45 protein-coding genes and 10 tRNA genes (1 of these 55 only partly in view) are annotated in these 57,671 nt (G+C 39.1%); 20 read left to right on the top strand and 35 right to left on the bottom strand.

Annotation, left to right across the window (positions count from 1 at the left end):
* Window positions 1-14: 14 nt before the first annotated feature.
* The 8 genes from I6F48_RS11595 (at window position 15) to ttcA (ending at window position 8,279) form a co-directional block, all read left to right on the top strand.
* Entirely contained in the window at window positions 15-506 is a 492-nt protein-coding gene (locus I6F48_RS11595; RefSeq protein ID WP_197119463.1) for a FixH family protein, read from the top strand.
* An 8-nt stretch (window positions 507-514) separates the two neighbouring features.
* Entirely contained in the window at window positions 515-2,890 is a 2,376-nt protein-coding gene (locus I6F48_RS11590) for a heavy metal translocating P-type ATPase (RefSeq protein WP_197119462.1), read from the top strand.
* A complete protein-coding gene (ccoS, locus tag I6F48_RS11585) occupies window positions 2,887-3,054 on the top strand; it encodes a cbb3-type cytochrome oxidase assembly protein CcoS (protein ID WP_121954920.1) in 168 nt (55 codons plus the stop codon). The genes I6F48_RS11590 and ccoS overlap by 4 nt, the downstream gene beginning before the upstream one ends.
* A complete protein-coding gene (locus tag I6F48_RS11580) occupies window positions 3,047-3,718 on the top strand; it encodes a sulfite exporter TauE/SafE family protein (RefSeq protein ID WP_165722275.1) in 672 nt (223 codons plus the stop codon). Before ccoS ends, I6F48_RS11580 begins: the two co-directional genes overlap by 8 nt.
* A gap of 66 nt (window positions 3,719-3,784) precedes the next feature.
* Window positions 3,785-4,522: an FNR family transcription factor gene (locus tag I6F48_RS11575; protein WP_007585636.1), complete on the top strand. Its 738-nt coding sequence runs from the start codon at window positions 3,785-3,787 to the stop codon at window positions 4,520-4,522.
* A gap of 237 nt (window positions 4,523-4,759) precedes the next feature.
* The gene (locus I6F48_RS11570; RefSeq protein ID WP_169043467.1) at window positions 4,760-5,911 is read left to right on the top strand and encodes a right-handed parallel beta-helix repeat-containing protein; all 1,152 of its coding nucleotides are present in this window, start codon (window positions 4,760-4,762) and stop codon (window positions 5,909-5,911) included.
* A gap of 356 nt (window positions 5,912-6,267) precedes the next feature.
* Window positions 6,268-7,194, top strand: coding sequence for a universal stress protein UspE (uspE, locus tag I6F48_RS11565; RefSeq protein WP_197119461.1), 927 nt, complete (start codon window positions 6,268-6,270; stop codon window positions 7,192-7,194).
* Between the two features lie 170 nt (window positions 7,195-7,364).
* Window positions 7,365-8,279: a tRNA 2-thiocytidine(32) synthetase TtcA gene (ttcA, locus tag I6F48_RS11560; RefSeq protein WP_007585631.1), complete on the top strand. Its 915-nt coding sequence runs from the start codon at window positions 7,365-7,367 to the stop codon at window positions 8,277-8,279.
* 68 nt (window positions 8,280-8,347) lie between these two features.
* Here ttcA and I6F48_RS11555 read toward each other — a convergent pair whose 3' ends face one another.
* The 10 genes from I6F48_RS11555 to I6F48_RS11510 form a co-directional block, all read right to left on the bottom strand.
* Entirely contained in the window at window positions 8,348-9,409 is a 1,062-nt protein-coding gene (locus I6F48_RS11555; RefSeq protein ID WP_197119460.1) for a hypothetical protein, read from the bottom strand.
* Between the two features lie 55 nt (window positions 9,410-9,464).
* Window positions 9,465-10,535, bottom strand: a complete 1,071-nt coding sequence (locus I6F48_RS11550) for a hypothetical protein (protein WP_197119459.1) — start codon at window positions 10,533-10,535, stop codon at window positions 9,465-9,467.
* A 610-nt stretch (window positions 10,536-11,145) separates the two neighbouring features.
* Window positions 11,146-12,471, bottom strand: a complete 1,326-nt coding sequence (locus I6F48_RS11545) for a methyl-accepting chemotaxis protein (protein WP_007585625.1) — start codon at window positions 12,469-12,471, stop codon at window positions 11,146-11,148.
* Window positions 12,472-12,664: 193 nt separating this feature from the next.
* A complete protein-coding gene (gene recD / locus I6F48_RS11540) occupies window positions 12,665-14,719 on the bottom strand; it encodes an exodeoxyribonuclease V subunit alpha (protein ID WP_165740580.1) in 2,055 nt (684 codons plus the stop codon).
* A complete protein-coding gene (recB, locus tag I6F48_RS11535; RefSeq protein ID WP_197119458.1) occupies window positions 14,716-18,294 on the bottom strand; it encodes an exodeoxyribonuclease V subunit beta in 3,579 nt (1,192 codons plus the stop codon). Before recB ends, recD begins: the two co-directional genes overlap by 4 nt.
* A complete protein-coding gene (recC, locus tag I6F48_RS11530; protein ID WP_197119457.1) occupies window positions 18,281-21,580 on the bottom strand; it encodes an exodeoxyribonuclease V subunit gamma in 3,300 nt (1,099 codons plus the stop codon). Before recC ends, recB begins: the two co-directional genes overlap by 14 nt.
* A gap of 160 nt (window positions 21,581-21,740) precedes the next feature.
* Window positions 21,741-22,802, bottom strand: coding sequence for an alkaline phosphatase D family protein (locus I6F48_RS11525; protein ID WP_165728840.1), 1,062 nt, complete (start codon window positions 22,800-22,802; stop codon window positions 21,741-21,743).
* The gene (locus tag I6F48_RS11520; RefSeq protein ID WP_024594361.1) at window positions 22,799-23,926 is read right to left on the bottom strand and encodes an alkaline phosphatase family protein; all 1,128 of its coding nucleotides are present in this window, start codon (window positions 23,924-23,926) and stop codon (window positions 22,799-22,801) included. The genes I6F48_RS11525 and I6F48_RS11520 overlap by 4 nt, the downstream gene beginning before the upstream one ends.
* 73 nt (window positions 23,927-23,999) lie before the next feature.
* The gene (locus I6F48_RS11515; protein ID WP_197119456.1) at window positions 24,000-26,369 is read right to left on the bottom strand and encodes a TonB-dependent receptor domain-containing protein; all 2,370 of its coding nucleotides are present in this window, start codon (window positions 26,367-26,369) and stop codon (window positions 24,000-24,002) included.
* Window positions 26,370-26,571: 202 nt separating this feature from the next.
* Window positions 26,572-27,615 carry an alkene reductase gene (locus I6F48_RS11510; protein ID WP_024594359.1) on the bottom strand — a complete coding sequence of 348 codons (1,044 nt, stop codon included), beginning with the start codon at window positions 27,613-27,615 and terminating at the stop codon, window positions 26,572-26,574.
* A gap of 503 nt (window positions 27,616-28,118) precedes the next feature.
* Here I6F48_RS11510 and I6F48_RS11505 point away from each other — a divergent pair.
* On the top strand, window positions 28,119-28,508 hold the full coding sequence (locus I6F48_RS11505; protein ID WP_007585609.1) for a DUF2750 domain-containing protein: 390 nt from the start codon (window positions 28,119-28,121) through the stop codon (window positions 28,506-28,508).
* A gap of 68 nt (window positions 28,509-28,576) precedes the next feature.
* On the opposite strand, the gene I6F48_RS11500 is transcribed toward I6F48_RS11505, so the two are convergent.
* The gene (locus tag I6F48_RS11500) at window positions 28,577-29,446 is read right to left on the bottom strand and encodes an alpha/beta fold hydrolase (RefSeq protein WP_197119455.1); all 870 of its coding nucleotides are present in this window, start codon (window positions 29,444-29,446) and stop codon (window positions 28,577-28,579) included.
* 107 nt (window positions 29,447-29,553) lie between these two features.
* Window positions 29,554-30,879, bottom strand: coding sequence for an OprD family outer membrane porin (locus I6F48_RS11495; protein WP_197119454.1), 1,326 nt, complete (start codon window positions 30,877-30,879; stop codon window positions 29,554-29,556).
* A gap of 658 nt (window positions 30,880-31,537) precedes the next feature.
* On the opposite strand from I6F48_RS11495, the gene I6F48_RS11490 reads away from it, so the two are divergent.
* The gene (locus I6F48_RS11490) at window positions 31,538-34,216 is read left to right on the top strand and encodes a CHASE domain-containing protein (RefSeq protein WP_197119453.1); all 2,679 of its coding nucleotides are present in this window, start codon (window positions 31,538-31,540) and stop codon (window positions 34,214-34,216) included.
* A gap of 70 nt (window positions 34,217-34,286) precedes the next feature.
* Here I6F48_RS11490 and I6F48_RS11485 read toward each other — a convergent pair.
* The 21 genes from I6F48_RS11485 to I6F48_RS11385 form a co-directional block, all read right to left on the bottom strand.
* Window positions 34,287-34,376: transfer RNA gene (locus I6F48_RS11485), tRNA-Ser, on the bottom strand.
* Between the two features lie 175 nt (window positions 34,377-34,551).
* The gene (gene nadA, locus I6F48_RS11480) at window positions 34,552-35,592 is read right to left on the bottom strand and encodes a quinolinate synthase NadA (RefSeq protein WP_007580396.1); all 1,041 of its coding nucleotides are present in this window, start codon (window positions 35,590-35,592) and stop codon (window positions 34,552-34,554) included.
* Window positions 35,593-35,733: 141 nt separating this feature from the next.
* Window positions 35,734-35,809: transfer RNA gene (locus tag I6F48_RS11475), tRNA-Lys, on the bottom strand.
* A 63-nt stretch (window positions 35,810-35,872) separates the two neighbouring features.
* Window positions 35,873-35,948: transfer RNA gene (locus tag I6F48_RS11470), tRNA-Lys, on the bottom strand.
* Window positions 35,949-36,031: 83 nt separating this feature from the next.
* Window positions 36,032-36,107 (bottom strand) — tRNA-Lys (locus tag I6F48_RS11465).
* 64 nt (window positions 36,108-36,171) lie between these two features.
* A tRNA-Lys gene (locus I6F48_RS11460) sits at window positions 36,172-36,247 on the bottom strand.
* 83 nt (window positions 36,248-36,330) lie between these two features.
* A tRNA-Lys gene (locus I6F48_RS11455) sits at window positions 36,331-36,406 on the bottom strand.
* Between the two features lie 84 nt (window positions 36,407-36,490).
* A tRNA-Lys gene (locus tag I6F48_RS11450) sits at window positions 36,491-36,566 on the bottom strand.
* 84 nt (window positions 36,567-36,650) lie between these two features.
* Window positions 36,651-36,726, bottom strand: a tRNA-Lys gene (locus I6F48_RS11445).
* Window positions 36,727-36,796: 70 nt separating this feature from the next.
* Window positions 36,797-36,872 (bottom strand) — tRNA-Lys (locus tag I6F48_RS11440).
* Between the two features lie 226 nt (window positions 36,873-37,098).
* Window positions 37,099-37,848, bottom strand: a complete 750-nt coding sequence (ybgF, locus tag I6F48_RS11435; RefSeq protein WP_197119452.1) for a tol-pal system protein YbgF — start codon at window positions 37,846-37,848, stop codon at window positions 37,099-37,101.
* Window positions 37,849-37,861: 13 nt separating this feature from the next.
* On the bottom strand, window positions 37,862-38,404 hold the full coding sequence (gene pal / locus I6F48_RS11430) for a peptidoglycan-associated lipoprotein Pal (protein WP_007580392.1): 543 nt from the start codon (window positions 38,402-38,404) through the stop codon (window positions 37,862-37,864).
* A 34-nt stretch (window positions 38,405-38,438) separates the two neighbouring features.
* The gene (tolB, locus tag I6F48_RS11425) at window positions 38,439-39,797 is read right to left on the bottom strand and encodes a Tol-Pal system beta propeller repeat protein TolB (RefSeq protein ID WP_165728849.1); all 1,359 of its coding nucleotides are present in this window, start codon (window positions 39,795-39,797) and stop codon (window positions 38,439-38,441) included.
* A 9-nt stretch (window positions 39,798-39,806) separates the two neighbouring features.
* Complete coding sequence (gene tolA, locus I6F48_RS11420; protein WP_197119451.1) at window positions 39,807-40,733, bottom strand: cell envelope integrity protein TolA; 927 nt, start codon at window positions 40,731-40,733, stop codon at window positions 39,807-39,809.
* A 4-nt stretch (window positions 40,734-40,737) separates the two neighbouring features.
* The gene (gene tolR / locus I6F48_RS11415; protein WP_007580386.1) at window positions 40,738-41,166 is read right to left on the bottom strand and encodes a protein TolR; all 429 of its coding nucleotides are present in this window, start codon (window positions 41,164-41,166) and stop codon (window positions 40,738-40,740) included.
* Complete coding sequence (gene tolQ / locus I6F48_RS11410) at window positions 41,153-41,857, bottom strand: protein TolQ (protein ID WP_007580384.1); 705 nt, start codon at window positions 41,855-41,857, stop codon at window positions 41,153-41,155. Before tolQ ends, tolR begins: the two co-directional genes overlap by 14 nt.
* A 980-nt stretch (window positions 41,858-42,837) precedes the next feature.
* Complete coding sequence (gene ruvB / locus I6F48_RS11405) at window positions 42,838-43,845, bottom strand: Holliday junction branch migration DNA helicase RuvB (protein ID WP_007580382.1); 1,008 nt, start codon at window positions 43,843-43,845, stop codon at window positions 42,838-42,840.
* A 7-nt stretch (window positions 43,846-43,852) separates the two neighbouring features.
* The gene (gene ruvA, locus I6F48_RS11400) at window positions 43,853-44,470 is read right to left on the bottom strand and encodes a Holliday junction branch migration protein RuvA (RefSeq protein ID WP_002960647.1); all 618 of its coding nucleotides are present in this window, start codon (window positions 44,468-44,470) and stop codon (window positions 43,853-43,855) included.
* A 2-nt stretch (window positions 44,471-44,472) separates the two neighbouring features.
* Window positions 44,473-44,997 carry a crossover junction endodeoxyribonuclease RuvC gene (gene ruvC / locus I6F48_RS11395; protein ID WP_002960649.1) on the bottom strand — a complete coding sequence of 175 codons (525 nt, stop codon included), beginning with the start codon at window positions 44,995-44,997 and terminating at the stop codon, window positions 44,473-44,475.
* Between the two features lie 131 nt (window positions 44,998-45,128).
* Window positions 45,129-47,630 carry an ABC transporter permease gene (locus I6F48_RS11390; protein ID WP_197119450.1) on the bottom strand — a complete coding sequence of 834 codons (2,502 nt, stop codon included), beginning with the start codon at window positions 47,628-47,630 and terminating at the stop codon, window positions 45,129-45,131.
* Window positions 47,620-48,333: an ABC transporter ATP-binding protein gene (locus I6F48_RS11385; RefSeq protein WP_008137049.1), complete on the bottom strand. Its 714-nt coding sequence runs from the start codon at window positions 48,331-48,333 to the stop codon at window positions 47,620-47,622. The genes I6F48_RS11390 and I6F48_RS11385 overlap by 11 nt, the downstream gene beginning before the upstream one ends.
* On the opposite strand from I6F48_RS11385, the gene I6F48_RS11380 reads away from it, so the two are divergent.
* The 3 genes from I6F48_RS11380 to I6F48_RS11370 all read left to right on the top strand — a co-directional run bounded on the left by I6F48_RS11380 (window position 48,334) and on the right by I6F48_RS11370 (window position 49,911).
* Window positions 48,334-48,957, top strand: coding sequence for an arylesterase (locus I6F48_RS11380; protein ID WP_197119449.1), 624 nt, complete (start codon window positions 48,334-48,336; stop codon window positions 48,955-48,957).
* Between the two features lie 111 nt (window positions 48,958-49,068).
* Window positions 49,069-49,145 (top strand) — tRNA-Pro (locus tag I6F48_RS11375).
* Between the two features lie 277 nt (window positions 49,146-49,422).
* Complete coding sequence (locus I6F48_RS11370) at window positions 49,423-49,911, top strand: hypothetical protein (protein WP_024594351.1); 489 nt, start codon at window positions 49,423-49,425, stop codon at window positions 49,909-49,911.
* Window positions 49,912-50,091: 180 nt separating this feature from the next.
* On the opposite strand, the gene I6F48_RS11365 is transcribed toward I6F48_RS11370, so the two are convergent.
* On the bottom strand, window positions 50,092-51,489 hold the full coding sequence (locus I6F48_RS11365; protein WP_197119448.1) for a heavy metal sensor histidine kinase: 1,398 nt from the start codon (window positions 51,487-51,489) through the stop codon (window positions 50,092-50,094).
* Window positions 51,479-52,165 (bottom strand): heavy metal response regulator transcription factor, encoded by a 687-nt coding sequence (locus tag I6F48_RS11360; RefSeq protein WP_002963239.1) that lies wholly within the window; start codon window positions 52,163-52,165, stop codon window positions 51,479-51,481. The genes I6F48_RS11365 and I6F48_RS11360 overlap by 11 nt, the downstream gene beginning before the upstream one ends.
* A gap of 166 nt (window positions 52,166-52,331) precedes the next feature.
* Between I6F48_RS11360 and I6F48_RS11355 the strand changes: the two genes are divergently transcribed.
* The 7 genes from I6F48_RS11355 to I6F48_RS11325 form a co-directional block, all read left to right on the top strand.
* On the top strand, window positions 52,332-54,155 hold the full coding sequence (locus tag I6F48_RS11355) for a copper resistance system multicopper oxidase (protein WP_002963238.1): 1,824 nt from the start codon (window positions 52,332-52,334) through the stop codon (window positions 54,153-54,155).
* The gene (locus tag I6F48_RS11350) at window positions 54,152-55,015 is read left to right on the top strand and encodes a copper resistance protein B (protein ID WP_010554095.1); all 864 of its coding nucleotides are present in this window, start codon (window positions 54,152-54,154) and stop codon (window positions 55,013-55,015) included. Before I6F48_RS11355 ends, I6F48_RS11350 begins: the two co-directional genes overlap by 4 nt.
* A 22-nt stretch (window positions 55,016-55,037) precedes the next feature.
* Window positions 55,038-55,445, top strand: a complete 408-nt coding sequence (locus I6F48_RS11345; protein ID WP_010558009.1) for a copper resistance CopC family protein — start codon at window positions 55,038-55,040, stop codon at window positions 55,443-55,445.
* 11 nt (window positions 55,446-55,456) lie between these two features.
* On the top strand, window positions 55,457-56,365 hold the full coding sequence (locus I6F48_RS11340) for a copper resistance D family protein (protein ID WP_197119447.1): 909 nt from the start codon (window positions 55,457-55,459) through the stop codon (window positions 56,363-56,365).
* A 23-nt stretch (window positions 56,366-56,388) separates the two neighbouring features.
* Complete coding sequence (locus I6F48_RS11335) at window positions 56,389-56,877, top strand: YybH family protein (RefSeq protein ID WP_165723891.1); 489 nt, start codon at window positions 56,389-56,391, stop codon at window positions 56,875-56,877.
* Window positions 56,878-56,887: 10 nt separating this feature from the next.
* A complete protein-coding gene (locus tag I6F48_RS11330; protein ID WP_024591412.1) occupies window positions 56,888-57,406 on the top strand; it encodes a DUF411 domain-containing protein in 519 nt (172 codons plus the stop codon).
* A 133-nt stretch (window positions 57,407-57,539) separates the two neighbouring features.
* Window positions 57,540-57,671, top strand: partial view of a DUF305 domain-containing protein gene (locus I6F48_RS11325; RefSeq protein ID WP_197119446.1) — the 5' end (the start) only. 381 nt of this gene lie beyond the right edge of the window; the window shows 132 of its 513 coding nt (coding positions 1-132); it begins with the start codon at window positions 57,540-57,542; the stop codon falls past the right edge of the window.

The raw sequence follows: 57,671 nt of genomic DNA, 5'->3' as shown, positions 1-57,671 counted from the left end.
ATTTTAGAGACACTATGCAACCTACTCCGTGGTATGAAAATTTTTGGCCTTGGTTTTTAATCTTTTTTCCGTTAGTTGCCATTATTGGCTGTATTAGCTTATTTATTACGGCAATAGGTAACGGTCCAGATATGGTTGTTGACGACTACTACAAAAAAGGTAAAGCAATAAACTTAGAACTGACTAAGTTTGAAAAAGCAAAAGCACTTTATTTACATGGCGAATTAAATGTAACCAACGACCGTGTAAGCTTTAAGTTTACAAAAGGCGACAGCAGTAACGTGCATGTATTAAAGCTCTCGTTTTATCATCGCACCATTAAAGCGCATGACTTTGAAGCAACACTTACTCCTAATGCCAATCAGGAATTTACTGCATTACTTAATGAGTATACACCGGGTGCATATTCTGTATTTATTGAGCCAATAGATGGCAGTTGGAAAATGAAAGAAAATATAACGTTACCAACTGAACAAACCGTTTTAGTTACTCCTAATTATAAGTAGTAATAACTATGTCTAACTCTTGCTTTCATTGCCTTGAAAGTGTGCCAAACGGATTTAACGCAAACGTTATAATTGACGATATAGCTCAGCCAATGTGTTGCATTGGCTGCCAAGCTGTTGCACAAAATATTGTTGACCAAGGTATGACCGATTATTATAAATACCGCACCGTACGTGCCGGTAAAATAGAACAGCTAGTACCTGAGCAACTCGCATTTATAAAAAGTTATGACAACGAAGATATTCAAGACGAATTTATAGCTACTAACGATAATATCTCAGAGGTATTACTGAGCGTTGAAGGTATAACCTGCGCCGCTTGTGCATGGCTTATCGAAAAACAACTCTTAAATTTAACCTCAGTTAAGCGTGTTGATGTAAATACATCGACCAACCGCGCGATGATTCAATGGGATAAAACCAGCACCCCGTTGAGTGAGGTTATTACTTCCTTAGCTAAAATTGGTTATAAAGCCTACCCATTTCAATCAGATATTGAAGCTCAGCAAAAACAACAAACTGCCAAAGCCTATATTCGGCGCTTAGGTGTTGCAGGCTTAATGACCATGCAAGTAATGATGTTTGCGTTCGCCATGTACTTTGGCATGTTTTCAGGCATGGATAGCAATTTTGAACAGTATTTTAGATGGATAAGTTTAATACTTGCATCTCCGGTTGTTTTATACAGCGCACTGCCCTTTCTGACCAATGCTATAAATGGCTTAAAAGCAAAACATCTCAATATGGATTTACCCGTATCACTGGCTATTTTTGGCGCATTTGGTGCAAGTTGTTACGCCACATTTATGCAAGTCGGCGAAGTGTATTTTGAATCTGTATGCATGTTTACCTTTTTACTGTTATTAGGTAAATATCTTGAATTCAGAGCGCGTTTAAAAGCGAGCGAGTTTACTGCCAACTTACAAAAACTACTGCCATTAACAGCGCGTACTATTAACGAAAGTGGTGACGAGCTTATAATTGCAGCAAAAAAACTAAAACTTAATGACATCGTACTTATTAAAGCGGGTGAGACAATTCCTGCCGATGGCGAACTTATTAAAGGTAAAACCACGGTTGATGAATCAATGATGACGGGGGAACATCAACCTGTTACAAAATTTATTGGCCATAATGTCTATGCCGGGTGCGTTAACCACGACGGCGTTATTGAAATAAAAATTAATAAAATTGGCCAAAATACACTTTTAAATCAAATTATACGCTTGCAACACAACGCTTTAACCAAGCGCCCTAAACTGGTTGAAATTACAGATAAAGTAGCGCAATGGTTTATTGCGTCTTTACTTATATTTGCTTCACTTACAGCTATTGGCTGGTATCAAATTGACCCAGAACATGCATTTTGGATCACTATTTCGGTTTTAGTTGCTACCTGCCCGTGTGCCCTGAGTTTAGCCATACCTACCGCGCTTACCTGCGCCGTAGCAACGCTTACCCGCAAAGGCGTATTAATAAAACAAGCGCATGTGCTCGAAACGCTCTCACAAATTACTTTATTTGCATTTGATAAAACAGGCACACTTACGCAAGGTAAATTTAGCCTTGATGAAGTAGATATAATCGATAAACAATATACAAAAGCGCAAGTGCTAGATATGGCAGCCATGCTAGAACGTTATTCTGAGCACCCTATCGCCAGTGCATTTGATGAGTTTACGCCAGCTCACCGCAGTCTTAATAACGTTGAAGTACATCCAGGGCTGGGAATTAGCGCACAAGATGCAACTAATCATTACGCAATTGGTAAAAGTGGTTGGTTTAATAGCAAAAAATCGAATGCACAAGCGAGCTTGTATATAAATAAGCAAGTTGTTGCACGCTTTTACTTTGTTGATAAAGTAAAAAGCGATGCTAAAAAGCTCATAGACTCACTTCAATCGCAAAACTTAACCTGTCACATGTTAACCGGTGACGCGTCAGATGCTGGGCTAAAAGTATCAAAGCAACTTAAACTTGAAAGTGTGCAATTTGGATGTTCTCCACAAGATAAACAAACCACCGTTGAGCAATGGTCTTCACAAAATGAAGTCGTTGCAATGGTAGGTGATGGTGTAAACGACAGCCCGGTATTTGCTAGTGCGCACTTATCTATTGCTATGGAAACCGGTGCAGACATATCAAAAAATAGCGCCGATGTAGTGCTTCTTAATAGCGATTTAGCCTCCATTGGTCACTTACTTAATGTAGCAAAACAAACCAGACGTATTATTAAGCAAAATCTTGCGCTGTCTTTATTGTATAATGCTTCAATATTACCACTGGCAGCGTTGGGCTTAGTTGCTCCTTGGATGGCTGTTATTGGCATGTCTGCCAGCTCAATTATTGTGATTAGTAATTCACTAAGGCTATTAAAGTTATGAGCATAATTTACATTTTGATCCCTATCGCCATTTTATTTGTAATTATTGCTATTGGTGTATTTTTTTGGGCTGTAAAAAGCGAGCAGTTTTCTGACTTAAACAAGCAAGGTCATAGTATTTTGTTTGAAGATGACAAAGAGCAACATAAAAAAAGTAATGATTGACCCTCTTTATACCAGCGCATTTTTAATGGGGCTAATCGGTAGCGGTCATTGCATTGCTATGTGTGGTGGTATTGCAAGCTCATTACAACTGGCAAGTGACAAACGTAAAACATTTACCTATTCATTTGCTTATAATATTGGACGTGCACTGAGCTATATGGTTGCAGGTGCACTTGTTGCTGGTATTAGCAGCCAATTTGCAAGGCAAAACACCTCCTTCTCTTTAGTACTTTCGTTCATTGCAGCTATTTTTATGCTCCTCGTTGGCGTGTATATAATGCGCTTGGGCCCTACTTTGCAATGGTTAGAGAAAATAGGTAAAACCTTGGTGTGGCAACACATTGTTAAACTAAATAAATATTTAATGCCTATTAACTCTCCTTTTAAAGCCCTAGGTTACGGTGCTTTGTGGGGATGGCTGCCTTGTGGACTTGTATACTCAGCGCTTACATGGGCGATGACTAGCCCAAGTGCCCTTGACGGTGCCTTAGTTATGCTTTGCTTTGCTTTGGGTACTTTTCCCGCGATGATCACATTAGGCGTTACCGCACAAAAACTAAATACTATTATTAACCATCCATGGACCCGAATTGTATTAGGCAGTGTTATAATTTGGTATGGTATCTACTTATTGATTATTGCAACTGACAAACTGGTACATTAATCTATTCGCATTATTAACCTTTAAGGTTATTTTGCAGTCGTGTATAAAAATCAAACGGATTAAATTATGGATTTCTCTCAAAGTCGCGCTAAAGGTAATTGTGCTATTAGCTGTAATAACTGCAGTATTAGTCAATTGTGTTTGCCATTTTCACTCAATGGCCAAGAAATGGACAAGCTTGACGAAATTATTGAGCGAAAAAAACCACTCCATAAAGGCGACTATCTATTTGAATCAGGTGCACCTTTACAGGCTATTTATGCGGTTCGTTCTGGTTCATTTAAATCGTACACGTTATCGGAGCGAGGTGATGAGCAAATTACCGGCTTTCATTTAGCGGGCGACCTAGTTGGTTTTGACGCAATAAGTAAAATGACTCATCCCAGTTTTTCGCAAGCACTTGAAACGTCAATGGTGTGCGAAATCCCATTCGATACCCTTGATGAACTATCAGGAAAATTACCAAAGCTTCGCCAACAAATAATGCGCTTAATGAGCAGTGAAATTACATACGATCAAGAAATGCTGCTATTACTCAATAAAAAATCAGCAGAGGAACGCTTAGCTAGTTTTATTTATAACTTGTCGGAGCGTTTTGGTGAGCGTGGTTTTTCGCGTAAAGAATTTAGATTTACGATGACTCGCGGTGAAATTGGTAATTACTTAGGTCTAACAGTAGAAACCATTAGCCGTTTATTGAGTCGTTTTCAAAAAGCTGACTTAATTAAAGTAGAGGGTAAATTTATTACAATTTTAGATAATGATGCCTTGGCTAAAACCGCAGCAATAGTAAAACCTCGTTAGTACCTGCCTCGAATAACAATCCTTTACTCGTAATTGTTATGTAAATAAAGTGTAATTATTGCAATTACACTTACCTTCGACTAATACTTTAGAAGTGGGCTTAATTAAAGTTCTACAAATAAAGAACTTCATTTAACTCAGTACCATTATTTGGCGCAGCGCATTTTACAAAAGCAATAATGCAATTTTATCATCGTTAAAAACTTCTATTTTATTCACTAAATGAAAGGAAATATTATGCGTAATATTTTATGTCTCTTGTTTATTTTTTCTTTAGGTATATTCAGTGCTCAAGCATTAAGTTTCATGATTCCAGATGATGGGGCCGATGACTCTCAATCGTTAAAAGAATTAATTTTGAACACTGAGGAGAATGGTGAATTAATTATTGAACAACCAGGCGTTTATGATATTTGCTCAGCTATAATTTTTAAAAACATCAGTAATGTTGTTATCTCTGCAAAAAAGGGAGTAGTGCTGAGAAAGTGTGATAGATTTGAAGGTGAATATATTTTAGCTTTTTATAACTCACATTTTTTAACTATTGAAGGCTTCATCTTTGAAGGGCTAACAAAAGATAAGGTCAATTACGCTTGGGGCGAGCAAGGTTTACTTTTAGCCGGCTCTTCAGATATTTCAGTGCATCATAACCAATTTTTTAACTTCGGAGATGCTGCAATTAGAGCTACTTCCTCTCACTTATCTTCTTTCGATGGGCCAATTAATTCTTTCAGAATCAAAATTAGTAATAATTACTTTGAAAATATCACGCAAGTTACAACCACTCATCCTTGGAATAATAACTTTGGTGGTACGCATGATATTAGAGTTGAAAATAATACTTTCGAAGGCATGAAGGGCTCTTTAAAGTTCGCCTCTGTAAAGCCAGTGTCTAAGGCTTTAGTAAGATATAATACGTTTAGAAATACAAAAGGTACTGCTATCGAGCTGACCTATTATTCAAATGTTAAAATCATTGCGAATACTTTTTTAGACACAAAAAAATTTATACTCAATGCTTATCCAAACAAGCCAAAAAGTGTGACAATTCCTTTTAATTGGGGGAGTATTTATTTTACGCATAACAGTATTATACGTTCGAAAGGGGGTATTAGAATACAATCTGATGTGACGGGAGAGCTCATTGACGATAATTACGTAAGAGGCATTTATATCAATAATAATCACTTTCTTGATATTGATATGACCGTTTACCCAGAAAAAAAATACTGGGATCTAATTAACTTATTTACTCGCGGTGGGAAAAATTATTTATTTTCTACAATTAAAGACAATACCTATAACCTACTCCCAGGGGTAAGCTTTGTAAAAGAAACTTACGGATTTTCCCAAGAAAATAATATATTACTGGAATCTAAGAATAATTAAAAAGTATAATTTTTTAGTTTAAAGTAACTTTTCAGTATATTTCACAGCCTTTGAGTTACTAAATTTTAGATATCCTTATGGGTTAAGGCTTCTTCAGTCTATTTTGGCCTTAGGTGAGACTGAGTCGATGCAACTTACGTACTCCCAATGAATAGGAAATGGAAATCTATAAAAGGCAAACATGCACCGCAATTAAATCGCTATAAATTAAAAAAGAGCAAAAAAACATCAAGTATATTTAAAACTTGGAACGAAAATATTTTTTGATTTAGAACAACAATTTATATGCTACCCCTTTAACTGTTTTATATTTACGTTACACTAAATGTACACCCGTTAGGTAAATGGAGTAGCATATGAACACTATTAAACGCATTATTGCGGTTATTGACCCCACCAAAGATGATCAACACGGTTTAGCACGTTCAATAGATTTAGCTAAAAAATCTGGCGCAAGTATTACCGCCTTTATGACGGTTTACGACTTCTCTTACGAAATGACGACAATGCTATCTGGCGATGAACGCGAAGCAATGCGCGATGCCGTACTAAAAGATCGCCAGCTATGGCTAAACGATTTAGTTTCCCCTTACAAAGATATAAATATTGAAACCCAAGTGGTTTGGCATAATCGCCCTTACGAAGCCATAATCGATACTGTAATTGATCAAAAGTACGATTTAGTAATTAAAGGCACACATCAACATGGCGCACTTAAATCAGTTATTTTTACCCCGACAGATTGGCACTTAGTACGCAAATGCCCCGCTCCGGTATTATTTGTAAAAGAAATGGCATGGCCAGCAAACGGTAATATTTTAGCTGCTGTAAATGCGGTTAGTGAAAACGAAGAACACGTAGCACTTAATAAACGCGTTATTAAAGACGCACAATATTTATGTGAACTTGCCAACGCAAAACTTAATTTAGTTAATGCCTTTCCTGCAACTCCTATTAATATTGCCATCGAAATTCCTGAGTTTAACCCAGGACTTTATAACGAATCAGTTAAAAAGCATCATCATGAATCAACCAATGCACTTGCTGCAGAGTTTAATTTAAACCCAGAGCAATGTTTTATTGAAGAAGGCCTGCCAGAGGATGTAATCCCTGATGTAGCGAAGCGGTTAAATAGCGAATTAGTTGTTATTGGTACTGTAGGCCGCACGGGCTTAAGTGCCGCTCTTGTAGGTAATACAGCAGAACATGTAATTGATAGCCTAGACTGTGATGTACTGGCACTCAAACCCGATGGTTACCTGAGCCCTATGGCAAAGGATTAATTTTAAGCCTTATGTACAAGTTATAAGCGAGTTATTTTAACGTTTTAATAAGGCATGTTTAAATCAATTTTAATTACATCCTAAACTCGCATATTCAGGTGGTTTGGGTATAATACGCCCCTTTATTTTTAGCAAATAACTTTGCTGTATTGTTTTACTAGGGGGCGTAATTGTCACACTCAGATCAAGCTAAAGCTCAATTTAACTTAAATAAGCTGCAAAAGCGTTTACGTCGCCAAACTGGTCAAGCCGTTATGGACTTCAATATGATTGAAGAGGGTGACCGTATAATGGTATGTCTTTCTGGCGGCAAAGATAGCTACACAATGCTTGAAATGCTTCAACATTTAAAACGTGTAGCACCTATAAAGTTTGACCTAGTTGTTGTAAATCTTGATCAAAAACAACCTGATTTTCCTGAGCATGTTTTACCCCAGTATCTTGATAAATTAAATGTTGAATACAAAATTGTAGAAGAAGATACTTACAGTATTGTTACCGATATTATCCCTGAAGGTAAAACAACGTGTTCACTTTGCTCACGCTTACGTCGTGGTATTTTATACCGCACAGCAAAAGAGCTAGGCGCTACTAAAATAGCCCTTGGGCATCACCGTGACGACATGATTGAAACATTGTTTTTAAATATGTTTTACGGCGGAAAGCTAAAAAGTATGCCGGCTAAATTAATGAGTGATAACGGCGAGCATATGGTTATTCGCCCACTTGCATACTGTAAAGAAAGCGACATAAGCCAATACGCATTTGTACAAGGTTACCCTATCATTCCGTGTAACCTATGTGGCTCGCAAGAAAACTTACAGCGTAAACATACAAAAACAATGCTCGCTAAATGGGATGCGGAGCACCCAGGTCGTATTGAAAGCATTTTTACAGCAATGCAAAACATAGTGCCTTCACATTTAGCTGACGCCGACTTGTTTGATTTTAAAAACTTACAAACAGGTGAAGTAATTGATGGTGGCGATATAGCCCTTGATAAACCAGATATTCCTAAAGTGCCTGTTGCTAATGAGCTTGATGAACAAGAAGCGCCAAGTGTAGTTACTATAAATCTAAGCTAACAAATTTAAGGGGGTTGTATTTATGTACAACCCCCTTAAATTTACCAATTCAGCATTGCGTTCTATTTTTAACTCTCAGCTAAGCCTTGTAAAAATTCCAAACTTAACTTTTCTTGTGCATTAGCCTGATATGGTAATTGCTGCAAGCTATCGTACGAAAAATCGTTAATATCAAAATGACTTATTTCACTATTCCCAAAGCTGTTTCGCTCACCTGGGCTTGGCGACATTCTCTCAACAACAAAGTCGCTTAAGCGCATATCTGTAATGCCTTGTGGTAATACCGACCAGTGGGCTTTCAAATTAAGTGTTTGGCTTCCTTGTGCTAACCGCTCTTTAGATACTAAATGAGCAAGTGGTGTATCGCCACTGTATAAATTAGCCCTAACACGATACAAACCACTTTTTACTACCGCTATGTTAGCTGGCAAAATCATGTTTTCGTTTTGTGCATAAGCAGTTTCAAAACCTGTTAAAGTTGCACTAGGCGGCATATATTGAATTTGTGCAACTACGGGAACTTTTTTACCGGCAACATCACCCTCTACAAACACTTGTAAGCTACGAGGGTAATCTTCATCCTCTTCAAATGTTATAATTGCTTCACCGTCACGCGCATTGCCTGTATGGGTATTTAACACTTCTTTTGTATCTGTATTTGCAAGCTCAACGACCACTTTTCCAAGCCCTTGAGCGCTTATCTTTATTGTTATTTCTTCTGGGTATACAAAACGATATTGCTTAAGACTTAACGTTAAAGCATCGCCACTTTCATCAATAGGGCTCGATACCGGGTAGAATTGATTTGGCTTTAATCGATCTTCATCTAATGGACTCAATGGCTGAGAATAAGGAGGAAATTTAAGTGCACTTTCATATTGCATAACCACTTGCTGCGCTGCTTTTGTTAAGTCTTCATTAAACGCGATTTGTTTTTTTGATTGTGTTTTTTTTGCTGTAGGTACATCTATAGGGATCACTTTTACTGGCGATAAATCAGCTACGCTCGCACTGTGTTTAACCTGAGGTGTTATTGGCTCAGCAACTTTATGAGCATCATTTTTACCTGTAAACCATAGCGAGAATAAAATAGTGCTAATAATTAAAGCAACGACATAAAATTTTTTCATTTTTATATTTCAATCTTTTATAAGGCGTATAGTTTTTAACTACACGCCTTGTATGTTATGGAATCACATTATAAATAAGTGCTGATGCGCTTAAATTATTTGAATCCTTAATATAACGATATTGTTTTTTCCAAAACCAACTACCTGTAGTTTTATCAAACGTATTAAAACCTACAGTGTCACCTTCCACATTTACGTTATTCATGGCTATTGTTACATTACCTTTTCGCTGCGCGTTATGTATTTCGTTATGGCTATAACTGTCACTCATCATCATTGGATAATGGTTTGGCATAAAGCTACTTACTGCATCACCTTGCGATTTTAAATGGCCATTTGTATCAATACTGCTGCTACAACTTCCAAACGAGCCAGCCGAACTGGCACCACATGAAGAGTGCGATGCAACAACCGAATCATCATTGCCTTTTAAAAAACCACCCGTTAAACCCAAATATGCATTTCCATCGGCAACAAAGCGTAAACGTGGCGTACGTGCATCTGGGAATGGTGAAATTTTACGTGCATTGTTTACTTTTAAATCGTGTAATACACCAACAGCTTCGGTTACATCACTTCCTAGCCACCATTTGAGTGCAGCATCGACCGCAAAGTTCCATGATGCGCCAGTTAAAGCACTAACAGCTACGTCAGCCAGCTCACTTCCACCACCCGCGCCTGCTAAATCAAACGTAGCAACAATATTAAGCGGCTCTAAGCCTTCGTTTTCTAACCAGTTTTCTTGATTATCAATAATATGGCGTGCAACTAAGTCTCCTGTTGAATGTGTTACAAATACACAGCCATCACTGCATAAATTAGAGCGTGAAATTTGCTTTAGCTTTGGCCACACCCAATCGGTAGCAATTTTACCTTCAATACGTTCATAAGCAGGCCAATCAATTCGCTCATCTGCACGATTATTCCAGTACGATTGCCAATATGTTTCACCATCATTGATTACATCACTACCCGACTTATTTGTTATTTGCGAAGTTTGTAACCCATGAATTAATATAATTTTGTAGTCTTTACTCGCTGCAGAAAAGCTCATTAACATAGCTAACCCCGTACCAATTAGGTGGCTTGGCTTAATTAATTTGTGTGTGCGCTTTGTGTTGTTCATACAATTCCTTAATGTTGTGTACTTAATATTTTATTATCATTTAAGGTATTCATGTTGGTTTACATAAGCTTGTCAGCTTAGGTGTTCACTAGGGTCTGTTGTTCTTTGCGGATTAAAATTTGTTCAAACTAGAGGCTATTTAATCACGGCGCGAGATTTGTAACCTAGTGGGCTCGGTAACTGCTCCTGCGTTACTCTACTGGCTTACATCCATGTAAGAATAAGTAAAACCCGAGCAACAAAGAGTAAATAGCCTCTAGGAAGTACCCTTTGGGCAGCGTCTGTTTGGCATTAATGCTACGTTATCGCCTATTTATGGGGAACAACCACACTACTTAGGCTCTGCCTTGCCTAAATACCAAACAGACTGCTGCAAATTTAACCTTGAAAGATCAACAGACTCTAGTATTAGGAACAACGAACAAAAATGCAACAACTTATTATCATTTAGGGAGGAGAAGAAACTTATTTCATACTGATTAATGAGTTAATAGAGGTATAGTTGTTATATTTGAAATTATTAGATGGGTTTCAAGGGGTATATTGAGGGTAGTAAGATTAAAGCGGATACCATTGAAAGTGCCCGCTTTAGAATAAGGACGAAGCTAATCTAACCGTTAGCTTTAAGTTCACTGGTAAATTGCCCAATCGCATTTACAACTTCTTGTGCACCTTGTTGGATCTCTTGCATCACTTCACCAGATTCTTTAGATAACGCCAAGCCTTGCTCTGCCTTCTCTTTACCTTTTTCTATTACAGCCACCGTATTTTGGGTTTGTGATTGGTTGCGCTGTACAACTTCTACAATTTCTTCTGTTGCTTTTGAGGTACGCGATGCAAGCAATCGCACTTCATCTGCAACCACAGCAAAGCCTCGCCCCTGCTCGCCAGCTCTTGCCGCTTCAATTGCGGCATTTAATGCTAATAAATTTGTTTGCTCAGCAATACTACTAATGCTTTGTACAATACTCGATATTTGTTGCGACTGCTGATCAAGCGCTGAAATTTCATTTGCAGCTTGCTCCATGTTAATAGCCAGCTCAGTCATTACTGCGACTGTATCTTGTATAACGCTCGCGCCTTGCTCTGCTTTTTTATCAGTTTGGGTTGAGGTGCTATAAGCAATTTCGGCAGCTTGTGATATCGCAATTTCTTGATTTACTTGATCAGTGATAACAGTTGCAAACTTCATCACTTTATAAAGCTCATTCGCGTCATTTGAGATTGGGTTATATGACGCTTCTAGCCAAACAATGTTGCCATGTTTATCTACACGCTTAAAACGCTCAGCAATAAACTTACCTTCTCTTAATTTAGCCCAAAATTGCAGATACTCTTGGGAGTTATACTCTGAAGCCTCACAAAACGTACGGTGATGTTTACCTAGTATTTCACTTTCTTGATAACCCATTGCAGCTAAAAACTGATCATTTGCTTTTAAGACATGGCCCTCTAAATCAAATTCAATTACCGCCATAGAGCGATATATCGCTTTAATAGTATCGCTTTGCTCGCGAGAAGCCGTAATTGTTTTTGTAAGTACACTTCCGAATATAGAAAAATAGAGCAACTGATCTTGCTCCCCTTTTACTGGATGTACTATTAAACGTAACCATTCAGCTTTACCATCGCTGCGCATAACTTGCAATGCACCGCCCCAATGCCCTTCTTTTTTAATAGCTTGCTGTAGGCTTTTAAATTCTGAAGATTGACGAGACGAATCTGTAATAAAATCGTCAAAAGAATTATTAGTTAGATCATCTTCACTGTAGCCTAGGTTTTCTAAAAACTTATCATTGGCGTGCGAAATTCGGCCATCATAAAGAATGTTTAGTACTAACATCTCTCGGTAAAGCCCTTCCCATACTTGTTGTAATGGGTAAAGTTCAGCTTTTAGAGAAGCTATTTCGTTTTGTTTATTTTTAGAAAAAAACATTAATATCCCTACTAATACATTCGATATGAAATGAAATTAATTTTATTATAGAAGATATTATTTATAACGCGATAAATAATAAGAGCTTTAATTACTAGATTCAGAAAGTTTTAAAATAGCCAATACATAAACACTGGTATCTGCAAATATGTGGATACATCAATAAAATAACTTCTATGTCCCAGCAGAACCTTTAATTCTCAAACTTTAATCTTTCATACAATCCAGACGCTCTCGATACGCTTTTATTCATCGCTAGTTGTAGTACTTTTTTATCAGCCACCAGCTCAAAGGTGTTTTTAGCACGGGTTATTCCCGTATACACTAATTGCCTGTTGATACCCATGCGCGCTTGTTTTAGCGGTGGCAGTACCATGGCTGTGTAGCTAAACTCTGAACCTTGTGATTTATGAATAGTCATTACATAGACTTTATCGTGCGCAGGGAGTCGTGCTGGCGAAAATGCTCGTTGATTACCTTGCTCATCAATAAATATGGCTTTGAGTTGATTACTTTCATCGGGCATTAAAATACCAATATCACCGTTAAATAACTTAAGTTGATAATCGTTTTGGCTCACCATAATAGGCATACCCGTGTAGTGGTGAGTATTAGGACTTACGGTAATTAAACCTTGCTGTTGCAACACGCGCTCTATTCGTTGATTTAAGCTATGCACGCCGTAATCGCCCTCTCGTACCGCAGCTAAAAGCTGATAACTAGCAAAAGCAGCATGCACCTGTGCAACACTTGCACCTTGAGCCATTAAGTTAAGGTACTTTGCATAATGACTTCCTGCACTTTTAACGAGCTTTTCAATTGGTTTTGCTACAAAGTCGTAATCTAAAATTACATCGTTAAAGCGCCCTTCACTACTTTCTTGCTCTACGTAATTTAAAATACCGGTGTTATTGGTGTTTACCGCAAGTGCGAGTTGACCAATGCCGCTTTGTGCATCAAATCGATAACTGTGTTGTAAAAAGGCAATGCAATCTGCGAGTTTAAATTCACTCACGCTTTGCGCTACGAGCTTAGGCTCATTATTAAAACATAAGCTATTTAGCTCATCACAACGTGCTTGCGAATAGCGTGGCGTTTGCCCAAGTGTTAAACCTTGGCATAAATCGCTCATTACGCTGCCGGTATCTACCGAGGCAAGCTGATCTTTATCACCTAGGAGTATTAATCGCGCGTGCGCAGGAAGTGCTTCTATTAATTTAGCCATCAGCGATAAATCGACCATACTGGCTTCATCAATAATTAGTACATCTAAATGCAGCGGATTACTTTTGTTATGTCTAAATTTATTAGTAAACGGTTTTACGCCCAATAAGCGATGAATCGTTTGAGCGCTTTGCGGGATCAGCGCTTTTATATCATCAGGAATCGTTGTGAGCTTATTTTTAGCGCCCAAAATAGACTCACTTAAACGTGCAGCGGCTTTACCTGTAGGGGCCACCAGCTTAATACTAAGGGGCGCGGTTTTATAAAGCGACTGCAAAATAGCCAGCAACTTAGTCACTGTGGTAGTTTTACCTGTACCTGGGCCACCCGTGATCACACTAAAGCCTTTGGTGGCCGCAATCGCACACGCCACTTTTTGCCAATCAGTTTCAATTGTTGAATCAGCAGGAAAATAGGTATTTAAAAGTTCAGCCAATACTTCATTATTAATATTGAGCTTTCGCTCGCTCATGCTTAATAGTCTATCCGCGAGTGTTTGCTCATAACCGGCAAGGCGCGCAAAATAAAGTCGCTCGTTAAACAGCTGCAGTGGTTTATTTTCGCCCACGCTTTCATGGCTTTGTAAATAATTAAGCGCCGTATGTACGTTAAAGTCATCACTAAACGGGCTTAGCGTACTGGGTACATTGCCATCGAGTTTATTAAAGTCGCTTTTGCGCAAATTAAAAGGATTACTCCAATCAACTTCACTTAAGGTTAGGCAGCTATGCTGGCTTTGCTGCGATAAGCACAGCAATAAAATAATATAAAACAGTTCATTGTGAGTTTTCTCAATGTCATTAGCACACAGTAATTCAGCGAGCTTCACATCAACTACACGCAGTCGGTTTTGCGCTAATAAATACTCAAGTAACGGGACTTCGGTAATCGTATTATTTAACACAATATCCTCTAATGGGGCATCTTGTGCTACATTTTTTGAAGTAAGAGGCTCTGCGGCTTCATTATTAAGTGTCTCGTCTATATCGTCAAACAAGCCAGGTTGCTCATTTAAATCGCTCATAGCATAGCTCCTTGGCTAAATAAGCCATCTAAAATAATCACTTGTTCTTCAGTTAGCTTTTTAAAGTACACGCCTTGCCCTGTCGGCATTCCACGTAAAAACGTGTAATACACGCCGCCTAAATGGGTTTCTATCGAGTAATCAGCTATACGTTGTTTTAATAAACGATGCAGCGCTACCGTGTAGATTAAATACTGTAAATGATACTGATGACTGCTCATCGCTTGCTCAAGCATATCGCCTTCGTAATCAGCTGGCGTACTGCCTAAATAATTAGACTTATAATCTAAAATATAATATTTACCTTGGTAGCAAAATATTAAATCGACGAAGCCTTTTAACAAGCCTTTAACTTGTGAAAATTCAAGCTTACTTTGCGTAAAGCCAAAATGTTTCACCAGCATTTCGTTTAGCTTAGGTGCACTTAAGCTCTCAAGTGGTAAATTAAATTCCATTTCGACTAGGCAATCATTGGGTGTAAGCACACCCAATGAAAGAAGGCTGTTTTCTAGAGAGCTTTTATCTAGGGGGCACGCAAGAACATCAAGCACCCATTTTTCAGCCACTTCTCGCCATTGCTCACCTATGTGGTATTTTTCAAGGCTGCGCTTAACTACCTCAGATAAGTTTTGCTCGGAATTAGTTGGGTGAACTATTGGGCTAATAAAATCTATTTGTTCAAATATTTCGTGTAAACAGCTACCCGGCTTTGGCCCTTTAGGAAAACTATAAGGTGATGGCAGTTCATCCTCTTGCACTGCAAACTCGTCTTTTTCGTGATCTTCATCACTTCGCCCTGGGGCTAATTGGTCGCTGTGCTTTTTAAAGCTCAATGCACTAAAGCTAGTTGCTCGCCAGTTACGCTCAATATTTGCCGTTACTCTATTAACACTTAATGTTTGCTGCGCAATTTTACTATTACTAAAACAAAGCGTTCCCTGCTCTAATAATGTTTGTGAGGTAAATTGCTGATAGCTCATCGCACTATTAGCGTCGCAAAACTCACTTAAATGCGTGCGCCATGTTTGGCTACTGGCAAGTTCAAGCCCTGCAAATAAAACATGCCCAAGTGCACTACTTTGCATAGCCAAGCGGCTACTTTGTCCTTGCCCAATGTTATAAACACCAAGCGCACAAAAATGTACGGCGCGAGTAAGCGCTACATAAAGCAGGCGTAAATCTTCAGCTAGGCGTTCTTGCTCTGCTTTTTGCAGGGCATCTTCGTCTTTACTTAAATCGTAAACTAGCTTGCCATTATTATGATAAAGCGCTTCTTTTGTTTCGCGATAGCCACTGGCAAACGGCATAAATACCAGTGGGTATTCAAGCCCTTTTGAGGCGTGCATAGTGACTATTTTAACTAAGTTGGCGTCGCTTTCTAGGCGTACTTGCACGGTTTCGCCATCTTGTTGGCTTACCTTTTGTGCAAACCATCGCAGCAAACGCAGCGTGCCTTCAAGCTCTATTTGTTTTTGCTGAAGTATTTCGCCCAAGTGCCTAAAGTCCGTCAGCCAACGCTCAACGTTATATCCCAACCCTTGCCATTTAGCGCTAAGCTGGTTATGGCTCATTAAGCGCTCAAGCATGGCCATAGCGCCTTGCTTGTTCCAAATGTGGCTAAGTTGTGCAAAAAAGTTTAAGTAGTCTTGCCATTTATTTTCATCATCGGCGAGTGCATGTATTTCGTTATAACTTAAACAAAATAACGGGCCAGCTAAAACACCGCGCAGCAATGACTCGTCATATTGACCATGCAGCGCTGTTAAAAAGTTAAGTAGGTGATGGCTAAGCTCTTGACTAAAAACGCTTTCGCGCGATAAATACACGCTGGCTATTTTGGCTTCGCTAAGCGCTTTTTTCATTATTTGTGCTTCAACACGGTCGCGCACTAATATACAAATATCGGCAGCGCTTACAGTGTTACTGCCAATGCACGCGTCCCCCTGTTTAGCTTTTTCAAGCAGAGTCACTATTTTATTCGCAAAGTGAGTGGCTAAATGCGCTTGCCCTACACCTTTGTTAGTTGGTTTGTTCTTTTCATCGGCGGCTTCATCTACAAATACATTAAATTCGAATGCGGTAGCGGGTTTGCCATCAATTAAAAAAGAGTCATCCGCTTTTTTGCCTTTAGCAGCTACTGCGTTAAAGGGTATGGCGTCGTTATAAATAAAGCTGTTAGCGTGTTTGCCAAATAAACTATTAACGCTATTGACTATATCGGTGCTTGAGCGAAAGTTAGTCCCCAGCGTAAATTGCTGATCAGTCTGCACTGCCTCTTTTGCGCCAATGTACGTAAAAATATCTGCGCCCCTAAAGCCATAAATAGCCTGTTTAGGGTCGCCTATCATGGCAAGCGTGGTATTTTGTTGCCCATAAATTTTACTAAAAATACCGTACTGAATCGGATCGGTATCTTGGAATTCATCAATCATGGCAACCGGAAACAACTGCGCAATTTTTTGCGCTAGTACGTCGCCTTGCTCGTTATTAAGCGCACTGTGTAAATTAGTCAATAAGTCATCTGGGGTGATAACGCTTTGCTCTTGTTTACGCTTAACTATTGCGGCTTTTACCCAGCGTGCTGCATGTTGTACAACCGCTATTTTGAGCCCTTGGTTTATGGTGTTATTAAGTGCGGCAAGCTCGTCAAACTGACTCAGTAATGGATGCACAAATAATGGCTGATTTTTTTTATAATTGCCTGCATCGCTTAGGTTTTCTGTACTCCATACTTCAAACGAATACTTGTTAGTGCCAAATTCAAAAAACAAATCGCCGCCTAAACAAAATGCCTCAAGCGCACTAAGGCTGCCTTTTCGTGCTGGCGTTTTAGACCCGCTTAAACCCGAGCTTTTAATAGCACCGATAAACTCTTGCTCTAACACCGCTTTTTTAAATGCAGGCACACGGGTTACGTATTCGTCACGCGCTTTCCATACATCATCTAAATTTATTTGTGGTGTAATGTGCGCATTAGCTTTGTTTAAAATGCTCGCCACTTGAGCGAATAAAGACTCTGGTGCGGCAAATACATCTAAAATAGCATCGGTGCGTTCTTTATTAAGTGGGTATACAAACGCACGCCAAAAATCTTTAATAGTTTCGAGCAGTATGTCGCGCTCATCTAAAATAAATTCGAGATTAAACGCCACACCCGACTCAAACGCATGTTGTTTTAGCATCCGCTGACAAAAGCCATGAATGGTAAAAATAGCGGCTTCGTCCATTGATTTAGCAGCCGCATCGAGTAAATCAAAGGCGCGGTGTTTATCGTCAATTTTGGCAATTACGCCTTCAATGAGTTCGTCATTTGGGTCTTGCCCAAGCAGTGCGTCGCGTGCAGCAATAATTCGGCTGCGTACGCGGTCTTTAATTTCTTGGGTGGCAGCGTCGGTAAAGGTTACTACCAAAATTTGCTCAACACTGAGCGGCGTATTTAACTCACCTTCTATTTGCATGCCTAGTAAGTAACGTAAATACAGCCCCGTAATTGTATAAGTTTTGCCGGTACCCGCACTGGCTTCTATTAAACTTTGACCAATGAGCGGCATAGTAAGAGGATTAAGTGCTTGCATGGTCACTCTCCTTTGCATGTTCAAATAAAGGCGTGAGCAATTTATCACTCCATTTTATAAATTCTTCTTGGCAGTCGTTTAGCGATTGCACCGTTAAGCGAATATACGGATTTTCGCCCTCGCCTCGCCCTATGTATTGCGGGCTAAATTTGCTCATTGCTTTTGTTATATCGCCGCCGCTTTTAACGTACTCATAACCACTTACCGGAAAAAACGGCACAGGCTCTGCGCGCAGCGCTTTGTATAACTCAAACCAATCGGCTAATAGTGCATCGGCATCGGCTTTGCTTATGGGCGCAAAGGTAATTTGCTTATCAAGCCCAAGTAACAATGTTTCTACGTGATGCTCCATACTTTGCGCTGCAAGGTGATAAATAAAGCCTTTAATTAAATCTTTCGCTTTAATACTCGCGCTGCGATAAAACACTTGTTTTTGCAAATAAACATGATTGAGCCATCCCTCTATTTTAGTGCCTTCAATTGTAAGCAAAACTTCTATTGGCTCACTTTTTCCGCCTTTAATGTGCTCTTTTACTTGCCCTGCAAGCGCGTCAACTCGGTGCTCCATACTCTCAAATATGAGGCTGCCGACATTGGCTTGAGGTAACTCACCTCGCTGCAGTATTTGTTCGGTACTTAGTGGTTGCTCGTTTATATTGGCTTTAAGTATTTCATCAAGATAAAAATAACGGCGCAGTGCATCTAAGCTAAATGGTTCTTCGTCTTTTGCTACTTCGTTAAATTGTGGCAGTCGTAAGCCCAATGTTTGTTGATAAAAACTCTCTTGTGCGCTGCACACACTCCTAATAAACACATCAAGATCTAACTGTTCTGGCACAACAACATCAAGCGCGGTAACTGGCTCTGGTTTAATTGACTCACTCGGCAGCCAAATAGGGTTGTAGCTGTGGTTGTTCAGCGCGCTATTAGTTTGCTCGTTCTTTAAGTAATACGCACTATTAAAGGGCTGTAAATGCTGTTGGTTGATTAAACATGCAGGCAGTGCTTTTTCGCTTTCTTCGCTTAATACAAAGCTGCGCCCTATGTATTCTAAAAGCTCACTTACAAGGGTTGATGGCATGCGCGGTTGGTTATCAAAACACGAGCGACCAATGTAACTCATGTATAAGTTGTCGCGGGCACTCAGTAGCGCTTCTAAAAATAAGTAGCGGTCGTCTAATTTACGTGATCGGTCACCTTTTTGCTTTTTAGAATAAGGCACTAAGTCAAAACCAATGGGTTGTACGTTACGCGGGTAGTCAGCATCGTTTAAGCCCAGCATGCATACCACTTTAAATGGTACGGCGCGCATGGGCATAAGCGTACAAAAGTTTACTTGCCCAACCAAAAACCGCTGCCCTACGCCTTTTTCTTGAATGCCTTGTTTAACTAAGTAACTAACAATACGCTGCGAAACCACTTTACTGTAATCGCCGTTTTCGTGGTGTTTTTGTAACTCTTCGAGCACGTTTTGAAGTACTAATAAATCCCAGCTGTCGTCGCTTTCACTTTCGTATATGGCGTTTAATAGCTCGCTTAAAATATGCGCTTTATTAGTGAGCGTGTCATCGGGCGTTAGCTGCTCTTTAAAGCTTTGCAGTACATCAATAAAGTGCACGAGCTTGTTGAGTGTATCAAGCGCCATGCCTTCTACTTCATCAGCGCTGTAAATACCGTTAAACGGGCATTGTTCGTCGCGCATAGCAATACCAAGCAGTAAACGGTTAAGCCCATGTTGCCAGGTATTTAAATCGATAGCGGGTAAATCAAAGCTTCTTTTATGCGCTGCGTTTATACCCCATTTAACCCCAACACGTTCAAGCCAGTATTGAATTTGCTCGTATTCGTGTGCTTCAAGCCCAAATTTTTCGGCTATTTGCGTCACTTGTAATAAATCGAGAATATCCGACACACCAAAGCGCGAAAACGGTAAGTTAGCTAAACTCGCAAATGAACTAAGGACAGGCTTTTCTTGCTCTATGGCTAAATCGGCCAATGCGTAAGGAATAAAGCGGCTGCCTTGTGCCCCGCCAAATACGGCTTCAATATAAGGGCTGTAAGTGCCTACATCGGGCATCATGACAATTATGTCTTTGGGGGTAAGCGTTGGGTTTTGATTAAACAAGTTAAGTAAGTAGTCGTGCAAGCGCTCAACTTCTCTGAGCGGTGTATGGCAATCGCTGAGCGTAATACTGGTGTCGGTTGCGCTGATTGGTAATTTACCTTCGTCATTTATAAACCACTCTTTGTTATCGGTCAGTGATTCGCCTTTAAACGCAAGCTGATAAATCTCGCTTTGTACTTGCCCTAGTAAGGTGTCGTCAAACACATCAATAAAACCATCAATCCAACGGGCATCTAACTGTACAAGTTGTTCAAAATAGTCGCGACCTAATTTACCCCACGACGATAACAACGGATTACCTATAAAGTAGTATTCTTCATCTGGGTTGGTTTGTTTTTTTTGTTGCGCTTCCACCAGCGGCATTTTGGCGTATTTAGCGCTTATTTTAGCTGCTGTTTTTTCATCTATAATATCGCCCCAGTAATGCTCACTCGGGTTAAAAAAGAATAATATAACCTCAGTTTTTTTACTCAGCGCTTCAAACACCTCTAGCTGGGAACTGGCAATCGCCGATATACCAAATAAGCTAATGCGTTGTGGCAGTAAGCTATTATCCATCGTCTCAAGGGCTGCAAGTAGCTGCCCTTGCATGTTAGCGCGATGAAATTGGCTTTGCCCAAGATCCTGACTTAGCTTTACAATGCGTCGCCATAAGTCAGGTTGCCATGGGGCAATGGTTACATCTACGTCATCAAGCTCATCTTTGCCACTATCCCATGTGGCTATCCAGTGCGGTCGGTACATTAAATATTGGTCGTACACATCGGCTATTTTTTCGCACAGCGCAAAGGTTTTTTGCCCGTCGATATCGCCTTCTAAATAGGTTTTTAGCGGCAAATATAATGGCTCGTCAATACAGGTTGGTAAAATTGCGAACAGCTTCCAAGCAAGGTTGGGCTTATTAAATGCCGACTCTTTAGGGACATTTGGCAGTAATTGCTGATACAACTGCCAAATAAAGCTCGACGGCAGCGGAAAATCTACCTGCGCTGCAACCCCTAAGTTTTCGCTCAAACCTATTTTTAACCACTGCGACATACCCGGCGATTGCACTAGCACTACTTCTTTGTCGAACGGGCTTTGCAATGGGTTTACTTTTAACAGCTGGTGGAACTGCGCTTGCAGGGCTTCCATCCGGTTTGATTGAATAATATTTAGCATATAACACTGACCTTGCTTGAGATAAAACCAGTGTAAGATATTTTCAATATTAGGGGTAGCGCAAACGGGTAATTGGCTTTAATAAATCAGAGAGTTAAGAACTAACTTACAGATTTTATACGCACAGCATCTATTTTATATACTGTGCGTAGTAGTGAGTTTATTTATAAGGGCTAATACTTGATAAACTAAAGTCACTTTGCATTATTACTTCGCCATCAATGCCTTTTAATTTAAGTGAAATAGTGGGGTCAATTTGCTGCCAGTCTATGCTTAAATCACCATAATTTACGTTATGAGTAAAATTCCCTACTCGGTGTTTGTTAGGGCTTACATCTTTCCACTTTTCAGTTAAGCCAGAGCTGGTCATCTCAATTAATGGGTAATCAAGGTTTTGCTGATACTTTGATATTTCACCCCAGTGCGTATCGCCGCTGATGATCACTACCCCATTTACCTTATGCTTTTTAATCAATGCAAATAAACGGTTTCTATCTTCAGGAAAGTTTGCCCATGACTCCCAACCTGTAAAATCGGGTAAAAGCTGTAAGCTTGAGGCAATCAATTTTATTGCAGCAGGCTTTTTAAGCTCTTGTTCAAGCCATTGCCACTGGGCTTCACCTAGCATTGATGCGCCCTTTACTTCACTAGGACTATATGGGCCTTGGTTATTTAACTTACGCTTAGTGTCGTATTCAAGCTCGCTTACATGGTTTAGCGCATCACGGTTCCAACGTAAATCAGGCATTATTATTTGTATGGTTTGCTCATTTTCACCATACATGTACGAGGTATAAATTCCATCAGGACGAGTGCGACGTGCTGAGTTTGCAGGTTCATCCCAAAAATTAAGCATAATTTGGCGTGATTGCTCTTTATGCGGATACTCTTTACCTGCATCGTTTTGGCCATAATCGTGGTCATCCCACATGGCAATGATAGGCGTTTGCGCTTTCAAGATTTTAAAACCCGCCTTTGCCCCTAAACGTTGGTATTTATCGGCAAGTATATCCATATCGTTGGTATCGCCGTAAATATTGTCACCCAAAAATATAAACAAATCCCCCTGCTCTTTGTTAATTGTATTAAATATGGGTATGTTTTTATCTTGATGCCCACACGAACCAAACAGGATTTTAGATGGCGCGGCAGTAACACTTGCGCTAATAACCAAACTCAGCGCCAAGGCAGATAGGGTTAATGGTTTTAATAGGTTCTTCATTTTAAAATCTCGCTAATAGCTGGCGCCATATTTGAATTTATTTCATTTGGATTCTGCCCAAGAGCCTTTAAAACGGTCGCTGCTATTTGTACTTGTTTAAGCTCATTTTCAGTTTTAATTAAGCCCCGTCCTTTTATTGCGGGGCCGATGGCTGCAAGCCAAATATGTTCAGAGCCGACAATTCCTTCTGGGTAGGTATTTTCACCTAACTCTAGCTCAGCAAGTGCACGTTTAGAGCTGTGATGTTGCCAATCATTGGCATTATTGCCACGGCCGTGATCAGTAGTAATAATTAGTGTGGTGTTATTTTTATAACCCGCTGTAGTTTGAATAGTTGCCCATAAGTCTTTTATAAAAGCGTCACTTTGCCTTGCCGATTTAAGGTATTGTTCGTAATGACCATCATGCGCAAAGTCATCGGTTTCGCCTAAACTTATCACCAACAACTTAGGCTTTTTAGCCAACATATACGCTTTAGCAAAGCGATATGTAAAACTGTCTAGTCGTACGTTATACCAAGGACTGGGGATTTCACTTTGTAGCGCATTTAACAGCGGCGCATCGGTGAATAAATTCTCTTCAATTGACATAAAACCTGCATTTACATACACGTTACTGCGCTTAGTATTTACAATGTATGGGAATACATCCCAACTACCAAATAAGGCTGTGCTACCTTTAAACTCAGGTAACTTATCTAAACGCTCTAAAATAGTTTTATTTGGGTTGAGCACTTTGTTGTTACTATTTATACTTTCGTCAACTTCACCGGTGAGTATTTCGTTGTAACCAGGGTATGAAAAATACCACGGGTTACTTACCGACATAGTAGAGCCGTTAGCTCTATCGCCAATTATAATCCCTTTTTTAGCCACTACTTGCGTTAAAAAAGGCATAAGTAATTGCTGGCGCTCATTTGCTGTTTTTGCCCAAAATTGGGTCTTTAATTGCTCAGGCTTTTTAACAAAATCAGTATTATTAATTAAGCTATTATCAGCCCCATTAAATACTTCTTGCCAGCGTACCCCGTCAAGCGTTACCAGCACTACATTTTGCGCTGCTGTTGCAAAGCTGCTCGCTAATACACTTAAGCTAAATAGTGTTACTTTTATAATTGTTTTCATCGCGTTTGCGCCCTTTCATATAATAAAGCCCATCAATGATGGGCTATATTTTAATTCAATTACTAAAACCTAATTAAAAGTCAGCGGTCAATGTAACTGCCGCAGTGCGAGGCGCACCAATGTAATAAGTAGAGCCGTTACCGGTACCACCTGCTAAGTAGCTTTTGTCAGTAACATTATAAACAACAAACGATACGTCAATGGCTTTAAACGGGCCTGCATCTACGTCAGTTGAATAACCTGCATTAAAATCAAGTACGGTGTAGCCGTCTACTTTATTACGCGTGCGAGTGTCTTCGTCTTGCCATGCACCTAAACGCTCGCCGGTGTATTTAGCCGATAAACCAACACGAAAGCCATCGCTAAAGTAATCGGTAGATACCACAAACAAATCCTCTGATGAATCTATTATGCTGTCGCCTTTTCTAAAGCTTGGTGCGACCTCATTACCACTTTCATCTTTTAATATTACACCCTGTGAATCGTATGCATTTGGATCATCGGATGAATACTCAGAACTGCTATTAGTATACGACGAGTACACGCTCCAGCTTGTTGTTAACATATAGCTTGCTGCAAGCTCGAGCCCATTTGAGTCAATACCCCCTACATTTACGTACGAGCCATTTGTGCCAATCGTGTAATCAATGCCGTCTGTGCCACTACCAGGCGCAATAAAGGTAATGCGGTTATCAAACTTAACACTGTAAGCCGTTGCTGTAAGGGTTAATCTGTCGGCTTGGTAACGTACACCAAAGTCGATGTTGTCGGCAGTTTCTGGCTCTATGTTTGTAAGTGTTGAGCTATCTCGCTCAAGTACACCGTCTTTTATTGCTGAAAAATTCTCGCTGTAACTGGCAAATAATTCTGTGCTGTTATTTAGCTGATACAATACACCCCCGCTAAATAACACGTCTGAGTCGCTATCTACTTTATCTGATCTTTCGTTAGCAAAGTGGTCGTACTTTTGTAATTCAACTAAATACTGTTTTGCACCAATATTTAACGTTAAGTCACCAAAATTAATCGAGTCTTGTAGGTACCATTTGAATGTATCGGTATCAAAGGTGTTTTTGTATTGTGTCCAGTAAGGCGTGCTATCAAAGTGATGATAAATACGCGCATCAATTACTTTGTGCCAATCACGCGACTCGTCACGCTCGCTTTGCTCATACCAAAAGCCCGCTTCTATATCGTGATCACCAAATGTAGCTTGGTAATTTGCCGTTACACCTAAGCGATCTTTGTTGTAATGCGTATGGCGGTAAGACATAACCGGCGTTGCTGTTGCATCGTAACACGCAGGATTTAAACCAGGACCCGACTCCCATGGCCAGCTCAAACTTTGCGTACAATCGGCATTTGGTGCAAGCGGGTTGCCCTCACTATCAGCAAAACCATAAGAGCCTGCATTAGTGCCGCCCTGTGTTGTTGGTTCGCCATTTTCATCAACAGGCGTTGTTAAATAAGGTGGGATCCAATCGCCGCGACCTGAATTTTTATGATAATAAGGACTAACGGTTAATAATGAAGTTGGCGAAATCGCGTATTCAAATTTTAAATAGCCTAAGGTATTTTCACGAAGCGTTCCCCAACCTTCTGCAAACATTTGGTCAAAATGCGGAACTCCTGTCCAATTCCATGTTAGCTGATCCCAATCGGGTGTTTGTTCAAACTGCTCAAGGCTTACGCTGTTATAGTTTGTCTCGCTTACATCGTCGTAAGATAAACGACCAGTGAGCGTTAAATCTTCAAAATTAGATACAAACTTAAGCTCTGCGTGTTGGTTGTCTTTGCCCCCATTACTGCCTGAACCAATCCAGCGGCTTGTATCTGTTTGCGAGTAACTTACGTACGCTTGTGTGTTATTAAAAACAGTGCCTGTTTCGTGTTTAAAGTAATAACGCGTGGCATCGTGGCTGCCTGATGTATAAGCAAAGGTAGTGCCTTTTTCAAGGCTTGGGTCTTTACTTACAAAGTTAAATGTCCCGCCTAGTGCTTCAAGTGAAGCCGACTTAATATCAGACGTACCTTGACCTACTTCAACCGTTGCAAGGTTTTCGCTATCTAGGTAACGGTTAGCTTTAGCACCACCGCCATAATTAGAGCCACCATTGGGAATGCCATCAACGGTCATACCTAATTGTTGTTGGTTTCCATCAATACTAAAACCACGCATGGTGATTGTAGTAGACCAATCGTCGCCACCAAATGCATCACCTTCATTTATGCTAATACCCGGTAAATTATCAATAACCGATAATATGCTCGATACCGAACTTTGTTGCTCAAGCATTGCAGGCTCAATAACATTATTAGCGTAGCTCGTTGGTTTAGCAACCACGGTTACTTCTTCTATGGTGTTGTCGTTAGCATAACTAGATGTTGATACAGCCATGGCAATTGCCATGCTCAAAAGCGATTTGTTTTTTAAAGCGTACATTGTTGTCCCGTTTGATTTTAATTATGAAATATGAAAACGCGGACAGTATGAATTTTAAATATGACAACGAGGATGAACTTTATTTACATAAAAATTAAACAAATATGGAAGATTTATGGCGGGAATATGTACAAAAAAAGACACCCAAAGGTTTAACTTTGGGTGTCTTAATTATTTTCTAGAACTTATTACAAATAGTAATTTATTTCAATTGTGCAAGCATTTCATCGCTGTATGGTACTAACTCTTCACCGTTTGCAATTTTGCTAATGTAATCTGGGTTTGCAATAAGTGGGCGACCAATAGCGATTAAGTCAAACTTAGCATCGTTAATAGCCTCTTTTGCTGACTCAAAACTATAACTACCCACACCTACTAATGTACCTTTGTAGCCTGCACGTAAAAATTCAGAGATGCTTTTGCCTTCAAGCGAGTCAAAGCGCATGCTATCGTCAAAAATACCGCCGTGTAAGTACGCTAATTCTCTGCTTTCAAGTTCTGTTAATAAGTAATCAAATACCGCTTTATCGCGACTATCTTCGCTCATATTAAAGTAAGCACCCGGTGTTAATCTAAGTGCAGTACGATCACTGCCTACAGCAGCAATAACCGCATCGGTTACTTCTAGTGCAAAACGCGACATGTTTTCAGGCGTTTGACCATATTCGTCGCTGCGTGTATTTGCAGCGTAATGTAAAAATTGGTCCACTAAATAACCGTTAGCACCGTGAATCTCTACCCCATCAAAGCCTGCTTCAATTGCGTTTTCAGCAGCTTTTGCGAAATCAGCAACTAGACTTTTAATATCATCAGTAGTGGCTGCTTTTGGTGTGATGTATGTAAGCTCACGCATACGTGGTACAGAGCCTTCAACGCCAATTGCCGATGGAGCAAGTACATCGCCATCAAAAAAGTGAGGGTGTGCAACACGGCCAACATGCCAAAGCTGTGCAAACATTTTGCCGCCATTAGCGTGCACTGCGTCAGTTACTTTTTTCCAACCTTGAATTTGCTCACTGCTAAATAAACCCGGAGTATTTGGGTAACCTTGTCCATCTGGACGAATAATAGTTGCTTCACTAATAATTAAACCGGTTTCGGCACGGCGAGCATAATATTCAACCATATCTTGTGTTGGCACTAAGTTATCGTCAGCCATACAACGCGTTAATGGCGCCATAAGTACGCGGTTTTTAAGCTCAATCGTGTTATTTAATTTAAACGGAGCAAGTAGATCAGTTGTCATTTTTCAATCCTTCATTAAGTATATGCTTACTACAATGTGGCCTTTTTACAAACATTCAAGCTTATTTTTGAATGATCGCTCAAATTAGTGAGAAATTATACTGATCAATCTACAAATTAGATCTGCATTGCTGAAATTAAATAGCAACTTTTCAACACTCTGTCATATAACTCGATATACTTGTGTGCATATAATTTAGATATACTAGGGCGTGTTGATCTTTGGTGGGTGAATTTGCAGCAGTATGTTTGGTTTTTAGGCAGGGCAGAGCCTATGTAGTGTGGTTATTCCCCATAAATAGGCGATAACGCAGCATAAAGACCAAACATGCGCTGCCCAAAGGGTTCTTTCTAGGGACGATTAACTCTTTGTTGCTCGGTTTTTACTTAGCCCACTAGGTTACAAACCTCGCGCCGCGATTTAATCGCCCCTAGATTGAACAAATTTCAATCCACAAAGGTCAACACGCCCTAATATCAATAGTAATTAAGAGTGAGCTAATTATGACAACGCCAAATTTAAGTGAAGAACACGCAGTAATTTTAGGACTTGGAGCAAAAAAACGCCTAGCCTATATGTTCGAAACCGTACAACAGTTCAAGCAAGTATGGATTTTAAACGATGATGATGGCTGCGTTATGCTTGCCAACGAAGATGACGACTGTGTGCCAGTTTGGCCAACTCGCGAATTTGCAGAAGCATGGGCAACTGGCGAATGGGCTGGCTGCAGCGCTAAAGCAATCCCACTTGCTGACTGGTTTAGTCGCTGGACACCGGGTCTTGAGGAAGATGACTTACTTATTGCTGCCTTCCCTACAGAGGAAGATGATGGCACGATATTGTTTTCAGATGAATTTGAAAAACAATTAAAAGCGCCAAAGCAAAAATATTAAGGTTCAAAGCCTAAATACTCAGAGTTCTAAAATTTATAAACGCGGCACTTAATTTAGTAGTCGCGTTTTTATTGGCAATATCTAAAATTCAAATAAGCCTGCGTAATTGCATCTGGATTTTCTACTTGCGGATAATGCCCAAGCTCTACAAACTCTTGTACGCGCGCATTGGGAATAAGCTTTTTATAATGCTCAATCATATGCTTACCAGAGATTGGGTCTTCTGCGCCTGCTATAAACGTAAGTGGTATATTGCTATTTATGATGGCACCAACCCAGCGTTCTCGGTTTTGCTGCCTCTGCTTTATATAACTAATGAGTTTGGGCATTACGGCTAAGCCATCTTTATAAATTAGCAGCTCCCAAAGTGTGTCTACCACTTGTTTTGAAGGCGGTGTACTTTTACCAAAAATAGTAAGTAGATTATTGGCAAATTTTTGTTTATTCATTAATTTTGGCACTATCCAACCTAGCTTTGAAAGTAAAAGCTTTTGTATAAATAAGGGTTTATGCACCTCAGGAAATAACCCACCATTTAAAAAGCACACACTGTTTATTTTAAAGTCACTTTGGCTAACGACTTGCCTTGCTAATAACTCTTGAGCCACAGTATCGCCATAGTCATGAGCTAAAATATATATATCATTAATATTTAACGTTTTTAAAAATTGAGTATATAAGTCGGCTTGTTCAGTAATTTTATAGCCTGCATTTTTAGGTTTATCTGACAAACCAAAACCTAGCATATCGAGTGTAATTACAAAATAATGTTCACTAAGGGTTTGCCACATACCTTCCCAGTCCCAACTAGCACTTGGAAAGCCATGTATTAAAAGCAGCGCAGGCTTAGTTATATCGCCAGCTGTTTTAGTAAAAATTTGATGGCCACTAATTTGAGTAAATTGACCCTGTGATTGCCACTGTTGAAGAGAAAACATATATTAGCTTAATTTTTATTATTGATTTGTTAGTTTTATCATAAAGGTAATTAAAAAAGGAAACAAAACCAATGCATAAAATTTGCATTGGCTTATTAAAAGTCATGTTAAAATTTAATAGTGTAATCTACATAAACTCGATGGTCAGCTCTATCGCCTTTAACACCATCAACACTGCCTGATTTTTCGGTTGTATAATCTACAAATAACCAACGTAAGCTTAAGCCTTTTATTTTCTCAACTTTATAGCGAGTATCTACAGCCCAATATTTTTCGTCGGCTGTACCGCCTAACTTACCCAACGCAGAGTTTTCAGCATCGCTGCCGTCTGTGTAGTAAAATTTAGTTGTTAAGCCAGGCGATACTGCTTTCAAATCAATTCCTAAACGAGCTTGCCATGATGTTTCATTTTGATTTGTTAAATCGGCACCAATTAATGAGCGAGTTGGAAATGGGTTTGTACCATGGTCGCCACTGAAATTATCTTCAATCCAAGCATCACTTACTTTAGTAAATGCCGCACCTACACTCCAAATATCTTTTTTCCAATCAGCATCTAGGTAATAGGCAAACCCATCGTTTTCACTTTTGGTTAAACCTGTTAATGCACCAGGTGCATCTTCATCATCTAAATCACCACCCTCTACGCCTGTTACAAATAAATCGCCATCATCTTGTGAGGTAAATATGCCAGTTGAAAGGGTTAACTTACTTTGCTCAAGCTTAATGTCGTAACTGATTTTTAACCCGATTTTACTTAAATAATTGTGTGAATTTAAATATTCAGCCTCTAATATTAGATTGTCTTTTTTATGCGTAGCACCTACGCCCCAAATTACGCTAATAGCACCAGTTGCCGATTGATCGGTAGAAAAGTCTTCCCATCTATCATCGTGTCGACGGCTCCATTTATCGTAAACGTAACCGTATAATTTAGTGTTACCAATTTTATAATCGCCAAAAACGCCTCTAAAAGTATTAGGAATAGCCCGACTCCCAGAGCTTTTAAGCAACATACTTTTGGTTTTTTGCCCACCTACTTTAACGTGACCATTGTTGCCCAATTTAAAATCTAAAAAATATTGTCCAAATTTAGAAAAGCTATCGTCAACTCCACCGCTCTCATTACCTGCTGGCAAAATATTACCTGCGGCTGAACCCGTAGAATTAATATCCATCACGGTGTAAGTCGATACACCCACACTCACTAAATCGTTTATATAACCAGATGTGTAATTGAGCTCTATACCTTGAGCAAAAGTTGAATCGTCACTTGCGTCGTTATCGTAGTCACGGTCAAAATAAATTGATCTAAGTTTTATATTAAATTCATCTTGTTCTGTCAGCCCATTAACAGCGGCATACGAAGGAATAGAAATACATGTTAATACTGCGCCTGTTGCCGCAAGTAATTTAGATACTCGGTGAGCCATAGTTATCTCCGTTACCTTGTTTTGTTTAAGTTTTAACTGTGCAGTGCATAGCAGCATGTATTTTTTCGACCTACACGGTAAACATGTCATAAGGTAATTACATTTTAAGTAATCACGTTTTCTTTCACGCTACTAAAATATAGAACAATATAAGTTTTTAATGTTTTAATTTTCATATTATAAAATATTAAGTGTTTGTTTTGTTTCGGATGAATTATAAAAGTAAGGTGAGCATCGTCTCTTGCTCGCTCGAACCTATACCGATAGTTCCCTTTAAAAGCGTCATAATATTGGTTAAATTTTACTTTATTTAAACTTAACAAAGTAAAGTTATAAGCAAAAACTAAAAGCTATCCGTTGTTTTTTGAGCACCTAATATTCACTAAAAAATCGATAAATATAAAAATCAGCACCTTTAGCTAATACTTTTGTTGTTCGCTATAAAGTAGCAAAAAACATAAAAATTATTATATTTATATACATGTTCGTCTTATCTTGGTGAGTAAAATCAACTTTTTATATTACATCCACTCTAAACCTTTATAAAATATATATATTCTAATTAATAACAAAGTTGTATCCTGAATAATAAGTGCTATATTTATTTCGATGATAAAACAGATATACTGTCAGTATATTAATAATAAAGGATGAGTTAATGTTTTCAGGACGACCGGTTAGTAAAAGGTTATTAATCTCGGTGCTTACTCATGCTATTTTTTTCATCAGTGGTATTGTATTAACTTACTTTGCCCACGCTGCACATCAAGATGCTGTTAATAACAAAATAAATGAAGCCCTCAACAACCGCCTTTCTTCACTCTCAACAGGCGTTACTAGCAGATTCGACTTATATAAATATGGGCTATACGGTTTAAAAGGATTTATACACGGCATTGGCGTTAATAATTTAAGCTACCAAACAATTTCTAATTACTCTAACAGTCGCAACTACGCCCAAGAATTCCCTGGAGCAAATGGTATTGGCTTTATAAGAAAAGTGAATGCCGAAAACTTAGCTCAATTCTTAAAAACTGCAAAATCCGATCGGCCTAACCAAATATTCGAACTAAATAAACTAGCTAACGAAAGTGATGAGCACTTTATTATTCAGTACATATTTCCTGAGCAAAGTAATTCACGGGCTCTAGGACTCGATATTGCATCGGAAAGTACACGTAAAAAAGCAGCATTAAATTCTGCAATTAATAACCAAGTTCAATTATCGGCGCCTATTACGTTAATCCAAGCGGATAACAAATCGAAACAAGGCTTTTTAATTTTACTACCAGTTTATAAAAATATTATTATTCCAACTGATAAAACCCAGCGTTTAGAGCAATTAATTGGATGGACTTACTCCCCTTTATTAATAAACAATATTTTAGACTCTCTTTCCCAAGCTGATGAAAATAAGCTAGTCATTAGCGACATAGGTAACAACGTTAAAACTGACTTTTTTAGCTACGGCATTAAAAGCAACTCGGCTGATTATCAGTTAAATAAAGTAATTAAAGTGATGGGAAGAACATGGGAAATCACACTTAGTGCTTCAGACACATTTATTGAATCACTACACTTGCCGAGTAAATATCAAGCTATTGTCAATGGTGTTTTTTATACCCTTATTTGTATGTTTATAACTTTAATAATTCAGCTGTTTTTTTACCGTAGAGCACAAAGAACACAGCAAAGAATTATCAAAGCTAAACAAAATAAGCATATGCTGCAGCAAACAAATTTAAAATTAGAAAAAGAAGTAAAATTACGCACTAAAGAAATTGCTGATATAAGTATGCTTCAACAAAGTATTTTAAACAGTGCCAGTTACTCTATTATTGCGACCGACATAAATGGCTTAATTACTTTATTTAATCCCGCCTCTGAAAAGTTATTAGGCTATAGAGCAAAAGACGTTATTGGAATTGAAAATCCGGGTATTTTTCATTTAAAAGAAGAAATTATAAAAAAAGCCAAACAGCTTAGTGCAGAGTTAAATGAACCTGTTTTCCCTGGTTTTGAAGTGTTTATCTTAAAAGCAACTTCTACAGAGCCTGATATCAATCAGTGGACATACATTTCTTCTACAGGCGAGCACATACAAGTTAATATAAGTGTTACCTCTTTATTAAATAACGAAAATGAAATTGTTGGCTATTTGGGTGTAGCATACGATTTGACCGAACAAATTAATCACGAACAAGCTCTCGGACATGCTAAAGAATTAGCTGAACAGGCATCACAAGCTAAATCTGAATTTTTAGCAAATATGAGTCACGAAATACGCACACCTATGAATGGCATACTAGGTACATTACAGTTACTGCAAGAGCAGCCATTGAATGAAAAATCAAAAGAGTATTTAAAAAAATCACTTTATTCGACCCGCTCACTCACCACTATTATTAATGATATCCTCGACTTTTCTAAAATTGAAGCTGGGAAGCTTTCATTAGAATATAAATCATTCGACCTTTTTGAACTTATTCACCACTTAGAGTCTGATCTTGGCCTGCAAGCCAGTGATAAAAATATATACCTTAAATTTATAATTAATATTGAGCATAAGTATTGGGTGGGCGACCCCGTTAGACTCAGACAGATATTTTTAAACCTAATATCTAATGCGATTAAGTTTACGTCGCAGGGTGGCGTTACAGTAACGTTTAGGCTAACCGACGAAAATAAAATATGTTGTTGTATATCAGACACCGGAATTGGAATTTCTGAGCAGGCTATAGAGCGATTGTTTGAGCGCTTTGAACAAGCAGAGCAATCAACTACGCGTGAATATGGCGGTACAGGTCTTGGCTTACCTATTACTAAATCATTAATAGGTTTAATGAATGGCGAAATTAAAGTAACAAGCCAATTAGATTCAGGTAGTCAGTTTTATGTGTACTTACCATTAAAACAAGCACAGATTGATGAAAGCACATTAATAACAAAAAATGTTGAGCTTCCTGACCTATCTGGAAAAACTATTTTATTAGCTGAAGATAATAAAATAAATCAGCTTGTTGCATCTGCGATGCTTGAGCCTACAAAAGCCACCATTATTATTGCCAACAATGGGTTAGAAGCAATCTCATTATACGAGTCACACAAGCCAGACATTATCTTTATGGACATTCAAATGCCGAAAATGGATGGTCTTCAGGCATGTAAAAAAATTAAGGCGCTTAATAACGAACAAATTGTTATCGCGTTAACCGCTAATGTTTTTACAGAGCAAAAAGAAATATACAGACAGTTATTTGATGGTTACGTTTCTAAGCCAATTGAAAAACATGAGCTTGTAAGCATGTTATCAACACTCTATTTAGTTAATAGTTAGTCATTACGGAGGCATTAAAAAACCCAGTTACTAATACCTTTCGATATTAGTAACTGGGTTCTAAGAATAATGGTGGAGGGAGAGGGATTCGAACCCTCGTTAGGGATAAACCTAAACACACTTTCCAGGCGTGCGCCTTCAGCCACTCAGCCATCCCTCCACAGTGCTGCAATTGTGTAATGCAACAGCGCGCTATAGTATGAAATAGACCCTTAAGGTGCAAGGCATTTTTAAATATGAGCCTTTAAATGCTTACTTATCAAGCAATAGCTTATATATAGGCACAAAAAACGGCTAAATCTTAGACCTAACCGTTTTAATTTATACTTTTAAAATTACTTAGCCATGCTCGCAGTAAATTCAAGCATGCGATTTAAGGATTTAAGTGCGCCTTCGCGTAAATCCATATCAACGAATACTTCTTTACCTTTAGGGCTTATGAGGGCTTCCTCAATCGCTTTTAAGCCATTCATTGCCATCCAAGGGCAATGTGCGCAACTTTTACATGAAGCGCCCTCACCTGCCGTTGGAGCCGCAAAAAACTCTTTATCTGGACATAGTTGCTGCATTTTATAAAAGATGCCGCGATCTGTTGCTACAATAAACTTTTTATTGTCCATTGTTTGCGCAGCTTTAATTAATTGGCTCGTAGATCCAACCGAATCGGCAAGTGCAACAATTTCTGCTGGCGACTCAGGATGAACTAATACGCCTGCATCTGGGTGTAGCGCCTTCATATCTTTTAAGGCTTTAGTTTTAAATTCGTCATGTACGATACATGCACCATTCCACATAAGCATATCAGCACCGGTATTTTTTTGAATATAACTACCAAGGTGCTTATCTGGGCCCCAAATGATTTTTTCGCCTTGCTCATCAAGGTGCTCTACTATTTCAAGTGCACATGATGAGGTTACAATCCAATCTGCACGCGCCTTAACTGCGGTAGAGGTGTTTGCATACACAACCACTTTACGGTCAGGGTGCTCATCACAAAACGCTGAGAACTCGTCTATCGGGCAACCAATATCTAGCGAACACGTCGCTTCAAGCGTTGGCATAACAACCGTTTTATTTGGCGTTAAAATTTTGGCTGTTTCGCCCATAAATTTCACGCCCGCGACGATGATCATATCTGCATCATGACGTGCACCAAAACGTGCCATTTCTAGCGAATCGGCAACGCAGCCGCCGGTTTCTTCTGCAAGTGCTTGAATTTCAGGATCGGTATAATAATGTGCAACAAGTACTGCATTTTTATCTTTTAGTAATTGTTTTATACGCGCTTTATATTCGCCTTGCTCGTCATTTGTTAACGGTGCTGGCTTAGGGGGGAAAATATAACCTTCAGGCATAATAGTTTGAGCTAGACTCATGTTCTCGACCACTTATCTACAGTGCATTAATTAGGGCGAATTATACGAGAATATAAACATAAATAACAGCAAACTAGTTAAGCTGTTTATAAAAAATAGAATGGGAATTTAAAAAAGAATATAAAGGAAAGTATTAGAGAGTGGTGGGTCATGATGGATTTGAACCATCGACCAATTGATTAAAAGTCAACTGCTCTACCAACTGAGCTAATGACCCGCTCTAATATAAATCTGCTTTGTAAAAAGCTGCGTAAATCCGCCGATTAAAACTTTCATAGAATGGTGGGTTATGATGGATTTGAACCATCGACCAATTGATTAAAAGTCAACTGCTCTACCAACTGAGCTAATAACCCGCTCTATGCGCTTATTCAATTATGAATGAAGCTTACGTATATCCGCCGATTGATACCAAACACTATTCACAAGGAATAAAGAATGGTGGGTCATGATGGATTTGAACCATCGACCAATTGATTAAAAGTCAACTGCTCTACCAACTGAGCTAATGACCCGCTCATGCGCTTATTCATTTTGAATAAACTTACGTAAATCCGCCGATTAAAACTACTCATAGAATGGTGGGTTATGATGGATTTGAACCATCGACCAATTGATTAAAAGTCAACTGCTCTACCAACTGAGCTAATAACCCGCTCTATGCACTTATTCAATTATGAATGAAGCTTACGTAAATCCGCCGATTGATGCCAAACACTATTCACAAGGAATAAAGAATGGTGGGTTATGATGGATTTGAACCATCGACCAATTGATTAAAAGTCAACTGCTCTACCAACTGAGCTAATAACCCGCTCTATTGTTGCGTTTAAATGCAACTTACTACTTTACGTAAATCCGTCGATTGGAACCAATCACTATTCAAAGGAATAAAGAATGGTGGGTTATGATGGATTTGAACCATCGACCAATTGATTAAAAGTCAACTGCTCTACCAACTGAGCTAATAACCCGTTCCAGTTGCTAACTTATTTCTAAGTTAAAGCCTGCGTAAATCCGCCGATTGATGCCACACACTATTCACAAGGAATAAAGAATGGTGGGTCATGATGGATTTGAACCATCGACCAATTGATTAAAAGTCAACTGCTCTACCAACTGAGCTAATGACCCGCTCTGACGTTGCGTTTTATAACAACTTAGTATTCTACGTAAATCCGCCGATAAAAGACCATTCAAAGAATGGTGGGTTATGATGGATTTGAACCATCGACCAATTGATTAAAAGTCAACTGCTCTACCAACTGAGCTAATAACCCGCTCTTTTTGTCGCATTTCGAGTGGGGTAACCATTCGTTTGCTGCGGGCGCTTATAATACTTATTTATAAAATGAGTGCAACCGAAATTGTCTCTTTTTTTAAGTTTTTATGTCTAGATGCACAAAATTAAACCGTTTGTGCTCAAACTACATGCAAATCCAAGATTCTTCGAGAGTTTCCATGTAGTTTGCTCGCCCTAACTAGAAATTTAATCGCTAGTGAACTTTAGTTTCCTAAACGATCAGTTGCTAGTTTTGCAGCGGTTGTACTTGGGTATTGATTGATAAGATCGCTCAATATTTTTTGCGCTTGCGCCGCTGAACCTTGATCTTGTAAAAGTGTGCCTAACTTTAGCATCGCATCTGGGCGTTTATTAGAATTTGGAAATTCGTTCACAACGACTTTAAAGTGCTCTACTGCTTTTACACCATCATTTTTAATAGTAAGCAACTGCCCTAACCAATAATGCGCATTAGACGCATAGACAGAGTTTGGGTAGGTAGTTAAAAACGTTTGAAATTCAGGAATCGCTTGGTCATAGCGTTTATCTTTCATTATTAACGCAACAGCGCGCTCATAGGCTTCATTTTCAGATAAGTCACTGCTATAGGTCTGTGCATTGCTTTGTTGCGTGTAATCAGTTGTGGGAGCTGCTGCTGGCTGTGTATAAGCCTGGCTCACGCGGTTTTCAATTTCTTGATACAACTCACGCTGACGCTGCAGTACTTTTTCAAGCTTGTAGCTTTGCTCTTCGGTTACACCTCGAATTTGGCTTACTTCGTCTTGTAACAAGTTAAGCTGTTGCTGTAACTCAACTTGCAAAAAGTTACGCTGTTGCATCATATTCTCAAGCGACGCTAATCGCTTCTCAATACTTGATTGTGAACTCGCAGCTTCTGAAACAGGAGCGGGAGCAGCCATTAACTGGGTGCTCCCGCTCAATATCATGGCTGCCAAAATAATTTTCGGCTTCATAATATCTCTTATCTTAGTAAACTAGTACCGCACGGCGGTTTTTAGCGAAAGCTGATTCAGTGCGAGACTTAACCATTGGCTTCTCTTCACCGTAGCTTACCACTGACATTTGGCTAGCTGAAACACCTAAGCTTAATAAGTATTTTTCAACTGCTTGGCCACGGTGCTCACCTAATGCAATATTGTACTCTGGAGTACCGCGCTCATCTGCATGGCCTTCAATTAGTACTTTAACTGATGAGTTTTGAACTAAAAACTCAGCATGTGCACGAAGTAAGTCTGCGTACTTGCTTTCAACTGTCGCAGTATCAAAATCAAAGTATATTACTTGCTCTTGACGAAGTGCTTCGTACTTTTGACGAAGTTGTTCTTCTGCTTGTTGCTCAGGAGAAATTGTAGCAACTTCAACCGTATCAGTGTTAGTTGATTGCTCAACAACGCCTTGATTTGATTGGTTTGCAGCACCTTCATCAATATCTGAAGATGAGCTACAAGCTGCTAATGTCATTACTGGCACAGCAATTAGCAGGCCTTTAAGTATTTTGTTAAGTTTCATTGAGTAGATTCCTATTTTGAGTAAACCAGTAATATTACTGTAAGTATGGCGACCAAGCTGGTGCCTTTACTTGTCCGTCTAGCACAGGTAACCGTGCCTTAAAGCGGCCGTCCATCGATACTAGCGCAAGTACCTGTTTATTATTATGAAGCGTGCTATATATAATCATCGAACCATTTGGCGCTATGCTCGGTGATTCATCTAGGCGTGTTCTCGTTAATACTTGGAACGCGCCTGTAGCCAGCTCTTTCTTAGCAAGATGGTACTGCCCGTTGGTACGGTTAACCATCACTAATTCTTTTCCATCTGGTGTTATTGAACCAGCAAGATTCATATCACCATCAAAGGTGAGTCGCTGTGACCTACCAGTTTTTAAATTTAACTTATAAATCTGAGCATTACCACCCCTTTCAGATGTAAACACAATATCTTGACCATTAGGGTGCCAAGATGGCTCAGTATCTATGCTACGGTGATTTGTTAAGCGTGTTTCTTTGCGTGTAGCTAGGTCAAGCAAGTAAATTTCTGTTGCACCCGTCTTGTCCTTAGAAAGCACTAATAATAGCTTTTTACCATCTGGCGAAAACTGCGGTGCACCATTGATACCACGGTAGCTTGCTATTATTTCGCGCTTACCTGTGTATATATCTTGAATGTAAATTTGGCTTTGACGATTTTCAAACGTTACATACGCTAACTTAGTACCATCTGGTGACCACGCTGGCGACATTAAAGGCTCTTTTGAGCGAAGTAATACTTGCTCATTAAATCCGTCATAATCTGCAACAACTAACTGATAAGGCTTATCATCATTATCACGTACTATTACATAGGCAATTTTAGTTAAAAACGCGCCTTTTTCACCAGTCAATCTTTCATAAATAACGTCACTGATTCGATGAGAGTAACGGCGAAAACCACTTTCACCAATAACACTTTCACGCGCTTCCAAAATATGATCTTGGCTTTTAACTAGCTTACCATTACTCATCATTTGTGTGTTGCCACCGGTAATTTGGCCGCGGATCACGTCAACTAACTCATAACGCACTAAGTAACGCCCATCAGTTTGCTGCTCAACTTCGCCCACTAATATCGCTTCCACACCTTTATTAACCCAAGATGCGTAATCAATTTCGCTATCTTTGGTTGGCTGTTGTGGCATCTGCGCTACATCTACAGGTTTAAATTTACCACTGCGCATTAAATCGGCAGCAATAACACTGCTTAATTTTTCAGGGATTGGGCCAACACCTTGGTACTTAAAAGGTACTATAGCAATGGGCCTTGCACCGTCTACACCCTCAGTTATTACAATTTCAAGTGCTGCATTAGCAACACCCACAAACCCAAACAGTAAAACTAAACAGGCTATTTTTATTTTGTTGAACATATCATTCCTTTAAAATTCTGGCTTGATTGTTAAATTAATATTCTTAAGTTGTTCGAATACGTCTTTATCTTTAGATACCGGTAATGTGTCGGCCATGCGCACTGCTCTTAATGCAGCTTCACATACCAACTTATCGCCACCTAATGATTTAACTTGCGTTACTAAACCATTAAAACCTAAACGAATATTTACTCGGCACTGTTGGTTTTTCATTTTTTCATCAATCAATAAGTTTTGCTGAATACGCGCCATAATTAATGCACGGTACTTATCAACTTCGCTTACCACTTGTTGTTGACGTATTTTACTACGGGCAGCCTGCTCTTTGGCAAGTTGCTCTTGTAACATTTGCTCTTGCATTGCTTGCTGGCGTTTACGTTCGGCCTCGGCTGCACGCTCTTTTGCTTCTTCTTCACGTTTTTTACGTTCAGCTTCTGCTTTTTTAAGTGCGTCTTCTTCGGTTTTACGCTTATCAGCAGCAGCTTTTGCTGCACTTTCAGCTTCTTGCTTTTGCTTTTCAGCTTGCTTAGCTTTAGCGCGCTCTTTTTGCTCAATGGCACGTGCTTTTTTAGCTTGTGCTTGCGCCTCGGCTGTTTCTTTTTCTTTAGCTTTACGTTCTTGCTCTAGCTTTTTAATATGCCTAGATTCAGATTCGCGTTGCTTACGTGCATCGGCCGCTCTGCGTTCTAAATCGCGGATACGTTTGTCTTCAGCACTTTTTTTATCTTTTTCTTTCTTTTGAAGTTCAGCAATTTTTTGCTCAACTTGTTTTTGATCAACTGTAACGGCTGATACTGCTTTATCTGGCGTAGGTATAGCCGAATTAAGCGTTACTTCCATTACTTTAGGTGCTGGCGGATGAATGTTTGCAGACGCATACAAAAAACCACCAATTCCTAAATGAAGTACTATCGATTTTACTACTGAACTATTCATACAGCTACTTCCCCTCAAAGGATTCAGTCATTAATCCTACTGATGGTACGCCTGCATTTTTCAAAAAATCCATTAGTAATAATACTTCTTGATACGACACCTTACCCGAGCCTTTAATCATAACTGGCACGTCAGGGTTTTTCATTAACTGTAATTTTATAACCGCAGCAACATCAAGTGCTTCCATAGGCTCTTCAGGATCAGTACCTACGCTTACATAATATTTACCCTCTGCATCAATTGAAGCAATAATGGGCGGAGTATCTTTAGTATCAACTAAATCAGACTCTTCCATTTTAGGTAAATCAACTTTTACACCGTGTGTAATAAGCGGTGCTGTTGCCATAAATATAATAAGTAATACCAACATTACATCAATGTAAGGTACTACATTAATTTCTGCGACCGGACGGCGCTTTTTACGCTGATACATTCGCTTGTGCCTCTATTTGTGTAGCTGCTTGACGGTGTAAAATATTAGCAAACTCTTCCATAAAGTTAATATAGTGAGACTCAAGCTTTTCAACACTGTTTGAAAAGCGGTTATAAGCAATAACGGCCGGAATTGCCGCGAATAAACCCATAGCAGTCGCAATAAGTGCCTCTGCTATACCGGGTGCTACCATTTGTAATGTAGCTTGCTTAACTTCACCTAGTGCAATAAAGGCATTCATAATACCCCACACTGTACCAAACAAACCGATGTACGGACTAATAGAACCTACCGTTGCTAAAAACGATAAGCTAGATTCAATTTTTTCAATTTCACGAGAAAGCGCAACACGCATAGAACGATGCGTCCCTTCCATAACAATACTCGCACTTTGAAATGTATTCTTTTTATGACGAGCAAACTCTTTAAAGCCTGAAGTAAATAAGGCTTCAATACCTTGAGACTGACCGCTGCGTGACGATATTTCGTTATACAATTTACTTAGATCAATACCAGACCAAAATTTTTGCTCAAATTTCTTAGCATTTGATAGTGCATCTGATATTGCTTTTTTACGCTGAAATATAATTGTCCACGACATTACAGACATGGCAACTAGCCCTAACATCACTAACTGAACAAGCAAGCTTGCTTCTAAAATTAGGTCTAAAAAATTAAGCCCTGATCCCACGTTAAACTCCTAAGTAATTTCAAAATACGGCAAATTGGTTAATTTGTGTAAATATGACCGTTTATACGGTCAAAAGTTGCATCTAGTGTATCTAGTCCATTTCAAACTGACAACGGTATTGCTATGAATAGGCAACAAAAAACGTTAAAAAACAGCTTTAGTTGGCATTTCCCTTTGCCTCAGTATTTTATTTAATCTTTTAAATAAACTCGCTAACTATAAATATGCGTAAATATATAAGTAAAACGTCATAAAATGCGCCGTTTATTCAAAATAAGAGCATAAACACTCAAAACCTATAAGCCTTACCTTCACGTAACAGTAAAACTAATACCGAGCCACATCAGAAGAAATTACTTAAGCTAGAAATTTCATTAACTTATAAATTTAACGATTAATTAACGCGCAAGATTCAAACAACAATAAAATTCACCGAATTAGTTTTTCTAATCTGAAAATACAAATTTTCTAGTTTGAACAAAAAGATGATCTTACGTATTATTCTCCCATACCGAACTAGCGCACCGAATGAGATAGTTTCATTAAGCCAAGTTCTTAGTAATAGGATATTTTATCGTATTACATTGTTTTACTCTTTCTGGATAAAACCAAATTCAGTAAAACGTAGTTCCCTGGATTACTTCCTTCAACTTGTTGTTTGCCCGCATTTTTTGCGGGCTTTTTTTTGCCTACAATTTAGTGCGCTACATACTTTATTTATAAACTAATAATTGCTCTACCTATTTTACAATAAGTAATTCGGTTACTAGTTTGAATGGTACGCAGGATAGCTTCGCGAGTCTTAACGCCCTGTGAATTAACAGTTAACTATAAAGCGTATAAGTATTTTGAAATAACATTTGCAACAGTGTGCTGAGGTTTTGGGTAAAATACCAGCCGTATAAATATTTGAAAGAAAGGGATACTAAGTCAATTACCTGCTGCGCAATAAACCACAGCAAGCAATGTATATGATGAGGCTAGTCTTTTTTAGGAAGTAAACCAAAGTGATGATATGCACTGTCAGACACTATTCGCCCACGCGGAGTACGCTGAATAAACCCTTGCTGAATTAAAAACGGCTCTATTACATCTTCTATTGTTTCACGCTCTTCACCAATAGCTGCAGCTACATTGTCGAGCCCTACTGGGCCGCCCATAAATTTTTCAATTATGGCGAGTAAATATTTGCGATCCATATAATCAAAACCACTTTTATCTACGTCAATCATATCAAGCGCTTGCTTAGCTACTTCGGCATTTACTGTACCGTCAGATTTTACCTGTGTGTAATCGCGTACACGCCGTAATAAACGGTTTGCAATACGTGGTGTACCACGTGAACGTTGTGCAATTTCGGTTGCGCCGTCGTCACACATTTCTAAACCAAGATAATGTGCAGAGCGCCCTACTATATGTGATAAATCCTCTACAGAATAAAACTCTAATCGCTGTACAATACCAAAACGATCACGCAGTGGTGATGTAAGTGAACCTGCTCGTGTGGTTGCACCTATAAGTGTAAATGCAGGTAAATCTAATTTAATAGAACGTGCAGCTGGGCCTTCACCAATCATTATATCAAGCTGATAGTCTTCCATTGCTGGGTAGAGTATTTCTTCAACTTGTGGGCTTAGTCTGTGTATTTCATCAATAAACAGTACGTCGCCTTCTTCTAAATTAGTAAGTAGAGCAGCTAAATCGCCCGCTTTTTCAAGTACTGGGCCTGATGTTGTTTTAATGCTTACGTGTAATTCGTTGGCCACAATGTTTGCAAGCGTGGTTTTACCAAGCCCTGGAGGGCCAAATATTAATAAATGATCGAGCGCTTCACCACGGGTTCGAGCAGCTTCAATAAAAATTTCCATTTGCTGCTTAACATGAGGCTGGCCTCTGTAATCGGCTAAAAGTTTTGGCCTTATTGCACGATCTATAGAGTCTTCATTTGTTTTTTCAGTCGCATCAATTAAGCGATCCGCTTCAATCATGGGTTACTCACAACATTGATTTTAAAGATTCTCTAATAAGAACCTCAGTAGACATATCGGGTTTGCTTATCGATTTTACTGCTTTTTGAGCTTGTGGCAATTTATAACCTAACGCAAGCAGTGCTGATACGGCATCATCGGCTGCGTTATTAGCTATTGTCGCATCGCTCATTGGCTCTATTACTGCGCTGTCGCTAAATGGCGTAAATAAATCATTACCCCAATCTTTTAATCTGTCTTTCATTTCGAGTACTAAGCGCTCGGCTGTTTTTTTACCTACACCCGGTAATTTAACTAGCGACGTTGAGTCTTCGTTATTTACACAGCTTACAAATTGCTTAGCCGACATACCTGATAAAATAGCTAAACCAAGTTTTGGCCCTACGCCATTTGCTTTTAATAGCTCTCTAAATAAGGCACGCTCAACTTTATTATTAAAACCAAATAATAACTGAGCATCTTCGCGCACTACAAAGTGCGTATAAACAATCGCGTTTTCACCAATTTTTGGTAAATCGTAAAAACAGGTCATTGGCATTTGTACTTCGTAACCGACACCACTTACTTCGAGTAAGATTTCTGGTGGCTGTTTTTCGACTAAAATACCATTTAAGCGGCCTATCATAGTTATTTCCTTAAACGTCCTCTAACGGTTTTGCTTGCGCTACCCGCTAGTTTAATTAAATTTTGTTCTGAGTGAGCATGGCAAATAGCAATAGCCAGTGCATCAGCTGCATCGGCTTGTGGTGTACCGGGTAGTTTTAAAATATTTTTTACCATGTGTTGCACTTGTGTTTTATCTGCGCCACCGTTTCCTACTACCGCTTGCTTAATTTGCCTTGCTGAATACTCAAATACGGGTAAGTCGGCCATTGCAGCGCCCACAATAGCTGCGCCTCTAGCTTGGCCAAGCTTTAAAGCTGAATCGGGGTTATGCGCCATAAATACTTTTTCAATGGCAAAGGTTTCTGGCGAAAACTGCTCAATAAGCTGTGTAATGCCTTGGTAAATCATTTTAAGCCTAACCGGAAAAGGATGATCGGCTAACTTAATACAGCCACTGCCTAAGTATGTAAATTTAGAACCTTGGTGGGCAACAACGCCATATCCGGTCAAACGTGAACCAGGATCGATCCCTAAAATAATGGCCAAACTTGCATTCTCATTATTGTTATTTTTAAATTACGCTAATAATGCCAGAGCACTGTATAAATTACCAGTACAAAGAAAACAAAAATGCCCACATGTTAGGTGGGCATTTAAAGGAGCATGTTAGTTTAAGCTTACCCTAGGGCACGCACTAATCCTTGAGTGTTTTGTTTAAGTGTTCGGGCAATCATTAAATAGCCTAAACCGGCTACAAATACGCCGCCCGCTACCGGCCCAATAATCCATATATGCGGGTGTAGCTTACCGGCTAAATCAAACATTTGTTGCTGCACAATTAAAAGCGCTATATCACTAAAAAATGCGGCAACTAAACCGGCTAAACCACCGAGTAATAAAAACTCATACAGGGTCGCGTTTTTAATTAATCGGCTTTTAGCGCCAAGTGTTCGCAGTATGACAATTTCTTGCATACGTTCACCCAAGCTAGCTTGCACTTGCGATATAAGTACAAGCGCCCCACACAGCACAACAATAGCCAGTACAAACCCAATAGCGAGTGATACTTGCGAAATAGTTGTTTGTATTTGCTTAACAAAGTTGTCAATGTCAATGGCTGTAATAGTTGGGTAAGTGCGCAATAACTGGCTAAAGTCACGCTTTTGCTCTGGGTTTATGCGTACCGACGAAATATACGTTGCAGGAAAATCTGCAAGTACATCGGGGCTTAAAATAATAAAAAAGTTAGGTTTAAGCGTGGCCCAATTAACTTTACGAACACTGGTAATTTTAGCGTCGAACGACTGCGAACCAATTAAAAATGTAAGCGTATCGCCTATTTCAACATCTAAACGCTCGAGCATCGACTCCTCTACTGAGGCTTCGGCTGTTGCATTTTCACCAAACCACGCGCCTTGTGTTACTTCATTTTGGTCAGGCACATCTTTAAGCCATGTAAGGTTTAGCTCACGGCCAATACCTGCACGTGCTTCTTCGTCTTTTTTCTCGTTGTCTTGCAGCGATACAGAACGCGCAACCAACTCGCCGTTTACCGCATTTACGCGCCCACGAATAGTTGGATAAAACTCCGATACCTGAATATCTTTTTGTGCCAAATATTCATTAATTGGCCCAAGCTCATTTTGCGTTATATTAACTAAAAATGCATTAGGCGCATCGTTTGGTAGTTGCGATTGCCAATCAGATATCATATCGTTTTTAAGTACCACTAAAAACAGCAGTAATTTAATCGCTAACGAAAAACTAATTAACTGTACCGCGTTCACATTTGCACGTTTTTGAATAGACGCAATTGCAAGCGACCAACTATTACCCGGTTTTAAGCCAAGCTTTCGGCCGCCACCAAATATTAATTTAGATACTAAAAACAACACACCAATTAGCGCAAGTGTTGAGGCAAACAAAATAAGCGTTATTTTTATGTTGTTACTAAATAACCACATTAATAAAAACACAGTTAGCGCACTCATGCCTAAATGCACACGACTTACTGCTAACTTGTCGCCTAAGTTACGACGCAGCACTCTAAGCGGTGGAATATCAAATAAATCAAATAACGGTTTAATAGAAAACATAACAGCACAAATTACGCCAGTACTAATAGCCACCAGCCACGGCTTAAAACCACCTAAAGGTAGCTCTGTGCCCATACTTTTCGATAAGTAACTTGTTGCTATTTCTTGCAAGCCATAACCAATTAATAGCCCAATACTTACCGCCATTGCACACACAAGCAATAAATGAAGCATGTATATTTTGCGGATCATTGAGCGGCTACCACCTAGCGTTTTCATCATTGCTACTGGGTCGTATTGGCGTTCACAATAACGTTTTGCTGAAACAGCTATAGCCACTGCTGCTAAAATAATACCCAATAGGCCGGCAAGTAATAAAAAGCTCTCTGCGCGGTTTAAACTGTTTGAAATAGGTGATTGGCGGTCTTTAACCCCGTACCATTGTTGGTTTTCTTTCATTTGTGGTTTAAGCCACTCATAAAAGCTATTTATGTCAGCCTCATTACCCGCATAAAGTTGGCGGTAATAAACACGGCTACCCGGCTGCACAACTTCGGTTTTTGCCACATCGTCAATATTAATAAGCACACGACGACTGCTCGAAAATACATTAAATGGCGCATCGGGCTCTTCTACAATAACTTTTGAAACATTAAATAATGCAGCGCCAAGCTCTACTTGCGCGCCTATATCAATATTTAAACTGTAAAATACTGATTCACTTAGCCACACATTACCAGGCGTTGGTCCGCTATTAGCAACCTTAGTTTCACCTGTTAAGGTATCTTTAACTTTTAACTGCCCTTTTAAGGGGTACGCATTAGATGCCGCTTTTACTGAGCTAAACTGCATTTCATCATCGGCAAACAACATAGTGTCGAAGTACACCATTTGCGCCGTTTTTAAATTTTGGCTCTGTGCTTTAGTAATAAAAGCAGTGTCGAGAACATGATCGCTTGCAAGTACACGGTCTGCTGCAATAAAAGCACTGCTTTTTTGCGCAATACTTTGCCCTATTCGCTCTGTAACCATAGACAGTGTAAGCACGGTTAAAACAGCAAGGGCGATAGCTGCGCTTATAACTGTTAGCTCACCACGGCGAAATTCTCGCGAAAATAACTTAAGCGCTAACTTAACCCACATTAGCAACGTCCTCTACTTGGCTTTTTACCAGTAAACCCGCTTCTATTTGAATAATGTGCTCACATTTTTGTGCAAGCCCTTCATCGTGAGTAACCAAAATAAGCGTAGTGCCGTGTTGCGTGTTTAAATCAAATAATAACGACTCAATCATTTTACCGTTTTTGCTGTCTAAGTTAGCCGAAGGCTCATCAGCAAATAGTATTTTAGGTGTACCAATAAATGCTCGCGCAATAGCAACACGCTGTTGTTCACCGCCAGAGAGTTGCGACGGGTAATGATCAATTCGATGGCTCAAGCCTACTTTTTCAAGCAAAGCAATTGCTTGCTCTTTCGCATCACTTTCGCCAGCAAGTTCTGCTGGTAGCATAACGTTTTCAAGTGCAGTTAAGCTTTGTACTAACATAAACGATTGAAACACAAATCCAATTTTAGCCGCGCGCAGTGCAGCACGCTCTTCTTCATCTAAATTGTGTAATGGCTCGCCATCTAAAAATATTTCGCCGCTGCTTGCGGTATCCAGCCCTGCTAATAAACTGAGTAACGTTGATTTACCAGAGCCCGACGTGCCAACAATAGCAACAGACTCGCCATGCTTGACATTAAAGCTGATGTCGCTGAGGATGGGCAGCTCACCTTCAAAGGTAGAGACTACTTTAGACAAACCATTAACCTGAATTATATTTAATTGAGAAAGCGCTGACATATGACTCATTCAATCCTTCGTTTAGTATTCATTTTATTTTTAGTTATCAAACCGCTGAGCGCAGCAGCCGACAACACGATTTTAATACTCGGTGACAGTTTAAGTGCAGCCTACGGACTTCAACAAGAAGAAGGCTGGGTAAAATTGTTACAAGATAAATACGATGACGAACAAACCGACATAGAACTTATCAACGCCAGTATTAGTGGCGAAACATCTGGAGGCGCCCTACGTCGTTTAGATGCATTGCTTGAGCAATATGAACCCACTCATGTACTTATTGAGCTAGGTGCTAACGACGGTTTACGTGGTTTTCCAGTTAAAAAAATGCAAGCTAACTTAACGTTTCTTATTCAAAAAAGCCAAGCAGCTAATGCGATGACCGCCTTAATGGAGATTTACATTCCCCCTAATTACGGTCCGCGTTATAGCAAAATGTTTACAGACACTTTTACAGACGTTAGCGAAGAAACAAATGCGCATTTAATGAACTTTTTTATGCTAGATATTGCCAGCCAATCGGATCTAATGCAAAACGATAGTTTACACCCTAACAAAAAAGCCCAGCCATTAATACGAGATGAGATGTATGACTCGATCAAAAAGTGGTTAAATAAAGACTAGCCAATTAATACACCGCAAGAGTGCTACTTTATGCCTCTTGCGTAATAAACATCCAAACAAACAATCGCTTATTGATTTTTAAAAAAATACACGTACTATTGCATACAACGTCGGTATGTGGCGCAGCTTGGTAGCGCACTGTCATGGGGTGGCAGGGGTCGAGAGTTCGAATCTCTCCATACCGACCAATTAATTCCTCTTTATTTCAAATTGTTATAAATTAAACTCTCTTCTTTATCGCACAATTAAATTAGTGCTTTTAAATATATATCGCACATTTATCGCACAACACATACCTTAAATTATTTTATACTTTTAAGGTATAAAAGGGGGGGATATATAGGAAGACAGCTAATGGCCCCCTTATAAACCAGCTTTATCATTATTTTAAAAAATAAACACATTTAACTTGTCTCCATGTTTTTCAAATTGTAATTTTAATCTAAAAGTACATTAGAGAATGTTATGCACATCAATCAAAAAAGAAAAACCACTTCACACTTATTATTTGATGAAATTATTTGTGCAATTGTGTTTGGCTCAATACCCTGTCTTTTAGTACTACAATTTTCAGGTGTAGAAGGCCTAGTTAGCTTTTTCGAAGGGATTACTCCCCCTGACTATCTAATATACTACTTTCTTCTACTGACTATTTTGCATAGTGTTGTTTGGGCTATTTCTAAATACAGCTTGTCTTTATCCGATTCTACTAGAACGTTTAAATACAGATTACATGCACTTTCATATCAAGTTGGTTTTAATCTAGTAGGTTTTTATCGAGCTATAGCAGGTTCACTCCCTTTCATTGCAATACCTATATTAATTTATGATTCGACAAGAGATAGCACCCTTAAAGCTATATTTATGCTTTTATTTTCAATTGCTAGTTTACTAGTCGCCTACTGGCTAACATATTGGCAGCAAAAGACCGCACCAAGAATTAAAGAGTTTTGATTTATGCTTAAGCGAACAAAAAGTTTGAAACTTAAGGCAACAACTAACTTGAAAAATGCCGGACACCTGTGAATTGGAAATTAAAAGAAGATAGGCAGCTTTGAGTGGTTGAACTCACAGCACTTAGCTGAACTTCGCCAAAGAGCTACAAGCAAACATTGAGTTAATCGATTTTAATAATTAGCTTTTAACTAAATTTAAATAAACTTTAAAGCTGGTAGTTTGATTATTTGAACTGACCTCTATATCTCCACCGTTTGCTTGCGCTAGAGCTTTAACTATTGCAAGCCCTAAACCTGCTCCGTCGCTGTGTCGTTGCCGCGACTTATCAGGTCGATAAAAGCGGTCAAATAAATAAGGTAAATGCTCAGAAGGTATTCTCTCCCCTGTATTAATCACTGAAATGCATATTTTTTCAGCGGTGGTCATTTCACTGTTTACAGTGATTGATGAGCCTTTTGGGGCGTATCTAATTGCATTGGATAGTAAGTTTGATAATAATTGGCGAAAGTGTAATTTGTCACAATAAAAACAAAGGTTTTGACCTTTTTTATTAAATGCAATCAATGAGTCTTCAGCCAAAGCGTCAAAATACTCAAATAACACTTCAATTTCATCATGGCTTTTTAGAGTGTTTTGAACGGGTTTAATTAGCCCATTTTGAGTTTTTGCGAGCCAAAGCATATCACTAACCATTTTAGTTAATCGCTCAAGTTCTTCTAAGTTAGAAAACAATAATTCTTGATACTCTTCCAACTGCCTTTTTTTAGATAATCCAACCTGTGTTTGAGTAATTATATTTGTTAGTGGAGTTCGTAGTTCATGAGCAATATCACTAGAAAAATTTGATAAGCGAATAAATTCACCCTGGAGCCTGTCGAGCATTGAGTTAAACGACTGCACGATATTAACAAGCTCAATAGGCACTTTATTTTCATCGAGCCTTACATCCATTTTATTAGTTTGGATATCGTGTATTTTCTGACTTAAACCTCGTAAAGGGTTTAATCCTTGATGTATAGCAAACCAAGCCACCAATAAAATGAGTACCGCTGAGCCAAACATAATGGCCCAAAGGCTTTGCTGAAATTGATTGAGAAAGTGTAAATGAAAGCTCATGTCTATCGCTGTAGTAATTTTGTATTGCTGTTGCCCAGTACTTAAATTACTCACCAGAGCTCGGTAGGTGTGGGTATCATTTTGCCATGAGGTAATGTTGTTACGGTTAAAGCCAGTTGAAGCCTTAGCACTCATTACAAAATCACTAAAATCTCGTTCAGAGCTTTGAAAAATGAGATCTCCTTTTGCGGTATTTACCTGATAGTAAACACCGTGATGACCCGCTACAGCGTTAGATAATTCATTTTTAAGTTTCAGGTTTGATTTATAGTGTTGTGTTAAAACTAATTCAATAGATTGATTAATAACATGCAGTTCACTACTATCTTGCTGGAAAAAATGATGTTTTATCGAACTATTTATTAAGGTGGCAACTAAAGTTAAGCACGCAATAACGGTTACAGCCACAAACAACACAACACGCATCGTAAGTGATAAAGGCCGTGACTTAATAGCCATCAGTTTCAACCTCTAATTTATAGCCCATACCACGAACTGTATGAATTAATTTAACAGTAAAGTCATCATCAACTTTTGCTCTTAGCCTACGAATGGCAACATCAATCACATTGGTGTCGCTATCAAAATTCATATCCCATACTTGAGAAGCAATTAACGAACGTGGCAGTACTTCACCTTCGCGCCGTAACAATAGTTCAAGTAAGCTAAACTCTTTATTACTCAATAAAATACGCTTGCCTGCACGTTGTATTTTTCGCTTTGGAATATCCATTTCTAAATCAGCAACTATCAGTATATCGTCAACTGTTTGTACTGCACCACGGCGAATAAGAGTGCGTACTCTTGCTAAAACTTCAGCAAAAGCAAAAGGCTTTATTAAATAGTCATCAGCACCAAGTTCGAGCCCCTTTACTCTATCGTCTATGCTATCGCGAGCAGATAAAAATAGTACTGGGGTTTTGTTATCTGCTTCACGTAGCGACTGTAAAATTTTCCAACCGGATACGTCAGGTAACATGACATCAAGTATTATTACATCAAATAATTCGGTCATTGCTAGGTGATGACCGTCAAGACCATTGCGCGCCAAAGAAACCTGAAAACCAGCTTCACTTAGTCCCTGTTTTAAATAATCTCCCGTTTTTGCTTCATCTTCAACAACTAATAAGCGCATACAATTCCTTCATTAAAGTCCTAACAACTACCTCTGCAAATATTATGCAGTATCTGTCACTACAGCAACATGACACCAAGATTACAACTTTGTAATGTTCGCGTCATGTTGAAGACAGGTCTATTTTCTATACTCAATACATATTCTGCTATGAAGGAGTAAGGAAATGGGGTTTAAAAAGTCATCACAACAGGTTAGCACACCACGAAGACGATTTGTTCAAGGCTTAATTGCAGGAGGTGTACTTGCTGCTTTTCCGAGTGTATTACATGCTGCATCATCTTTAGTAGCAGGAACAATAACAGGCACTGTACCCGAACTTAGCGGCGAAGTAATTGATCTGGTTATAGATGAATCGCCGGTTAACTTTACTGGCGTAGTACGTATGGCGACAACTATCAATGGATCTATACCCGCTCCTACCTTGCGCCTCAAAGAAGGCGATGACGTTACTATTAGAGTAACAAATAAGTTATCAGTACCGAGTTCAATTCATTGGCATGGCATTATTTTACCGTATCAAATGGATGGCGTACCAGGTATCAGCTTTAAAGGCATTATGCCGGGCGAAACCTTTGTTTATAAATTTAAACTGCAACAAAGCGGTACATATTGGTATCACTCACATAGCGGCTTTCAAGAAATGACAGGCATGTATGGTGCATTAATTATTGAACCGCGAGAAAACGATATTATTAGTGCAAATAACGAGCATGTTATTCAATTATCTGATTGGACTGATGATGACCCAATGGCGCTGTTCCGTAAATTAAAAGTACAGAGTGATGTATTTAACTTCAATCAACCCACTGTCCCAGAGTTTTTCGATGACGTTTCAAGCAGCAGTATTTCAAATGCTCTACAGCGCCGAAAAATGTGGAATCAGATGCGAATGAATCCTACAGATTTAGCTGATTTATCTGCATCAGCAATGACTTTTTTAATGAACGGTAGTACTCCAATGGCAAACTGGCGTGGATTATTTAAAGTCGGTGAAAAGCTTAGGTTAAGGTTTATTAATGGCTCTAGTAATAGCTTTTTTGACGTGCGTATCCCCGAGTTAAAACTAACGGTTGTACAAGCAGATGGGCAAAACGTTGAACCAGTGACAGTTGATGAATTTAGATTCGGCCCTGGTGAAACCTACGACGTAATTGTTGAGCCTAAAAATGATGCCTATACGATTTTTGCTCAAAGTATGGATCGCTCTGGTTACGCAAAAGGAACTTTATCAAGCTCGCCTAATATTGATGCGCCAGTACCTGCACTTGACCCTGTTGAATGGTTAACGATGACCGATATGATGGGCAATATGACCCACGGCGGTGAGCATTCTGCAATGGCTGGTATGGCAGGCATGTCAGATATGAACTCTAAAGAAATGGATCATAGCGCTATGGGGCACGGTGCAATGGCGATGGATCATAGCAAACATGGTATGTCTGAAAACCCATTAGCGGTTGCCAGCTCTAAAGTGCGTCATGCAAAAACGGAGTATGGAGCTTCAGTTGATATGCGCGTTGATATGCCGAGAACAAATCTTGATGATCCTGGTATTGGTTTACGTAAAAATGGTCGTCGTGTTTTAACACTTGCAGATTTACACTCACTTGAAGGGATCACTAACCAGCAAGAGCCAGAAGCTGAAATTGAGCTGCATTTAACCGGAAACATGGAGCGTTATAGCTGGTCATTTGATGGCTTAGAATTTGGTAAAAGCACGCCAGTGCATATGAAGCATAACCAACGTTTAAGAGTTATTTTACAAAACGATACCATGATGACGCACCCTATGCATTTGCATGGTATGTGGAGTGATTTAGAAAACGAGCAAGGTGATGTGCAAGTGCGACGTCATACGATACCTGTTCAACCCGCACAAAGAATCAGCTTTTTAACCACCCCTCACGATGTAGGTCGCTGGGCTTGGCATTGCCATTTATTATTCCATATGGATGCCGGTATGTTTAGAGAGGTAGTCGTATCATGAAACAATTAAAACTATCTAAATCATTAGGTTTATTAATGTTAACAGGGGCTTCATTAATTAGTTTCCCTTTATTAGCGCAAAGTGAAATGGCACAAATGAATAGCGCTAAGATGCAACCACAAGGAGGAAGTGCACCTAAAGATGCAAGAGACCCCCATGCTTACTCTGCGGGAACAACTTTAACAGAAGGCCCATATGCGCTTGAGGGCAATGAGCGATTAACACTCGCTGATGAGCATCCATTTTACGCATTACTAGGCGATCGTCTTGAATATAACGAGCAAGCAAACGCAGGTGTATTTGACTTACAAGCATGGTACGGCACTACCTTTGATCGATTGGTAATTAAAACCGAGGGTGATTTCAGCGAAGGAAGTATTGAAGAAAACCAAACCGATATTTTATGGGGTCACGCCGTATCAGCATATTGGGATACTCAAGCAGGTGTTCGTCTTGATTACAATAAAGAAGGTGAAAATCGGCAATGGTTGGCTTTTGGCTTACAAGGTTTAGCCCCTTATTGGTTTGAACTTGATATGACAGCATACGTAGGTGAGCGAGGCAATACCGCATTTACGTTAGAGGCAGAGTACGAACTATTACTCACGCAAAAGCTAATTATACAACCGCGAGCCGAAATTACACTTTATGGCAAAAACGATAAACAAAACGAACTTGGAAGTGGCCTATCAAGCAGCGCGATTGGCTTTAGGGTTCGTTATGAATTTACACGCCAGTTTGCGCCCTATATTGGCGTTGAATGGAGCAATAAATTTGGCAATACCGCCGACTATGCCACATCAAGTGGACAAAGTAGCAACAACACCGCATTTGTTGCGGGTATTAAATTTTGGTTTTAATCATTTTAAATAAGAGGTAATTATGAAGTTTTTTAATTCTGCAGTAGCTATTTTAGGTTTAGTACTTACATTTTCCGCATCAGCGCATATATCACTCAAGCAATCAACACCTGCGCAAGAAGCCATGTTAATGAAAAGCCCAGAGCAACTTTCGTTAACTTTTGGTGGTGAAGTAAGGCTAGCAAAAGTCATCATCAAAGATGAAAAAAATAAATCAATAAACTTTGATTTCAAACCAAGCTCTACCCCAAGCACAGACTTTAGTTGGTCATTGCCGAGCTTAGTCCAAGGCACTTACACGGTTAAATGGACAGCACTGGGTGGTGATGGACATAAAATGACCGACACGTTTAGATTTATGGTACACAAAAGTGAATCGCATAAGATGATGCAAGAACAATCTAATACCCACAGCAAACATAATCATTAAGTAGCAACATAATGCAATTAAGTGAATGGTCAGTACTCTTACTATTATTAAAACTAGCAAGCTATATCGCAATTGCAGGGCTTGCGGGCACTTTATTAATGCGCTTTATGTGTGGCAACAGCAATGTTGCAGGGCATCACTTAATTAGCTTTTATCAGTTCTTAAAACGTTGGCAAATTACGTGTGTAGTTACAGGTAGTATTGCTGCACTTTTACAAGTACCAATAGAAGCTGGAGCAATGGCTGAATCAGGCTTTATGGGAATGTTTGACCCCTTTATGCTTGAAATTGTTTGGCAATCAGTCATAGGTGACCAAGCAACGTTTAGAATACCAGCGCTTATTATTGCTCTAATTAGCGCATGTATGTGGAGTGTGGAATCAGATGATAACGTAGCAGGTTATAAAAACGGTGCCGTTATACTAATCATGCTTGGGTTTATCGCTTATAGCTTCACTTTTACTGGGCACAGTGCAAATGAAAATGGGTTAGTGAAAAGTATTTTAACCTTTCACCTTATTGCCATTGCGAGCTGGTTAGGGTCATTGTGGCCGCTTTACAAAAGCTGCACTTTACTACCTACCAGTGAAGTAAAGCGGTTAATGCATTACTTTGGTCAACTCGCTATTGTTATTGTATTTGTACTACTTATTTCGGGCTTAACTCTGCTCCGGCAGTACCTAGAGTCATTTTCTGCATTGTTTACATCAAATTATGGGCAACTAATTTTATTAAAGCTGTTACTCGTCTGCGCGATGCTGTTACTAGGTGCATGGCATAAGCTTTTTTTAGTCCCGCAAATCACTCAACAACACCATATAAGTATATTAAAACGCTCGATCACTGTTGAAATATTAATTGCCCTATTTGTACTTATTACAACAAGTGTATTTACAACACTTGTTGGTCCGCCTATTTAACGATTAATAAAAAAGGAAAATGTATGTTAATTAAATCCTCTAATTTAAAAATTTTATTGCTACTAATCTTTAGCGCTGTTAGTTCTTTTGCTGTGAACGCACACACCCATGAAGAGCACACAAAAAAAGGCTGGGTCTTTGTTAATGTTGATAGCGAAGCTGCAAAGGCAGTTAGCTTATTTCATGCATCCCTAAAACAAGGCGATGCCAAAGGTGCCCGTAAATTACTGGCCGACGATGTCGTCATTTTTGAAGGCGGAATTGTTGAGCGTTCTGCAGATGAATACGCGAACCATCATATGATAGCGGATATGAAATTCTTAAGTGCAGTTGATAGTGAACTGCTAGAGCATCAAGTTCACACAAATGGAGACATAGCTTACTCAATTTCAAGAAGTAAAACTCAAGGAAAGTATAAAGGGAAAGATATTAAGTCTACGGGAATGGAATCAATCACATTAAAAAACACCGATAAAGGTTGGAAAATCACTCATATTCACTGGTCTAATTAAGGAGTTAACAATGCGAGTAATCTACATTACCTCAGCGTTTTTTTTATCATTAACTATGTCATTTTCGGCAATGAGTATCGAAAAACAGCATAAAACATCAATAATCTATGAAAATTCAGAAAAACCTGAAATTGAGCTTACCGTTTATAAAAGTAAAAATTGTGGATGTTGTAATAAGTGGATTGCTCATTTGAGTGAAAACAATATTCAAACAAAAGCAATTAACGTTAATGACATGGGGTCGATTAAATCTCAGTATCAAATAAAACCTAATATGCGCTCATGCCATACAGCCGTGTCAGCCGATGGATTTGTATTTGAAGGTCATGTTCCCGCTAAACATATAAAACAGTTTTTATCTGGGCAACACGCTCCGCACATTACAGGCTTAAGTGTACCAGCCATGCCTATTGGCACTCCCGGAATGGAAATGGAGGGTATATTTCACAAATATAATATTGAACTACTCACTGACAACTCAAATGAAGAAACCTACAGATACATAAGTAAATCCAGCGAGCAATTTTAGCCTAACGGCATAATTCTTGAGTTAATTGTTAAATACCCATTTTACACAACAGGAAACACTGATTTGTGAGCTTGATAGTGTAAAGATTACTCATATGTAAAAACAAAATACAAAACTTTTAAGGATCAATACAATGTCACACTATTCAAAATTTTTTTTAATGATAGCAACATCCACAATAACCATGTTTGTATTGATGTATTTGAACACCTACCAACTTAGTCATGTTTATTTTAGTGAAACTCGTACTTATATGGCGCTTTAT

The organism is Pseudoalteromonas sp. SWYJ118 (assembly GCF_015864505.1).
In the GTDB taxonomy this organism is placed as follows: domain Bacteria; phylum Pseudomonadota; class Gammaproteobacteria; order Enterobacterales; family Alteromonadaceae; genus Pseudoalteromonas; species Pseudoalteromonas arctica.
Note: the sequence above shows the minus strand (reverse complement) of the source record. Positions and strands in the feature narration are given on the sequence as shown.

Coding starts and splice junctions, on each gene's coding strand:
- I6F48_RS11595 (WP_197119463.1), top strand. CDS start 15: ATGCAACCTACTCCGTGGTATGAAAATTTTTGGCCTTGGTTTTTAATC.
- I6F48_RS11590 (WP_197119462.1), top strand. CDS start 515: ATGTCTAACTCTTGCTTTCATTGCCTTGAAAGTGTGCCAAACGGATTT.
- ccoS (WP_121954920.1), top strand. CDS start 2,887: ATGAGCATAATTTACATTTTGATCCCTATCGCCATTTTATTTGTAATT.
- I6F48_RS11580 (WP_165722275.1), top strand. CDS start 3,047: ATGATTGACCCTCTTTATACCAGCGCATTTTTAATGGGGCTAATCGGT.
- I6F48_RS11575 (WP_007585636.1), top strand. CDS start 3,785: ATGGATTTCTCTCAAAGTCGCGCTAAAGGTAATTGTGCTATTAGCTGT.
- I6F48_RS11570 (WP_169043467.1), top strand. CDS start 4,760: ATGCGTAATATTTTATGTCTCTTGTTTATTTTTTCTTTAGGTATATTC.
- uspE (WP_197119461.1), top strand. CDS start 6,268: ATGAACACTATTAAACGCATTATTGCGGTTATTGACCCCACCAAAGAT.
- I6F48_RS11555 (WP_197119460.1), bottom strand. CDS start 9,409: ATGAAAAAATTTTATGTCGTTGCTTTAATTATTAGCACTATTTTATTC.
- I6F48_RS11550 (WP_197119459.1), bottom strand. CDS start 10,535: ATGAACAACACAAAGCGCACACACAAATTAATTAAGCCAAGCCACCTA.
- I6F48_RS11545 (WP_007585625.1), bottom strand. CDS start 12,471: ATGTTTTTTTCTAAAAATAAACAAAACGAAATAGCTTCTCTAAAAGCT.
- recD (WP_165740580.1), bottom strand. CDS start 14,719: ATGAGCGATTTAAATGAGCAACCTGGCTTGTTTGACGATATAGACGAG.
- recB (WP_197119458.1), bottom strand. CDS start 18,294: ATGCAAGCACTTAATCCTCTTACTATGCCGCTCATTGGTCAAAGTTTA.
- recC (WP_197119457.1), bottom strand. CDS start 21,580: ATGCTAAATATTATTCAATCAAACCGGATGGAAGCCCTGCAAGCGCAG.
- I6F48_RS11525 (WP_165728840.1), bottom strand. CDS start 22,802: ATGAAGAACCTATTAAAACCATTAACCCTATCTGCCTTGGCGCTGAGT.
- I6F48_RS11520 (WP_024594361.1), bottom strand. CDS start 23,926: ATGAAAACAATTATAAAAGTAACACTATTTAGCTTAAGTGTATTAGCG.
- I6F48_RS11515 (WP_197119456.1), bottom strand. CDS start 26,369: ATGTACGCTTTAAAAAACAAATCGCTTTTGAGCATGGCAATTGCCATG.
- I6F48_RS11510 (WP_024594359.1), bottom strand. CDS start 27,615: ATGACAACTGATCTACTTGCTCCGTTTAAATTAAATAACACGATTGAG.
- I6F48_RS11505 (WP_007585609.1), top strand. CDS start 28,119: ATGACAACGCCAAATTTAAGTGAAGAACACGCAGTAATTTTAGGACTT.
- I6F48_RS11500 (WP_197119455.1), bottom strand. CDS start 29,446: ATGTTTTCTCTTCAACAGTGGCAATCACAGGGTCAATTTACTCAAATT.
- I6F48_RS11495 (WP_197119454.1), bottom strand. CDS start 30,879: ATGGCTCACCGAGTATCTAAATTACTTGCGGCAACAGGCGCAGTATTA.
- I6F48_RS11490 (WP_197119453.1), top strand. CDS start 31,538: ATGTTTTCAGGACGACCGGTTAGTAAAAGGTTATTAATCTCGGTGCTT.
- nadA (WP_007580396.1), bottom strand. CDS start 35,592: ATGAGTCTAGCTCAAACTATTATGCCTGAAGGTTATATTTTCCCCCCT.
- ybgF (WP_197119452.1), bottom strand. CDS start 37,848: ATGAAGCCGAAAATTATTTTGGCAGCCATGATATTGAGCGGGAGCACC.
- pal (WP_007580392.1), bottom strand. CDS start 38,404: ATGAAACTTAACAAAATACTTAAAGGCCTGCTAATTGCTGTGCCAGTA.
- tolB (WP_165728849.1), bottom strand. CDS start 39,797: ATGTTCAACAAAATAAAAATAGCCTGTTTAGTTTTACTGTTTGGGTTT.
- tolA (WP_197119451.1), bottom strand. CDS start 40,733: ATGAATAGTTCAGTAGTAAAATCGATAGTACTTCATTTAGGAATTGGT.
- tolR (WP_007580386.1), bottom strand. CDS start 41,166: ATGTATCAGCGTAAAAAGCGCCGTCCGGTCGCAGAAATTAATGTAGTA.
- ruvB (WP_007580382.1), bottom strand. CDS start 43,845: ATGATTGAAGCGGATCGCTTAATTGATGCGACTGAAAAAACAAATGAA.
- ruvA (WP_002960647.1), bottom strand. CDS start 44,470: ATGATAGGCCGCTTAAATGGTATTTTAGTCGAAAAACAGCCACCAGAA.
- I6F48_RS11390 (WP_197119450.1), bottom strand. CDS start 47,630: ATGTGGGTTAAGTTAGCGCTTAAGTTATTTTCGCGAGAATTTCGCCGT.
- I6F48_RS11385 (WP_008137049.1), bottom strand. CDS start 48,333: ATGTCAGCGCTTTCTCAATTAAATATAATTCAGGTTAATGGTTTGTCT.
- I6F48_RS11380 (WP_197119449.1), top strand. CDS start 48,334: ATGACTCATTCAATCCTTCGTTTAGTATTCATTTTATTTTTAGTTATC.
- I6F48_RS11370 (WP_024594351.1), top strand. CDS start 49,423: ATGCACATCAATCAAAAAAGAAAAACCACTTCACACTTATTATTTGAT.
- I6F48_RS11365 (WP_197119448.1), bottom strand. CDS start 51,489: ATGGCTATTAAGTCACGGCCTTTATCACTTACGATGCGTGTTGTGTTG.
- I6F48_RS11360 (WP_002963239.1), bottom strand. CDS start 52,165: ATGCGCTTATTAGTTGTTGAAGATGAAGCAAAAACGGGAGATTATTTA.
- I6F48_RS11355 (WP_002963238.1), top strand. CDS start 52,332: ATGGGGTTTAAAAAGTCATCACAACAGGTTAGCACACCACGAAGACGA.
- I6F48_RS11350 (WP_010554095.1), top strand. CDS start 54,152: ATGAAACAATTAAAACTATCTAAATCATTAGGTTTATTAATGTTAACA.
- I6F48_RS11345 (WP_010558009.1), top strand. CDS start 55,038: ATGAAGTTTTTTAATTCTGCAGTAGCTATTTTAGGTTTAGTACTTACA.
- I6F48_RS11340 (WP_197119447.1), top strand. CDS start 55,457: ATGCAATTAAGTGAATGGTCAGTACTCTTACTATTATTAAAACTAGCA.
- I6F48_RS11335 (WP_165723891.1), top strand. CDS start 56,389: ATGTTAATTAAATCCTCTAATTTAAAAATTTTATTGCTACTAATCTTT.
- I6F48_RS11330 (WP_024591412.1), top strand. CDS start 56,888: ATGCGAGTAATCTACATTACCTCAGCGTTTTTTTTATCATTAACTATG.